The sequence below is a fragment of the Phyllobacterium endophyticum genome (assembly GCF_003010935.1).
GTDB lineage: Bacteria > Pseudomonadota > Alphaproteobacteria > Rhizobiales > Rhizobiaceae > Phyllobacterium > Phyllobacterium endophyticum.
This window is the reverse complement of record NZ_PGGN01000001.1, coordinates 281,347-336,684: the sequence shown is the minus strand read 5'-3', so window position 1 is coordinate 336,684 and position 55,338 is coordinate 281,347. Positions and strand designations below refer to the sequence as shown.

Genomic DNA, 55,338 nt, shown 5'->3' with positions numbered 1-55,338 from the left:
CAGTGGCGATGGCCTCGGTGACTGACACGTCGCTGATATCGAGCTCCATTATGCCCGCGTCGACGGTGGCGAGGTCGAGAATGTCATTGACGATCGTCAAAAGCACCGAAGATGACGTGCCGATATGATCCAGATAATCGCGCTGGCGGTCGTTCAGAGGCCCTGTCATGGGTGTCTGCAGAAGCTCGGTAAAGCCGATGATGTTGGTCAACGGCGAACGCAATTCGTACGAAACATGCTGCACGAAATCGTTCTTCAGCTCGTCCGTACGCTCCAACGCTTCATTCTTCTCCTTTAACGCCCGCTCCACCTGCACCGAATCGGTGACATCCACGAAGGTGAGCATGGTCTGGCCGTTTGGCAGCGGCGCCGTAGCGTAATAGAGAATTTTGCCAGTGCTGAGTTCTATATGGCCGGAGAGTGACTGGCGCTCATCGTCAAAACCGGTGACCGTGGTCACGAAGGTCTCCCAGTGGGCGGCGTCCGAGACCGGTTCGCATAGGCGGCGAATGGCGGAAATGTGCATCCCTTCGGCAATCTGCTCGCGCTTGAGCGACCATAGGGAAGAGAAAGCCGGATTGGAGAGGCGGATCTTTCCATCGGACCCGAACACTGCGACGCCTTCCGCCAGGTGGTCGAGTGTCTGGCCCTGGACCTTGATCAGCGTGTTGTAGCGGCTTTGCAGCTCGAGCTTTTCTGTGAGGTTTTCAAAGACCCAGGTGACACCGCCCTTTGGCTGAGGGTTGACGACTACACGTAGCGTTCGTCCGTCGGTCAGATACCAGACATGTTCCTGGGACTCGACCGAATGATAGGCCGACAGGACGGTTTCCTTCCAACGCCGCCAGTCCTGCTGCTCGGGAAGGATCCCATCGCTGCGGAAACGGTCGAGCAGCATTGCGTTGTCGGGACTGCTTTCAAGAAAGGCAGTGTCCAGACCCCATAACTTGAGGAACGCCTGATTGAAAAACTGCAGTTTGCGATTGCCGTCGAACATTGCAACGGCCGTTGTCAGCTGGTCCAGCGTGTCGGAATGATTGATCACGGTACGCTTGAACTCTTCGCGGATAAGCTCGATTTCGCTGATGTCCGTCGCGATACCGGCGGATCCTGCGCTGCCGGCAACGTCCGTTACCCGGAATATGCGACGATCGCCACCGACCACGGTCGAGAGTTGATCCTGAAAACGCCTGTTTGTTGCCTTCTCGCGCTCAATTCTCTCCCGTGCCTGTGCACCAAACAATTCACGGCCGTCGCGGATCGCAATTTGAGGGTCGCGAACATCGACAGCCCTTGCATAGGCGTTATTGACCCAGTTGAGCCCGCCGTCGCCATCACGGCTCCACACGGGCATTTCGACCGATTCCAGTAATCCGCGCAAAGTGGTGACAGCTTCGTTCAGCTGGTAGTTCTCAGATTTCAGCATTGCCTGTGCGGCACGCGACTCGCCCAGATTGATAAACCGCACGATGGCATAGCCGCCGGAGGTGCGGCCCTGAACTTCCAGTGGCGCACCCTTCGATGTTTCGACAGCAATGTCGAACGGCCGCGCCTTCTCGCGCAGGGCCGCAATGGAACGATCAAGAAGCGTAACTGAATCGATACGCAGCCAACGGCCGAATGCCAGGAACAGAGCCCGGGCTTCCGGAACTCCGATTTCGGGCGGCAGACTGCCGATCACATTTGGCGTGCTCGAAGCCCCTTCCCATACGATGACGCGCTGATCCTTGAGATTGAGCAGGGCTTCATTGCGTTGAACTGTCAGGTTGAGATCGGCGACCTTGTCTCGCAACCGCCTGTTTTCATGGGCGATACGGCTGCGTTCGCGGATGAGCCAGCCGGCGGAGAGTAGCGCAGCGCCCATCGCGCCAAGGAACATGGCAAACTGCACGACTTCGAATGTGCCTACCTCAACGCCAAAGGGTGTCGTGATCTTGCCGAGCGCATCCTGAGCATGGGCGGGCAGGTGAGAGAGAAGCAGGATCGACAGTGCGGAGCCACCGCTCGCAAGCATCATCCGCAGTTTCTTCAGCATCGATCTGTCGTGCGCTGCATTCTTCCTGCGAGCTTCACCAATATTCATTTCAACCGTCGCTGCCCCATCCAGACGAATGCCGATTGTTCACATCCATTCGATTTTTCAACCGGTTGGCCCACCTGGAACAACGACATCCCGAATCACTACAATAAACCTTGAGCGAATCGACGGGAAGAACTAGGCGCAAAAAAGAAACCGAAGGATTTGTCAATCCCTCGGTTTCTATATGTTGTGGTCAATACTACTCGGGCTAATATCTGTAGTGGTCCGACTTGAACGGGCCCGTTGGTGTCACGCCGATATAGGCAGCCTGTTCTTCCGAAAGTACTGACAATTTCGCACCAAGCTTGTCGAGATGCAGCCTGGCAACCTTTTCGTCGAGGTGCTTCGGCAAGACGTAGACTTCGTTCTTGTACTGCTCGCCGCGGCTATAAAGCTCGATTTGCGCCAGTACCTGATTTGTGAACGAGGCAGACATGACGAAGCTTGGGTGACCCGTTGCATTCCCGAGGTTCAGGAGACGGCCCTCTGAGAGGAGAAGCAGGCGCTTGCCATCCGAGAACGAGATCATGTCGACCTGGGGCTTGATGTTGTTCCACTTGAGGTTGCGCAGGGCGGAGACCTGGATCTCGTTGTCGAAGTGCCCGATATTGCCGACGATCACCATGTCCTTCATCTTGCGCATGTGCTCGATGGTGATGACGTCCTTGTTGCCGGTCGTGGTGATGATGATGTCCGCTGTCGGCGCCGCGTCCTCCAGCGTTACAACTTCAAAACCATCCATCGCAGCCTGCAATGCGCAGATCGGATCGACCTCCGTTACCTTGACGCGAGCACCGGCGCCGAGCAGCGAAGCAGCGGAACCCTTACCGACATCGCCATAACCACAAACGACAGCAACCTTACCGGCCATCATGACGTCCGTGGCGCGCCTGATACCATCGACCAGCGATTCCTTGCAGCCGTACTTATTGTCGAACTTCGACTTGGTGACGCTGTCATTGACGTTGATGGCGGGAAAAGGCAGCAGGCCCTTCTTCTGCAACTGGTAAAGGCGATTGACGCCGGTCGTCGTCTCTTCGGTCACGCCCTTGATCGCATCGCGCTGCCTTGTAAAGAAGCCCGGCGTTTCCTTCATGCGCTTCTTGATCTGTGCGAAGAGAATTTCCTCTTCTTCACTCTCGGGCTTCGACAGGACATCTTCGCCTGCTTCGGCGCGGGCGCCGATCAGAATATACATCGTGGCGTCGCCGCCGTCGTCGAGAATCATGTTTGAAGGCTGATTGTCCGGCCACTGGAAGATCTTGTCCGTGTAGGTCCAATATTCTTCAAGCGACTCACCCTTAACAGCGAAAACGGGCGTTCCGGTTGCGGCGATGGCTGCGGCTGCATGGTCCTGCGTCGAGAAAATATTGCAGGAGGCCCAGCGGACCTTTGCGCCAAGTGCCTGCAGAGTCTCGATCAGAACTGCCGTCTGGATGGTCATATGCAGCGAGCCGGTGATCCGGGCGCCCTTGAGCGGCTGCGACCTGCCGAATTCTTCGCGGCTCGCCATCAACCCCGGCATCTCGGTTTCAGCAATGTCCATTTCCTTGCGGCCCCATGCGGCGAGCTCAAGGTCCTTGACGATGTAATCCTGTGTGTCGGCCATAGGCGTCAGCTCCGTCTGTGTTGTTCATTTGGCCGCGCAACTGTTGATCGGGCGGCCGGAGATGGAGTTGACTAGCAGATTAGGCATCGCTGCACAATGGGATATAAAGAAATCCTTATGCGTGCATATCGTAGTCGATCAAGCTTCTTCACCGAACTTGTTCGCAATAAGCGCCCCGAGGGCCTTCATCAATTCGGCGGCCTGTACGCCGGAGGCGCTGACCTTTATGCAGCAGCCCGGAGAAGCCGCGAGCATCATCAGACCCATGATGGAGGTGCCGCCAACCGTCATGCCGTCCTTTTCCACCCGAACGTGAACATCATAGCCGTCAACCAGCTGGACAAACTTGGCCGACGCCCGCGCGTGCAGACCACGCCGGTTGACAATCTCGAATTCCTCCACAAGCGCTTTGTCCGGGTCGAACGTACCAGTCGTTTCGGCAGTCAGGCGCATCTATTCCCTCTGTGGGGCTTAACCCCTATTTGGCTGTCAGCACCTGGCTGGCCACATTGATGTATTTTCGTCCGGCGTCCTGACCTTCGCGCAATGACGCCGCCATGTCGTTGGTGACACGCACGCTGGAGAGCTTGATAAGCATCGGGAGATTTACGCCGGCAATGACTTCGATTCTGCCGGATTCCATGACCGAGATTGCCAGATTGGAAGGAGTACCGCCAAACATGTCCGTCAGGATAATGACGCCAGAACCGTTATCGGCACGAGCCACGGCATCGACAATGTCGCGTCGCCGCTGCTCCATATCATCATCCGCTCCGATCGAGACGGTTTCCAAATATTCCTGCTGGCCAACAACATGCTCGACGGCATGATGAAACTCTTCAGCCAGTCTTCCGTGCGTCACAAGCACGAGTCCGATCATTCTGAAACTGCTCCTGTTGCGCCAGCCCCTTGGGTTTGAGCTTTTCGATGCGCATTGAATGCCCCGTTTGGCAGGTGTCGCATTTTGGCAGGACGAATCGCGAAGGCAAGCGGAAAAACGGCATAACGTCGACAGTCAGTCATTTTATCGCAGTGCAGCAATGCAACTACTTGAAAAGCCTTCGTCATTTCTGCCAGTGCTCGCTGAATAGCCTTGCCTCGACCGCTCTGCAAACCGCTTCAACAGCCCGTTCCGGCAAAACCAGGCTTGGGACAGATATCCCGGCAATCACGGTTTTCGTATCGTCGGCAAATCGGATCGCCTGCGAGCTGTCAACAAGTTCAACCACCAGATGTATTACCCCAGCGGGTTCGCAATCAACCCTATGCAAACCTGAGCCACGAACCTCCAGCCCTCCTTGCAAGGAATTCGGACCATTGCAGATAAGGCGCCCCGAGGCAGCGCGCAAGACACACCGGTCGTCACTGATCAAAGCGGCGAACCCGCCCCTGGCAGCTGCCCGCTGCATCAGTTCATTGGCAATGGATGATTTTCCCGCTCCGGAACTTCCTGAAATCAGAATGCCGCGATCCTCCACGAGGACCGCGGTTGCATGCACGCTTTCGGTCGGCTCATCCAGCATCAGCCTTCGACCGGAATAATGGCAACAAATCGCGCACCAAGGTAGTTGTCGGGATCTTTCGGATCCTTGATGTTCTCGGCATTCAACGTGCCGCCATGGGCTTCGATGATCTGGCGGCTGATGGAGAGGCCCAGACCGGAGTTTTGGCCGAAAGCTTCACCGGAGGGGCGATCGGTATAAAACCGCTCGAAAATGCGATCGATCTGCTCAACCCTGATGCCTGGACCATTGTCTTCGACGGTGATGCGGATGCGGTCGCCAAGATGCTCGAGAATGACGGTGATGACGCCGTCTTCCACCGGCACGAAGGACCGGGCATTCTCGATGAGATTGGATACAACCTGACCGAGACGAAGGTCGTGCCCGGCAACATAGAAGCCCTTCTTGTTGTTCGGAAGCCTGCCCACCACGAACTCGATGCGGGTGTCCTTCTTGTTGCGCCTGACCTCACGCGCGGCAATGACAAGGTTGCCAAGCAAATATTTCAAATCGACATGCTCGGAATCTTCACGCGCGAGTTCTGCGTCGAGGCGCGAAGCGTCTGAGATATCGGTAATCAGACGGTCAAGGCGGCGCACGTCGTGCTGGATCACGTCCATCAGCCGCTTCTTCGACTCTTCATTCTTGGCGAGCGGCAAAGTCTCCACGGCACTGCGCAGCGACGTCAGCGGGTTCTTCAGTTCATGGCTCACATCGGCCGCGAAACTCTCTATCGACTCGATACGCGCATAGAGAGCATTCGTCATGTCACGCAACGACGTCGAAAGGTGTCCGATCTCATCCTGCCGCTCTGAGAAATCCGGGATTTCCTCGCGGTTCTTCACACCGTGCCGGACACGGTCGGCGGCGGCCGCCAGACGGCGCAGCGGATTGGCGATTGTCGAAGCAAGGAACAGCGACAGGATCGCCATGACCAGCGCGGCGACCGTGAAGACACGGATGATCGCATAGCGCTCGCCTTGAACGATCTTGTCGATATCGCCGCCTTCGGTGGAAAGGAGCAGCACGCCGAGCACGGCTCGAAAGCGCTGTATCGGCACAGCGACGGAAACGATCTGCTCGCCCTTTTCAGTCATGCGAACCACTCTATCCGGAGAACCGGTGAGGGCTTTCATGATCTCGGGGTAGGACGATCCATTGCCGCCGGGCTGTTCCTGATAGATCGGCAAATCGCTGCGGCGCAGGAGCCGTGACATGCGATTTGTCAGACGCTCGAAAAAGCTCGGCTCCTCGCTATCGATTGGTGGAAGTTCGTAGCGCAGTACCTGACCGCGTGAATAAAGATGGCGCGAATCCAGAAGCAGGTTGGAATCCCTGTCGTAAATGCGGGCGCGGGTACTCGTCGGTGATATCAGCCTGCGTAATACCGGTGCCACACGCTCCGGATTGATGGGAAAGTCCAGATTATCCAGCACATCGGGGGTCGGCGTGATGCTTTGTCCTGCCTGGAGTTCCAGCAGCTTCTCGGGGTCGATTGTAATGGAATTTGTATCCACCGTCGCCGATGATGCGATTGCGCCGGCGATGATCTGGCCCTGAGTCATCAGGCTCTCGACCCTTGCATCGATCAGGCCATCGCGGAATTGATTGAGATACATTATGCCGGACAACAAAACCGCAAGGCCGGCCAGGTTCAGAAAGAGAATCCGCCGGGTCAGGCTGGAAAACAGGTAGTTTCCAAATACCCTGTTCAGCGGGCGGAAGAAGCGCCTCAAGGCTATCGAACGCTTGCGGCGCATGACGGCGGTCTTGCGCACAATGCTTTGGCGCGTAATATCGCCGCCTTGCAGTTCGGCCACCATTTTTGCCTCAGACCATCATGAATTCGGTTGCCTCATCGCATTCATGCAGCGGCGAGACAACCTTGTTTTACAGTGGATCACGCGGGTTTGAAAGCGCAGGGATTCTTTTGCACCAAGACGCTTCGGAAACCGAGTGGCGGTCTCAGGTTTCCCGGAAGCGATAACCCACCCCGTAGAGGGTCTCGATCATGTCGAAATCATCGTCGACGACCTTGAACTTCTTGCGGAGCCGCTTGATATGGCTGTCTATGGTGCGATCGTCCACATAGACTTGCTCATCATAGGCTGCATCCATGAGGGCATCGCGACTTTTGACAACGCCGGGGCGCTGCGCCAGCGAGTGCAAAATCAGGAATTCGGTTACGGTCAGGGTCACGGGTTCGCCCATCCAGGTGCAGGTATGGCGCTCCTGGTCCATGACGAGCTGCCCGCGTTCGAGCGACTTGGTCTGGGGGCTTCCCGGCTTTGCCGCACTTTCCCGTGCAGCTACCCGGCGCAGCACCGCTTTAACGCGTTCTACGAGCAGGCGCTGCGAAAATGGCTTGGTGATGAAATCATCCGCGCCCATCTTCAACCCGAACAACTCATCGATTTCGTCATCCTTGGAGGTAAGAAAGATAACCGGAAGGTCAGACTTCTGCCGCAAACGCCGCAGAAGCTCCATACCATCCATGCGGGGCATCTTGATGTCGAAGATGGCAAGGTTTGGCGGGCGGGCCATCAAACCGTCGAGCGCGGACGCGCCATCGGTGTAAGTCTCGACGCGGTAACCCTCGGACTCCAGAGCGATCGATACGGAGGTTAGAATGTTGCGATCGTCATCGACGAGCGCAATAGTCTGCATTGCGGGTACTTCCCTCATGCCCTGCCTTTCATTGTGTCATTAGAACAGTGTGCAAGTGGTGCGCTTGTGCCGGACAAATTAGGTACAAAATGTGGCACAGATTGCAGGTCGTGTCATCCCAACGTCTGTCGATCGCTCTTACGCTTACGGAAGAGCGATGCGAATTCCCTTTATTTAAAACGATTTAAATTTTTTTAAATTCTTTAAATCGATTAAACGTTTGATACTATTCAATATTTCTGCTTTTCAGCATAAGGGAGCCTCATTCCGCTGCAACATGCAGGTTGGGAATGATTCCACTTGAGCTTCAACGGATTTCTAAACAATGGCGGACACATGACAAGAGAGACCGGTCTACATAACGCGGCCATCGCGCTCGGCACCTCAGGCCTGAAGGATGTTGCGGCAGTCTACTACAATCTTGGAGTCGCAGAACTGTACGAAGAGACATTGCGCCGGGAAGAAGCGGAGCTGACGGCCCAGGGCGCACTCGTTGCGCGTACCGGGCAGCATACCGGCCGCTCGCCGAAAGACAAGTTTGTGGTCCGCGACGCCTCGACCGACGCGCACGTGTGGTGGGATAACAATGCGCCGATGTCGCCTGAAGCTTTCGACCTGCTGCACGCGGATTTCATCGAACAGGCCAAGGGCAAGGAGCTATTTGTCCAGGACCTGATTGGCGGAGCCGACGAGACCTACAAGCTGAACACCCGTGTGATCACAGAATTTGCCTGGCATTCGCTGTTTATCCGCAACCTGCTCATCCGCCCGAAACGCGACGCTCTTTCCAGCTTCGTGCCGCAGATGACCATCATCGACCTGCCCTCCTTCCGCGCAGATCCTGCGAGACATGGCACGCGCACGGAAACAGTAATTGCAGTCGACCTTTCCCGCATGATCGTTCTGATTGGCGGATCGGCCTATGCCGGCGAGATGAAAAAATCCGTGTTCACGGCACTCAATTATATACTGCCGGCAAAGGGCGTCATGCCGATGCACTGCTCGGCCAACGAAGGTCCGGAGGGTGACACTGCCGTATTCTTTGGACTTTCAGGTACCGGCAAGACTACCCTCTCCGCCGATCCCACCCGTACTCTGATCGGCGATGACGAGCACGGCTGGGGCGAACATGGTGTTTTCAACTTCGAGGGTGGTTGCTACGCCAAGACTATTCGGCTTTCCGCCGAGGCCGAACCGGAAATCTATGCCACGACCCAGCGTTTTGGCACAGTGCTTGAAAACCTCGTTCTTGACGAGAATCGGGAACCGGATTTCAACGATGGCACTTTGACAGAAAATACGCGCTGCGCCTATCCTCTCGATTTCATCCCGAATGCATCGAAATCCGGGAAGGCAGGTCATCCGCGAAACATCATAATGCTGACAGCCGATGCATTCGGCGTGATGCCCCCCATTGCCAAGCTGACGCCGGCGCAAGCCATGTACCATTTCCTCTCGGGCTACACGGCCAAGGTGGCAGGAACCGAACGCGGCGTAACCGAACCAGAAGCGACGTTCTCGACCTGCTTCGGCTCCCCCTTCATGCCACGTCACCCCTCGGAATACGGCAATCTCCTGCGCCAACTCATCGCCGATCACAATGTCGATTGCTGGCTCGTAAACACAGGCTGGACGGGCGGAGCATATGGAACAGGAAATCGCATGCCGATCAAGGTGACGCGGTCCCTGCTCGCCGCGGCTCTCGACGGTTCGTTGAAAAACGCCGAGTTCCGCACAGATCCGAATTTCGGTTTCGCCGTTCCGGTTTCAGTGCCCGGCGTGGACGACACTATCCTCGATCCACGCTCCACATGGGCGGATAAAGTCGGCTATGACCGGCAAGCGACAAAGCTTGTCGACATGTTCATCCGAAACTTCGGCAAGTTCGAAGGCCACGTCGATGGCGATGTAAGGGCGGCAGCGCCGCACACGCCGGTCGCAGCGGAATAGCTGTCGACTGTGACTCTTCAAGAAATCCCGCTGGCATTCAGCGGGATTTGCTGCGTTCACAGGCGCATACAAAGGCGCTTCCAGCGAATCAGAGATTGAAGTACCAATCCCTGATGGAAGAGAGCCGTAGCCGGATCAGAATAAACGACCGAATCTCGATCGGCGAGAGCGATCTGGAGGAGAGCTTCATTCGCTCTGCGGGTCCCGGCGGGCAAAATGTCAACAAGGTATCGACTGCAGTTCAACTGCGTTTTTTCGCGGTGCGCGCGGGTCTGCCCGACGACGTTTTCTCGCGCCTTCTCAAGCTCGCCGGCCAAAGGGCAACCAAGGACGGCGACGTGCTTATCGAGGCCAACCGTTTTCGTACGCAGGAGCGCAATCGGCAGGACGCGCGCGAACGCATGATTGCGCTGATTGCCAAGGCAGCGGTACCGCCTCCGCCCCCACGCAAGAAAACCAGACCAACAAAGGGGTCGATCGAGCGTCGGCTCAAGGAAAAATCCGGCCGTGCCGATCTTAAAAAGATGCGCGGCAAGGTAAAAGGAGATTAGCGGTATTGACCGCATGTATAAATCTCGGCTTTTCAAGCGCTTCGCAGAATGCCACAACACTGTTTCGGTTTGAACAATCAACAGGAGCCAGACATGGGACTATTTGATTTCGTTAAATCCGTGGGCAAGAAAATAGGTATTGGTGACGACGAGCCAAGCGCCGATGCGCTGAAAAAAGAACTCGATTCCCACAAACTCGGTACCGAGAACGTTCAGGTCGTGGTTGAAGGCGACAAGGCAGTTCTGAAAGGCAATGTCACCAATCAGGAAATTCTGGAAAAGGCGATTATCGCCGTCGGCAATTCACTCGGCATATCCAAGGTCGAGACCGAGGGGTTGAAGGTGGACGAGGTTACCACCGGCTCCGTCGCCAAAGAACCCAAATTCTATACGGTAAAGAAGGGTGACAATCTCTGGAAAATTGCCGAGTCGCAGTATGGCAAGGGCAAGGGTGCCAAAAACACGCTGATATTCGAGGCCAACAAGCCGATGCTGACCCACCCGGACAAGATTTATCCTGGCCAGGTGCTGAGGATCCCCGAGCTCGGCTAACTCAAACGGCTAAGCGGCCCGGCATCATGCGGCCGGGCCCTGTTTATCATCTGGACAGTTGATGCTCCTGCTTGCACCCGGCATTCGCTATTTCCCCCAGCATTTTGATCCTGCCGCACAGGCCGCACTGGTTGAGGACATACGCACCGTTGTGATGGAAGCACCGCTCTATGTCCCGGCCATGCCGAAGACCGGCAAGGAAATGAGCGTGCGTATGACCAATTGCGGCGAGCTTGGATGGGTGACGGACAAAGAGCGTGGCTACCGCTATCAAGCCGTCCATCCTGTGACCGGGAAAACCTGGCCGCCTATCCCAAGGCGCTTGCTTGATCTCTGGCGGGAAGTCGGTGATTTCCCGCATGGTCCGCAAGCCTGCCTCGTCAACTTCTATTCGGAAACGGCCAAGATGGGCTTGCACCAGGACCGTGACGAGCAGGAATTTCGAGCGCCCGTCGTTTCCGTATCTTTGGGAGACGCTTGCCTGTTCCGCTTCGGCGGAACGAACCGCCAAGACAAAACCCGATCACTAAGGCTTTCAAGCGGCGATGTGGTCGTGCTTGGCGGCGAAGGCCGATTGGCGTTTCACGGCGTCGATCGCATTTATCCAGAGACCTCGACGCTCTTGAAGAGCCCGGGTCGCATAAATTTGACCCTCAGACGGGTCACAGCTTCCTGAGCGCGACTTCCTCGACCAGATGATTGTCGCCCTTGCGCAGGATAAGATCGGCGCGCGGTCTTGTGGGCAGAATATTTTCCCGCAAGTTCCTCAAGTTGATGTTCGCCCAAAGGCTCTCGCCGATCGCCAGCGCTGAATCATCGGAGATGGTCGAGTAGCGATGGAAGAATGAGCTCGGATCCTTGAATGCCGTCTCGCGCAGCCGCATGAAGCGGCTGATGTACCATTTGTGTATCTGTTCTTCATCCGCATCGATATAGATCGAGAAATCGAAGAAATCGGAGACAAACGGCACCATTTTACCGTCTTCGGGCAAATCGCGAACCTGGAGCACGTTGATCCCCTCAAAAATCAGAATGTCCGGTGCATCGACGGTCTGATAGCGGCCGGGAAGCACATCATAGGTCAGATGGGAATAAAGTGGCGCGTTGACGTTACGCTGGCCCGCCTTTATCTGCGATAAAAATCGCAACACCATGCCGACATCATAGCTTTCAGGGAAACCTTTGCGCTCCATCAGACCTTTGGCACGCAAAACGTCGTTGGGGTAAAGAAAGCCGTCCGTGGTTACGAGATCCACCTTGGGGCTGGATGGCCAGCGGGCAAGCAATTCCTTCAGGACGCGCGCGGTGGTCGATTTGCCAACTGCAACCGATCCGGCAATGCCGATAATGAAGGGAGTTTTGAGCGCATCGCCGGTGTTGAGAAATTGGCGGCGCTGATAGAATAGTAGCTGGCTTGCCTCCACATGTGCCGACAAAAGCCGCGATAGCGACAGATAAATTCTGCTAACTTCGTCAAGATCGATCGGATCGCCGAGCGAGCGCAACCGCTTGACTTCGTCGTAGGTCAATGTGAGCGGCGTATCCGCGCGAAATTCCGCCCACTTCTCGGCGGTGTAAAACCGGTACGGCGAAAACTCGCTGGGTGCCAATTGATCCACGACTTCGCTTTCAGTCCCTTTGGCCCTATGCCGCTCGATCGCCGGTGCTTTGAACATGGTCAGTCATGTCCTCGCGCGGCTTTTTCTTCGAGGCCGGTCTGTGTCGTTCTACGCTCCAGTTCCTCCAGCACGTCATCGAGGCCTATGCCGGATATGCCGAGGACGACAATAAGATGATAAAGCAAATCGGCGCTTTCTGAAATAACGCCTTGCCTGTCCCTGGAGACGGCGGCGATAACAGTTTCAACTGCCTCCTCCCCCAGCTTCTGGCTTGCCTTGCCGATACCCTTGGCATAGAGGCTCGCCGTGTAGGATTTGCCGTCGGCGACGCTGGCCCGTTCCATCACGATGCGTTCGAGATCAGCAAGGGTGAATGACGTCATCCAGTTCTCCAGTCAACGCACAGGGTCGAGGCGCATGGGAATCCCTGCCGCTGCCATATGGGCTTTTGCTTGTGCGATCGTATAGATGCCAAAGTGAAAGATCGATGCAGCCAACACCGCCGAAGCGTGGCCCTCAAGAATACCATCGACCATGTGATCCAGATTTCCAACGCCGCCGGAAGCGATTACCGGGACGCGGACGGCATCAGCGATGGCGCGCGTGACCGGCAGGTCATAGCCGATCTTCGATCCATCGCGATCCATCGACGTCAGGAGGATCTCCCCTGCCCCCAGATCGACTACTTTACGGGCAAAATCGAGCGCATCGATGCCGGTTGCCCGTCTGCCGCCATGGGTGAAGATTTCCCAGCGATCGGCTTCGCCTCCGCTGGAAACCTTCTTGGCATCGATGGCGACGACTATGCACTGGTTACCGAACTTGTCCGCGGCCTCGGCAATAAAATTCGGATTGTCGACTGCGGCGGTGTTGATCGAAACCTTGTCGGCCCCTGCCAGCAGCAGCTTGCGGATATCGGCGAGGGCACGCACGCCGCCGCCCACGGTCAACGGCATGAAGCACTGCTCGGCGGTGCGAGCCACCACGTCGAAAATCGTTTCGCGGTTGTCGGAGGAGGCCGTGATGTCGAGAAAACAGAGTTCGTCAGCTCCCGCGGCGTCATAGGCTTTCGCCGCCTCGACGGGATCGCCGGCATCGACGAGATCGACGAAGTTGACGCCCTTGACAACGCGGCCATCCTTGACGTCGAGGCAGGGAATTACACGGGCTTTCAGCGTCATGCGGCACGCTCCCTTGCATCGCGAAGCACTTGCAGCGCTTCCGCAGGATCAATGCGGCCATCATAGAGTGCGCGACCGGAGATGGCGCCCTCGAGCTTTCGTGCGTCGGGCATGGTCATGCGGACAACGTCGGCGATGGAGGCAAGGCCGCCGGATGCAATGACCGGAATGGAAACCGCCTCAGCCAGTTCCAGCGTCGCTTCCCAGTTGATGCCCGCAAGAATGCCATCACGATCGATATCCGTATAAATGATAGCCGCGACACCAGCGCCTTCGAACTTCTTCGCCAGTTCGACAACTCCAAGGCTGGAAGCTTCCGCCCAGCCTTCGACCGCAACCTTGCCGCCCTTCGCATCGATTCCGACGGCGATCTTGCCTGGGTTGCGCTTGCACGCCTCGATCACCAGCGCGGGATCGCGTACCGCAACCGTGCCGAGAATGACCCGCGACAGACCCTTCGCCAGCCAAGTTTCAATGTGATCGAGAGTTCGGATACCACCGCCAAGCTGGACAGGATTTGACGTGGCCTTGAGGATCGCCTCTACCGCGGCACCATTCACCGACTGGCCAGCAAAAGCGCCGTTGAGATCGACCACATGCAACCACTCGAAGCCTTGATCTTCGAAGGCCTTGGCCTGCGCAGCGGGATCGGCGTTATAGATCGTTGCCTGATCCATGTCGCCCAGCTTGAGCCGGACACAATGACCATCCTTCAGATCAATTGCTGGAAACAAGATCACGGTGCCCACCTCAGAAAGTTGGCGATCAAAGCCAAGCCCAGAGCCTGGCTTTTTTCGGGGTGGAACTGAGTTCCGGCCATGTTGTCGTTGGCGACTGCAGCGGTAACCGGCCCACCATAATCAGTGACTGCCAGCACGTCATTTTCAACGGCTGCGTCGAGGAAATATGAATGGACGAAGTAGGCGTGGAGGCCTTTCTGACCGGTCTCGATCCCATCGAAGAGGGGATGGGGGCGCGTGAGGCGGATAGTGTTCCAGCCTATCTGCGGAATTTTCAGTGCCGGATCTGAAGGCACCATTTCGCGTACATCGCCCTTGATCCAGTCAAAGCCGGTAGAAACGGTTTTTTCCAAGCCGCGTGTCGACATCAACTGCATTCCCACACAGATGCCCAGGAATGGCCTCGCCCTTTCGACCGCTACTTCGTGGATTGCCTCAACCATGCCTTCCACGGCATGCAGGCCACGTCTGCAATCGGCAAAGGCTCCGACGCCCGGCAGGACGATGCGATCGGCCGAACGGACCCTCTCCGCGTCGGCCGTCAGATCGATGGACGCGTCGATGCCACTCTCCCGTGCGGCACGCTCGAATGCCTTCGTGGCCGAACGGAGATTTCCCGAGCCATAATCTATGATGGCGACGCGCATGCTCAATTTTCTCCGCGAAGGCCAACAAGCCCGATCCTGCCGCCAAGCGCCGGTTTATGGCTGACTTGTGCTGGAGGCGCAGGGCGGGTGATCACCGGTACGGCAGGCGGCGAAACGATGTTGTCACCGAGGAACCAGGCCGTTTCAGCATCGCTCGTATTGCGCGCATCGACGACACCGAGTGCGTCAAAGCCCCGGCGTTCGAGCGCTGCGACGCGCCAGTTATTTCCTTCAAAAGCCACAAGAAGCGAAAGCAACGCGGTGATCACTGCGGCCATGTCTTCACGACCTGTATAGGAGCCTACCGTCGAAAGCGCGATCATCAATCCGAAAACAGCCGCTGCTTCAAACCATAGTCGATTCACCAACAGCCAGGGAATAGTGAAGACGAGCGCAAGGAAGGCAAACCCGTCTCTGATGAAAACGGTTCTGTCATCGTTACGCTGGCCATCCTGTTGAGGTGCCAAGACAACGAAACTGGCCATGTTCTAGCCTTTCAAAGTACCCTTGGTGGATGGCACGACATCCTTCTGTCGTGGATCGGTTTCGATGGCGTGCCGTAACGTGCGAGCGACAGCCTTGAAGCAAGTCTCCGCCACATGGTGATTGTTCGCACCGTATAAACCTGTCACGTGCAGTGTGATGCCGGCATTCTGCACCAGTGCCTGAAAGAATTCGCGTACCAGCTCCGTGTCGAAGGTGCCGATCTTCGGTGCAGAAAACTCCACCTGCCAGACAAGAAACGGGCGGCCTGAGACATCGAGCGCGGCGCGGGTGAGCGTTTCGTCCATCGCAAGGTCCAGCGAGGCGTAACGGGTGATACCGCGCCGATCGCCCAAGGCCTTGGCAATGGCCTGGCCGATGGCAATGCCCGTGTCCTCGACCGTGTGGTGATCATCAATATGCAGATCACCCTTTGCCTTGATGTTCATGTCGATCAGAGAGTGGCGCGAGAGCTGTTCCAGCATATGGTCGAAAAAACCCACGCCAGTAGAAATGTCGAACGTGCCAGTACCATCCAGATTGACCGAGACGGCAATGCTGGTTTCCTTTGTGCTACGCTCGATCTTTGCGGTGCGCGTATTAACGCCTGTCATTGCTGTTTCCCGCCATAGCTTCGTACAAAAGCCGTTCCAAATGAGGCCTTCTAAAACACGAATAGCGAATCTCCAAATGCTTTGATGGCGCATACTAAGGTTGTGCAACACACAGGGTTTGCAATTCGGGGACAGGTTCATACATAAGTGGAGCAGAAGGGGTTCGATATGTTGCCATTTGGGGCATAGGCGAACCTGCTTGAACGACGGCCCATCGGGCCGGAAAGGGCTTTAGCATGCAAGAACACAATCCCTCAACTATGTACGGAACCACGATCGTCACTGTCCGCAAGGACGGCAAGGTGGTCATAGCCGGTGACGGGCAGGTCAGCCTCGGCAATACGGTGATGAAAGGCAACGCGCGCAAAGTGCGCCGCATCGGCAAAGGCAACGTTATCGCTGGCTTCGCCGGAGCAACCGCCGACGCCTTCACGCTGCTCGAGCGGCTTGAAAGCAAGCTCGAACAATATCCCGATCAATTGATGCGCGCCTGCGTCGAACTCGCCAAGGATTGGCGCACAGACCGCTATCTCCGCCGCCTCGAAGCCATGATGCTCGTGGCTGACAAGTCCGTCACGCTTGCGCTTACAGGAACCGGTGACGTGCTTGAGCCCGAGCATGGCGTCATGGCAATCGGCTCCGGCGGTAATTATGCGCTCGCGGCTGCCCGCGCGCTTGCCGATACTGAATTGAACGCCGAAGAGATCGCCCGCCGCGCCATGCAAATCGCTGCCGATATTTGCATCTACACGAACACGAGCATCACACTCGAGACGCTAGATGCCGGATAAACCGGCCTATCGTTACCGCTTCGTACCAGTGGAGCCCCGTCATCTGAACATGATCTCGGAATGGCTGGCGGAACCACATGTCGCGACATGGTGGGACGGCAACCCTGAAGAAGAGATGGCACTGATCGCGCACCACATGGACAGCGTGTCCGTGGAGCCGTTCATCATCATGCTCGGGGACGAAGCGATCGGCTATCTGCAAACCTATGACCCGCACCTCGAGGATGACCACCCCTATCAAGACCAGCCGACCGGGACATTGGGCCTCGACCAATTTATCGGAGAGTCATATTTGATCGGCCAGGGCCACGGCCCCCGTCTGCTTGATGAGTTCGTGTCACTTCTATTCGAAGAGGGCGTGCCGCGCGTGATCGTCGACCCGGATCCCGCCAACACCCAGGCAATCAGAGCCTATGAAAAAGCGGGCTTCGTTGCGTTCGACACCCGGACGTCCATTTACGGGCCAGCCCTCATGATGGCGCGGGACAACCCTGACCTTGCGTCCGAACAATCGCCCGAAGAAGGGCAGGAAACGAGATTACAATGACAACATTTTCCCCTCGCGAGATCGTCTCCGAACTAGACCGCTACATTATCGGCCAGAACGACGCCAAACGCGCTGTCGCTATCGCCCTGCGCAATCGCTGGCGCCGCCAGCAGCTGGAAGGCCAGATGCGCGAAGAGGTCATGCCGAAAAACATTCTGATGATCGGACCGACCGGTGTCGGCAAAACGGAGATATCCCGCCGTCTCGCCAAGCTTGCCGGCGCGCCGTTCATAAAGGTCGAAGCAACCAAGTTTACCGAGGTCGGCTATGTGGGACGCGATGTCGAGCAGATCATCCGCGATCTCGTCGAAGTCGCCATCGGTCTGGTGCGCGAAAAGAAACGCGAGGATGTGAAGGCAAAGGCGCACATGAACGCGGAAGAACGCGTTCTCGATGCACTGGTGGGCAAGACAGCGAGCCCAGCAACGCGCGACAGCTTTCGCAAGAAGCTGCGCGATGGCTTGATCGACGACAAGGAAATCGAAGTCGAGGTTGCCGATACCGGATCTGGCATGCCCAATTTCGAGCTGCCGGGCATGCCCGGGGCGAATATAGGGGTGCTCAATCTCAGCGACATGCTGGGTAAAGCCATGGGTGGCCGTACCAAAACCGTTAAGACTACCGTAAAAGAGTCATACGGCGTCCTTATCAATGACGAATCCGACAAGCTCCTCGATCAGGATCAGATTACCCAGGAGGCCCTACGGTCTGCCGAGGATGACGGTATCGTTTTCCTGGACGAGATCGACAAGATCGCTGCTCGCGATGGCGGCATGGGTGCCGGTGTTTCACGGGAAGGCGTGCAGCGGGACTTGCTGCCGCTCGTCGAAGGCACGACGGTCGCCACCAAATACGGCCCGATCAAGACAGATCATATCCTGTTCATTGCTTCGGGTGCGTTTCATGTTTCGAAGCCCTCCGACCTTCTGCCGGAACTGCAGGGCCGCCTGCCGATCCGTGTGGAACTTAGCGCCCTGACACGCGATGATATGCGCCGCATTCTCACAGAACCGGAAGCCAGCCTGATCAAGCAGTACATCGCGTTGATGGCGACGGAAGAGGTCAGGCTAGATATCACTGACGATGCGATAGATGCCTTGGCGGACATTGCAGTCGATTTGAACTCGACGGTGGAAAATATCGGAGCGCGGCGCCTGCAAACGGTCATGGAGCGGGTGCTCGACGATATTTCGTTCAATGCCCCGGACAAATCCGGCGCCGAACACACGATCGATGCGAAATATGTGCGTGAGACTGTCGGAGACCTGGCCAAGAACGCGGATCTCTCACGCTTTATTCTATAACGGAAGCGGTGAAGGTTTCGAATGACAAGAGTAATCCAGGCACTGGTTTTTGCCTGGATTTCTTGTTTAATGGCTCCGATTTGCATAATGAACGGAGCATTCGCATGCGTGTTTTACCTGTTGTGCTAGTAACGGTTGTTCTTGCAGCCGGTCCAAGCGGAAGGAGCGTGAACGCCGCGGAGACCTGTGACAAGAGCAGCAGCAGCCAGGCGGACCTGAACGAATGCTACGGCAAAGCCTATAAGAAGGCCGATTCAGAACTTAACGCGATCTACAAACAAATAAATGAGCGCCTGAAAGACAGACCAGCAACAGCCAAACTGCTGGTTGCCGCCCAAAAGGCTTGGATCGCGTTTCGAGACGCGGAGTGCAACTTCTCGACATCCGCTAGCGCCGAAGGCAGTATTTACCCGATGACGCAAGCAATTTGCCTGGAAGGACTGACGACCAGGCGGATCGACGAGTTGAAGAACTATCTAGGTTGCGAGGAAGGTGATTTGAGCTGTCCCGTGCCCGCGCAATAGACCAAGCGTCACAGGAACAGAGGTTTTTCTGGATTTAGAGAGTTCGAGGCGCTATTGCGGGCGACCAACCAATAATATGGACCGACGATGACCCGCCATCTGTTCCTGTTCGCGACGAACTGTCTTTGGCTTATGCTGTTTGCCTTGCATCCGGCTGGCGCTGTGACCCTCGTTCCCGAGGGCAATCGTAACATAAGTCAGCCCGGTGTTCCCGCCGCATCGGCCAAGCGAACGCGGGAACTGAACACCACGTACGAGGCCAAGTACCAGAAGATCTACAAGCTGATAAAAAGCGACTCGAAACTACGTTCGAAAATCGTCAGTGTCGCACGCACCTATGGCATCGATCCTGTTCACATCGTTGGCGCACTCATTGGCGAACACACCTATAATGTCGATGCCTATGACCGGCTCCAGACCTATTATGTCAAAGCCATTGCCTATGTGAAGCAGGGCCTGAGTTTCGACTACGAGGGAGAGACGATTGGCGATTTCGTCAAGCGTCCGCAATTCTCCTCCTGCGCACAGTTCAAGGACAGTTTGCGACTTTGGACATGCCGAGAGGACGTCTGGGAACAGGACTTCCGCGGCAAGTCGGTCAGTGGCAAACAATTTCCAAACAATCGTTTCAGCGCCGTATTTTTTCAGCCATTTTATGCGGGGCAAAGTTTTGGGCTGGGGCAACTGAGCCCTTTGATAGCGCTACAGATGACCGACATGGTCAATCGCTATTCAGGCCTGCCGAAGCTCCATGCCGATCACGCAGCCGATGTCTACAAGACGATAATGGACCCTGACCTGACCCTGCCCTACATGGCCGCGACGCTGAAACACTCGATCGACGTGTACCGCCGCGTTGCCGATTTCGACATTTCCGCAAACCCCGGCATCACTGCGACCCTGTACAACACAGGCGGTGCCGACAGCCGGGCGCATGCGCTTGCCGATTCCAATGCGGCACGTCTGGCCAATGGCGAACAGCCGCAACTACCCGAAGAGAATTATTATGGCTGGCTGGTGAATGACAAGATCGACCAGCTTCGGGCGCTATTTTAGCGTTTGCGCTTTTCCGGTACCGATTCCAATTTCCGGATCAGCAACCCTGTCGTCGCTTCATCCAGATCAGCAATCCTTGCGGCAAGAAGATTGGCGAGTTCGGTCGCCGCGGGCGGAAGCCCCGCCGTATCGATGACGACGCGCGGGTGTGAGATCATCGCCAGTCGTTGCAGTTCTTCGGCGTCATCCCAGATGATATTGAAATATTGAATGATGCGCTGCAGCTTGTCCCAGGTAGGCTGACCGCGACGGCCGTGTTCGAGGGCAGACAGATAGGCCGCAGATACGCCGATGGCCTTGGCCATATCCTTCTGGGAGATGCCCCGCTCCGCGCGCAGGTCGCGCAACTTTTCGCCAAAAGGGGTCATGGCGCCTCCGGCTGACGCCGCATTCGCGCATAGATCGCTCCGGTGCCGCCGTGGTTGCGTGCTGCATCCTCGTAACCATTGACCAGAATGCGAAACGGCGGCGTCATGAACCACATGGGAACAGCCTGGCGAAGCACGCCATCGCTACCCATCGACGAGCCTTTGCCTGTAATCACCAGGACATGCCTGAGCTTGCGCAAATGGGCGCGTCGCAAAAATCCAAGCAGCAAACCATATGCCTCGCTCTGGGTCAGGCCGTGCAGATCGATCCTGGCTTCTATATCGACCCGCCCCTTGGCGATCTTTTTATGGGTCGGGCGATCAATCGGATGCAGGCGGGGCGATGCAATGGGTTTCGTCTCTTGCTTGGTCGCCAGTGGTTTGGGATTCAACGGTGCGGATGGAGAAATCGAAACCTGCGCATCGGGTGTATCAATCAGGAAAACAGGCTTGTCCCTGCCCTTGAGCGGGCGAGCTGTCCTTGCCACTGTCTCCCACAGGATGCGATCCTCCAGAGTGGCGAATTCGTCCTTCGCGGCTTTCTTCTTCATTGATCCGCTTCCGGCAGAAGTACCCGCGGGACGAGCGCGTAGAAATCGGCATTGTGACGGATACCCCCTGCGATCTCGCCCGCTGCGTCGCCAGAACCGGCGAAAAGATCGCCGCGCGCGGGCCCGACAATGGCTGAACCCGTATCCTGTGCAATCATCAGCCGGGAGAAATGCTCGCCGCCAAAGGCTCTGAGCTCGGGCGAGTGAATGAAGAACGGAGTTCCGAACGTATGCAGCAAGCGATCCACGGCAAGCGATCGCCCACCTGACAAGGGAACTTTCGCCGCTGCGATCGGGCCAAGGGTTTCGTCTTCAACACCTGCTTCGCGGAAAAATATATAAGAGCGATTGTTCCACATGAGCGCCCGGGCCTTGTCCGGATTGGCCGCTAGCCAGGCGCGGATAGATTGCATGGACATTGCGTCCGGCGCGATCTCGCCGCCCTCAAGCAGGATCTTGCCAATGCCGGTGAACCTGTGTCCGGTCTTCGCAGCATAGGTGATGCGGCGCAGGCGCCCGTCGGTCATTTTCAGCCGAGCTGCGCCTTGGACATGGATAAAGAACGCATCGACCGGGCTTGCGACGTAGGCGATTTCAAGGCCTTGGCCTTCAAGGGCACCACTTTCGATGGCGGGCCGGTCAAAATATTCCACAAGACCTGCCGGCGTCTGCCGGGCAAAGGCGAAGTATGGATCGAAACCGTCAGGCCGGTTGCTCTCGTCAACGTCGACCAGATCATGCGGACGCCGAAAAAACGGCACGTGGAACTCCGCAGACCGAACCGGCGAAGCAATCACCTCCGGTTCGTAGAAGCCGGTCACGAAACCAGGCGCAGCATCCGTAGTTTCGATCAGCGCAGGACGGAACCACTTCTCGAAAAACGACCGGGCGGCCTCGTTGGATTCAACGATTGTTTCACGTGAATCAGCGAAAATCGGTTCAAGAGCCTCAAAACTGATGCCAAGTGAGCCGGACTTATATGGCCTCTCCCGAACCCGCTCTGCGGACCGGAGGAAGGCGCGGAAAGCCTCGATCTGCCTGTCGGCCCGCCAACCCGGGCAGTCAGAAAAATCCACCGGCTTGAACAGGGGCGAAAGCATGCTCGTAAGCGTCTTAATCTTCGGCTTCGGTAGCGACCAGCTTCCAGTTCGGATCTTTCGAACGGGTATCACGGGCGAAGGTCCACACATCCTTGACCTCTGCGACGGCTTCCTTGTCGCCATCGATCACAACGCCGTCCTTGTCGAGCGTAGCGGATATCAGCTCACTGATTATGCGCACGGTGACGTGCGACTCCGTACCCTTCATCTCCGCACCGATAATTTCGGCCTTGTTTATGCCCACGAATGACGATTGCACTTTTTCGCCGCGGGATTCGCGATCGGCGATAGCGGAAACAAAGCCATCGTAGACCTCCCGCGATAACAAGGATTTCAGCGTTTTGCGATCGCCATCGGCAAACGACATGACGATCATCTCGTAGGCCATTTTGGACCCTTCGAGGAATTTCGCAGGTTCGAATGTCGGATCGGCATTCTGGATAGCGCGCAGGCCGTCATTCAGTGGGGTCCCCGGTTTGGAGACCGCATCGATTTTTTCGAAGCTGCTCTCCTTCACCTCGCCGCGGCGGGGCAGGGAAACGACGTTGTCGCTGGACTTCGATTTGTCATCGACCTCGGCAGTGCGCGTATATGGATTGAATGGCGGACGTTCGCTGCCAGTGCGGCGACCGAGAACTTTTCGCAGCTGCAGGAAAATGACCACTGCTGCCACGAAGAAAAAAATTGTTCCGAAGTCCAGATATTCCATGTCGCCTGCCATTCATCCTATTGTACGTTTGCGGCTTTAATCTTCCGTCGAAATACCGGAAACATATAGATTGCCAAGAGCAATCATACAAATTCTCTTCACGCTATCCTATATAGGCATGAAATTGACACCGGCTATGGATAATATCCGGATATGACCTTCGAAAGGTAAATTAGTTTGCGATCGCTTGTGCCCCTTTTCCTCTTGGCTTTGCCATTCGTTGAAATTGCCGGTTTTATCGTTGTAGGCAGCAAGATCGGCGTTTTGGCGACGCTCGGACTAATCGTGCTGTCAGTGTTCATGGGTTTCTTCCTGCTGCGCTTCCAGGGACTAGGTTTGATTCAAAGAATTCGCGAAGAAACTTCTGCAGGCCGGACGCCGAAGCGCGAGCTGGTACACGGCGTGATGCTGGTTTTTGCGGCCTTCCTTTTGATCATTCCTGGCTTTTTGACCGATATTATCGGCCTCCTGCTTTTCATCCCGGCGGTGCGCGACATCGGGTGGCGCTGTATCAGCGATCGCGTGGTCGTTGTCGATTCAGCGAGACGGCGCCCGGGCCGCCCGGACTCGCCGAGGACCAAGGATCGCGTGATCGAACTTGACCCGGAAGACTATTCGAGCAAGCGTGACCCGAACTCGCCCTGGAACCCGAAGCGATAGGGGCTCCGGTACTATAGGACTAGCGGTGGCGCCTTGCCTCGCTGAGGCACACATGCTAGCGAGCCTCCATCCAATGGGTAGACCGTACAAGCGGACGCAACAGAAGAAGGTTTCCAGACAATGGCTCAAAAGCCTGATGAAAAGGCCGAGAACGGCAGTGAAGCGACAAATGGCAATGGTTCCGTACAGCAACAGACGCTGAATATTCTGGCCCAATATGTAAAGGACCTTTCCTTCGAAAGTCCGGGGGCACCCTTATCGTTGCGTCCACGCGAAAACGCGCCAGGTATCAGTATCAATGTGAACGTCAACGCCAACCCGATTGCCGAGAACGATTTTGATGTCGTTCTCACGCTTTCCGCAAAAGCGAGCGAAGGCAAGGATGTTCTCTTCAATGCCGAGCTCGTTTACGGCGGCGTTTTCCGTCTCGTGGGCTTTCCGCAGGAACACCTTCTTCCGTTGCTGTTCATCGAATGCCCGCGCCTGCTCTTCCCGTTCGCGCGTCAGATCATTGCGGAAGCTACCCGCAATGGCGGTTTCCCGCCCCTGATGATCGACCCGATTGATTTTGCGCAGATGTTCCAGCAGCGCATGGCCGAAGAACAGGCCAAGGCGAAAGTAAGCTAAGCCACGCTTTAGCTTCGAAAAGACCCGGGCTACTTGCCCGGGTTTTTTCGTTCAAGCGACAAACGCCGCCATTCGATCATTCCAGATCGCATTGTCACCAAGCCTTTCCACGAGCCGCGCGTGCGCCATTCTTTCCGACTCGGTCAGGCGGGGCCGAAGCGGTAGCGGCCGGCTTGGTATGACGATCAAATCCGCGTCGCCAGTTCGTTGGTTGCTGGCCTGTTCGGCAATCGTAAGGCCGAGGGCGGCCTGTTTGCCGCCGATCAGTTCAATGTAGACTTCTGCAAGAAGCTGCGAGTCCAGCAGGGCCCCGTGCATGGTGCGGTGACTATTGTCGATGCCGTAGCGGCGGCAGAGCGCATCAAGTGAATTTGGCCCCATCGGATGTTTGCGGCGTGCGAGCGCCAGAGTATCCACAACTCGGTCATTGTGAATGGGCGGGTGACCGAGGCGGTTGAGTTCTGCATTGATAAATCCCATATCGAACGTGGCATTGTGGGCAATGAGCCTGGCACCGTCGATAAAATCCAGAAAGTCATGCAGGACTCCGGCAAAGAGCGGCTTGTCCGCAAGTTGCTCGTTTGTGATGCCATGCACCGCCAGCGCATCCGGGTGGATTATCTTGCCTTCCGGATTGATGTAGACATGAAATGTCCTTCCGGTCGGAAATCGGTTGATCAGCTCTACGCCGCCGATCTCGATAACCCGGTCATCAAGCCGGTCCAGACCCGTCGTTTCCGTATCGAAGATGATTTCGCGCATGGAATCACCTTTAGCGCATCGGCTTGCCGATGCAAGCGGTTGAGCGTTGAAGACCTTTACCGCTGCCGCATATCCACCAGTGAATGAATGATCTTGCGCACTTCGCTTCTGGTGACATCAAGATCATAGCGGGTGTCGATGACGTAATCCGCCCGCCTCCGTTTCTCTGCGTCCGGGGTCTGGCGTGCAAGAATGGCATCGAGTTTAGCCGGTGTCATACCGGGCCGACCGAGAACACGCTTGCGCTGGACATCTTCGGGCGCCGAGACGACGAGTACCTTGTCGACACGTTTCTCTGCCCCGGTTTCGAAAAGCAGCGGAATGTCGAAGACCACGAGTTTCTCGCCGCTACGCAGCGCCTCTTGCCGAAACCTGTTTTCCTCTTCAAGCACGAGCGGATGGACGATCCGTTCCAGTTTTCTCAGCGCTTCGGGATTGCCAATAACGAAGGTGGAAAGTTTAACCCGGTCGACTTTCCCGTCAATCGTTGTGCCGGGAAAAGCCTCTTCGATCAAGGGAGCCGCAACGCCCGAATATAGCCGATGAACCGCTTCATCCGATGAATGGACCGGAATGCCTTCATCGATGAACATCTGAGCCGCAGTCGATTTGCCCATCCCGATGGAACCGGTCAGGCCAAGAACGATCATTTTGTCTTCCCTATTGCAGAAGAACGGGCCATGTCCGCCAGGATGAGTTCCCGAAGTTCTGGGGTGACTTCCGGCCGTATACCGAACCAACGTTCAAAGGCCGGCACTGCCTGGTGCAGGAGCATGCCGAGGCCGTCCACGGTGGACAGTCCGTATTCGCGGGATGCTTTCAAAAGCGGGGTTTCCAACGGTATGTAGACGACGTCAGTGACCAGCGTTCGCCGGTCGACGCCGGACAGATCCATGGCCAGTTCATCCTTGCCCTCCATGCCGAGGGACGTCGTGTTGACGAGGAGTGTGGAGTCGTGCAGCAAATCGGGCACTGCCTGCCAGTCATGCGCGCTGACGCCCCGCCCAAACCGGTCGGCCAGGTCCTGTGCCCGTTCGACTGTACGGTTAACGACCCGGATTGCACCAAATCCGCGCTGCTTCAGCCCGTAAACCACCGCGCGGCTTGCACCACCTGCCCCTAACACCAGTGCGGTTTTACGCTGATCCCAACCGGGAATGGCAGAATCCAAATTTGCAAGGAAACCTTGTGCGTCGGTATTGCCGCCCCATAGCACGCCGTCTTCAAACCAAAGTGTGTTGACCGCACCGATTTCCTCAGCGGCGGCATCATGTTTTTCGCTTAACAAGAAGACTACTTCCTTGTGCGGCAGTGTGACATTGCCGCCGACATAGCCATTCGAGCGCATCCCTCGAACGAAGTCGGTGAAGTCGGAGGGTACAGTCTCGATCGCCTCGTATGATCCTTGCAGCCCGTATTTCCTCAACCAGTAATTATGTATCAATGGCGAACGCGAGTGACGTATTGGACTTCCAGTGACAAAGGCCTTCAAAATTTCACCCATCGATTGCGCCCTCGTGTCGTAGCTCAACGAGCAATGGCAGAAGCGGCAGGCCCACTATCGTGAAATAATCGCCATCGACTTTCTCGAACAGTTGAACACCCTCGCTTTCGAATTGGTAGGCCCCCACACTCTGAAGGGCAGCGGCTCCGGCCCGGGACAAATATCTGCCAATGAAGCCAGGGTCCAGATCGCGCAGCGTCATCCGTGCAACCGAAACATGACGCCATAATGTGTTTCCATTTTTTGCAAGAACAACTGCGCTGTTGAGGTGGTGGGTCTTGCCAGATAATTGCAAAAGCTGCCGGCGCGCCGCCTCCAGGTTTTCCGGCTTGTGCAAAACATCGTCTCCCAACGACAAGGTCTGGTCAGAGCCGATCACCAGTGCCTCGGGATTGCGCTCGCTGACGTCAAGAGCTTTTGCCTCGGCCAGAACGAGCGCGACATCGTCGGGCGTCGCCCCGCTCTCATAGAGCGGCGCCTCCGCGGCCCGTTCATCGATGTGGGCCGGCTGTGCGGTGAACGATACGCCAGCGTTTTTCAACAATGCGGCGCGGAACGGGCTTCTGGATGCGAGAATAATCGCCATATCTGATCCTTGTTGCTGACGGTTACCGTCCCTGCGATCGAAGGGCAAGAACGGCGGCTGCGGTTTCCTCGATCGATCGCCGGGAAACATCTATCATCGGCCAGTTGTGCCTATGGCAGATTTGCCGCGCATAGGTGAGTTCCTCGATTATATTGGCGCGATCAAGATAATGATCAGCATCAAAGCTGAGCGCCGCTCCGAGCACCCGGTGCTGGCGCACCTGCGATATGCGTTCCGCCGAGGCCACGAGACCGACGATCAATGGTCTTTGACAGTTTACCAGCACCTCCGGGATTGGCACGCCTATAACAATGGGAACGTTGACAGTTTTGATGCCCCTGTTCGCAAGGTAGATGCTGGTGGGCGTCTTCGAGGTGCGTGAAATTCCGATAAGGACGACGTCCGCCTCTTCGATATCAGGCGGCAACTGACCATCATCGTGTTCCATCGTGAAGTTGAGTGCATCTATCCGCTTGAAATATTCCGCATTGAGTACGTGCTGTGCTCCGACCCGCCGGCCGGCCGGCGCGCCAAGATAGGATTGGAAGAGCGTGACCACCGGCTCCAGGACCGAGACGCACGGAACTCCGATGGCAGCGCAATTATCATCGATGATCGCGGCGAGCCGCTGATCGATAATCGTATAGAGCACGATGCCAGGCTCAGCGTCGATGCCTTCGAGCACTTTCTTGATCTGTTTTTCGGTTCTTACCAATGGATAGACGTGTTCGATAGCTCTGGCATGGGCATATTGCGCCGCCACCGCACGCCCCGCTGCGATGAGAGTCTCTCCGGTCGCATCAGAGATCATGTGAAGATGAAAGTAGTTTACTGGTTTAGTCACAGAAAACTCCGCATCCTGTTGATAGACGGGGACAAAGGGTTGGCCCGTTCGCAACAGATGGCAGCCATGTGAATTGTTGGCAAGTCATCCACAGCGATCCCGCCTGTGGGCTCCTTCACCTCTGATATCGTAATTCTGTGGACTGTTGCGACTTTTCGTCGTTTTTCCCGCGGATATTCACAGGACCTCTCGTTTTGATACAAGATTAAGCCTTTGATATTATTTGATGATTCAAGATGTTGATGCCGTACGTCAGAACGTTCCATTAGTTATCCCGTTCTAGGCTGAAAATTGTTCCCTGTGCGAAAATGTGGTCAATGTGATAATTCCCGCTACAAACAGACTCTAAGAATCAGAAGAATCCAAAATAGATCTAAATTTCTTTTTTAAGGTAAGACAGGGAGACTGGTGATGGTTCGCAAAGTGATGAAAGTCCTTGGAGGCGAAACCGTCTATCCGCCACCTATTTGGATGATGCGTCAGGCGGGCCGCTATCTTCCTGAATACAGGGAAGTTAGAAAGAAGGCGGGCAGTTTTCTCGATCTGTGCTATTCTCCGGATCTGGCAGTCGAGGTCTCGCTGCAGCCCATTCGCCGTTTTGGCTTCGATGCGGCAATTTTGTTTTCCGACATCCTGGTTGTTCCGCACGCACTCGGGCGCGATCTTCGCTTCGAAGAGGGCCGCGGACCTTTGCTGACCCCCATCGACAAGGATGGCATATTCTGGCTCGAATCCGAAGGCGCAGCTGATCGCCTGGAGCCAGTCTATGAGACGGTCAGACTTTTGAGGCAGCAACTCCCTACCGAGACAACGCTGCTAGGCTTCTGCGGGGCACCCTGGACGGTGGCGACCTATATGATTGCCGGACATGGTACCCCGGACCAGGCCCCTGCCCGGCTGTTCGCCTACAGGAACCCCGATGCATTTCAGAAGCTTTTGAACGAACTTGCCGATGTATCGGCGGAATACCTCATCCGGCAAATCGATGCGGGCGCCGATGCCGTGCAGATTTTTGATTCGTGGTCGGGCGTTCTCGATGAGCCCTGTTTTGAAGAGTTCTGTATTGCTCCCGTGGCACGGATCGTCAGCAAAGTTCGGGCGCACTACCCGAATGTGCCCATCATCGGCTTCCCCAAGGGCGCAGGTGCATTATATATCAATTACCGGGAGCGTACCGGTGTGAACGCTCTCGGACTGGATTGGTCGGTGCCACTATCCCTGGCCTCCTCGCTCCAGGGGGGTGGCGCAGTGCAGGGTAATCTCGATCCCTTGCGCGTTGTCGCCGGAGGACGTGCTCTGGACGACGGCATCGACGCCATTCTCGATGGGCTGGGCCAGGGTCCACTGATATTCAACCTTGGTCATGGCATCACCCCTGATGCTCCTGTTTCCCATGTCGAGCAAATGGTAAATCGTGTACGTATGGCGGCGCCCCGAAGCTGACGCGCAAGATAAGGGTCTCGAGAATGAACAAGGCCAATCCGTTGAACCCGGAGTCGAAGAAAGTTCCGGTTCTACCCCGCGCGATCGCCGCGGCAGTTGTAGTCTGTGGCATTTTGCTGGTGTTCGTTTATCCCGCCGAATCCTACCTTTGGGTCAAGGCAATTCATGTGATTGCCGTCATCTCCTGGATGGCGGGGATGCTCTATCTGCCAAGACTTTTTGTTTATCACTGCGCCGCTGCTCCGGGTTCGGTGCAATCGGAGACCTTCAAGGTGATGGAGAACCGCTTGCTGAAGGCTATCATCAACCCGGCAATGGGTATCACATGGCTGGCGGGACTTTGGCTTGCCTGGCAATCGGCTGCTTATATGGATGGCTGGTTTCACGTCAAATTCCTGGCTGTTCTCGCCTTGTCTGCGGCGCACGGACATTTTACCAAGTCGGTTCGATTGTTCGAAGAGGACCGCAATGAAAAATCGGTACGCTACTGGCGCCTGATGAACGAAGTGCCTGCAGTGTTGATGGTCATTATTGTTGCGATGGTCATCATAAAGCCATTTTGATCGATGATAAAAATTGGAGTGAGTGATCAATATCAGTCATGAAATCTCTTGCCCTTACTGTCGCGATTGGCTAGACAAGGGCCTCCTCTCCGGAAATACCGCCACAGCACTTCGGCCATTTTCAGTGGCACTGCATTCAGGCATCGTAATTTCCCTTCTCCATTTCACACCAATAGAATTAAGAGTTCCGCGCACATGCAGGAAATGAAACTACAAGAACTCAAGAACAAAACAGCGGTCGACCTTCTCGCTTTTGCCGAATCGCTCGAAGTCGAGAATGCAAGCGTTATGCGCAAGCAGGAATTGATGTTTGCCATCTTGAAAAAGTTGGCCTCGCAAGAAGTTGAGATTATCGGCGAAGGCGTGGTCGAAATTTTGCAGGACGGCTTCGGCTTCATGCGATCCGCAAATGCGAATTATCTTCCCGGTCCCGACGACATCTATATTTCGCCCTCGCAAATACGACGGTTTTCATTGAAGACGGGCGATACCGTTGAAGGTCCCATTCGCGGGCCGAAGGAGGGTGAGCGTTATTTCGCGCTTCTCAAAGTCAATACGATCAACTTTGAAGACCCCGAAAAAATACGCCACAAGATCCATTTCGATAATTTGACGCCGCTCTATCCAAACGAGCGCTTTAAAATGGAACTGGAGAATCCAACCACGAAGGACCTGTCGGCTCGTGTGATCGATCTCGTCGCACCATTGGGCAAGGGTCAGCGCGGATTGATCGTTGCACCGCCAAGGACCGGTAAGACCGTCCTTTTGCAAAACATTGCCCATTCCATCACCGCCAACCATCCCGAATGCTACCTGATCGTGCTTCTGATCGACGAACGCCCAGAGGAAGTCACCGATATGCAGCGCTCGGTGAAGGGTGAGGTTGTTTCTTCGACCTTCGATGAGCCGGCCTCGCGCCACGTTCAGGTCGCAGAGATGGTAATCGAGAAGGCAAAACGCCTTGTGGAGCATGGGCGTGACGTCGTTATTCTACTCGATTCGATCACCCGGCTTGGACGCGCCTACAACACGGTTGTGCCATCATCCGGCAAGGTTCTGACTGGCGGTGTTGATGCCAATGCGTTGCAACGTCCAAAGCGCTTCTTTGGTGCAGCGCGCAACATCGAAGAAGGAGGGTCGCTGACCATAATCGCGACCGCGCTGATCGATACGGGCAGCCGTATGGACGAAGTCATCTTCGAGGAATTCAAGGGTACTGGTAATTCTGAAATCGTGCTTGACCGCAAGGTCGCTGACAAGCGCATCTTCCCATCGATGGATATCCTCAAGTCCGGCACACGTAAGGAAGACCTGTTGGTTCCGCGCCAGGATTTGCAGAAGATCTTCGTTCTGCGCCGTATCCTTGCCCCCATGGGAACGACGGATGCGATCGAATTCTTGATCGACAAGTTGAAACAGACAAAAACAAATGGCGAGTTCTTCGATTCGATGAACACGTAATCTGGTTTTTGGCTAACGATGTGGAAAACCCGTGGCACAACAGCCGCGGGTTTTTTGTTGTATGATACCCGAACCGAACAGTGCTCCAGGACACGCCAAATGCAGGTACACGACAGCACGATTTTTGCCCTATCGAGTGGCAGGCTGCCTTCTGGCGTTGCCGTGATCCGCGTTTCGGGTGGCGCGACTCGATTCGCTGTCGAAACAATTTGTGGTTCACTCCCACAGCCGCGTTTTGCGGCTCTGCGAATGATCAGGGATCGCCAACGGCGGGTTATCGATCAAGGCTTGGTCGTTTTCTTCCCGGGTCCATACAGCTTTACTGGTGAAGATTGCGCTGAATTGCACGTTCATGGTGGTAAGGCGGTAGTCGATGCGGTGATATCTACACTCTATACATTTGAAAACTGCCGAATGGCTGAGGCTGGCGAGTTCACGCGCCGTGCCTTTACCAATGGCAAATTTGACCTGACTGTGGTTGAAGGCCTGGCTGATCTCGTAGCGGCTGAGACAGAGAGCCAGCGACGGCTCGCGCTTCAAATTTCGACTGGTGTTCAGGCCAATCTATATGCGGACTGGCGAACGGAATTGATCCGCGCACGCGCATTCATCGAGGCCGAACTTGATTTTGCTGACGAGGGGGATGTTCCAGGGTCGGTATCCGATCGGGTCTGGCAGTCGATGCGCCGGTTGGTTGCTCGCATCGATAGCCATGTTGCCGACGGGAAGCGCGGGGCAATCGTTCGCGAGGGGTATCGTGTGGTCATCGTGGGAGCGCCGAATGCAGGCAAATCCAGCCTCCTTAATGCATTGGCAGGCAGTGACGTTGCAATTGTCTCCGATGAACCTGGTACCACACGTGACCTCATCGAGATTAGGTTGGATCTGAACGGCCTACCAGTCCTCGTCACTGACACTGCAGGCCTGAGGAGTTCGGCTGACAAGGTTGAAAGGATTGGCATCGAACGGGCGCTGGAACGCGCGTCCGCAGCAGATTTGGTGATTGCGCTCACAGACATCGCTGAACCCGTTGCACACGATCTCAGTGGTATAGATCAAAGTTCAATCATCAATGTGGGCACGAAATCCGATTTGACCGAAGCACATTCGGAAGTGAAATATGACCTCGTGATTTCAACACGCAGGGGTGCAGGCCTTGATTCTCTCATGGAGGTGCTTGCGAACCGGGCGGCCGCCGCCGCCGGTGATCTATCTGATCCGCTGCCAACCCGACTCCGGCACATTGAACTCCTTCAGGAGACCCGAAGAGAAATAATGAATGCGATGGAGCAAGAAACGGCGCCGTTGGAGATTCGCGCGGAATACTTGCGACGCGCCACATTTGCCTTGGGCCGCATCACAGGGGACGTTGATGTCGAGGATATCCTGGATGTCGTATTCTCCCAATTCTGTATTGGCAAATGATTCACGTGAAACAATCGGCGCCAAGGGGTGATTGGTTTGTTTCACGTGAAACACTGTTTACAGCCGTGTACTTGACTCGTGACGCGGTTTTGCCCCATCAATTCCTAGATTCGCACATGGAAAGCTCGGTACTGTGAACGACGTATTTGATGTCATTATTATTGGTGGCGGTCATGCAGGCTGTGAAGCAGCAGCTGCTTCCGCGCGCTTTGGTGCAAAGACAGCACTCGTAACGCATCGAGCCGACACTATCGGGGTGATGTCGTGCAATCCGGCTATTGGTGGCCTCGGAAAGGGGCACCTGGTTAGGGAAATCGACGCGCTTGATGGCCTCATGGGTAGGGTAGCGGATGCAGCTGGCATCCAGTTTCGACTACTGAACCGTCGGAAGGGACCGGCGGTTCGGGGGCCGCGGACCCAAGCAGATCGCCAGCTTTATCGTCGTGCTATGCAGGAGGCGATTGCGGAACAGAACGGTCTCACAGTCATCGAAGGCGGAGCGAACGACCTCATTATAAATGGTGGCCGCATCGCCGGGATCCAACTGCTTAACGGCACGGTGCTTCGCTGCGCTACCGTTGTCTTGACGACCGGCACGTTCTTGCGCGGGCTTATCCATGTCGGTGAGAAGAAAATCCCGGCGGGTCGAGCAGGTGAAGCACCCGCACTGGGGTTGTCGGACACATTAGCACGACATGACTTCGCGCTCGGTCGACTGAAGACGGGAACGCCGCCGCGGCTTGATGGCCGAACGATCGACTGGCGGAGTCTTGAAGCACAATCCGCGGATATCAATCCACTGCCATTTTCTCTAATGACCGACTTGATCGGGAATCCGCAGATCGACTGCGGCATCACTCGGACGACAGTTGAAACCCATGCGGTGATCCGTGCCAATCTCCATCGGTCTGCCATGTATTCCGGTTCCATCGCGGGGATCGGACCTCGCTATTGTCCCTCTGTGGAGGACAAGATCGTCAAGTTTGGTGACCGCGATGGCCATCAAATATTCCTCGAGCCTGAGGGTCTTGATGACGATACTGTTTACCCGAATGGCATTTCGACTTCGCTTCCAGAGGATGTCCAGCTGGAGCTTCTAAAGACGATCCCTGGTCTGGAAAAAGCTGTCATGTTACAGCCAGGCTACGCGATCGAGTACGATTACATTGATCCGCGTGAGCTTGATCGCACCCTGCAAACACGCCGGATTGCCGGATTGTTTATGGCCGGGCAGATCAATGGCACGACGGGCTATGAGGAGGCAGCCGCCCAAGGCCTGCTTGCCGGGGTAAATGCAGCACGAATCGCCGGCGGAGTGGAACCGATAATTATTCAGCGTACCGAAGCGTATATTGGCGTCATGGTGGATGATCTTACTTCGCGCGGGGTAACAGAGCCCTACCGTATGTTCACTTCGCGTGCTGAGTTTCGGCTATCGTTGCGTGCGGACAACGCTGATGAACGATTGACCCCGATGGCTGAACGATTAGGCATACTTGGTGCGCCGAGGGGGAAGCGGTTCGCTACTCGGGCCGCCAAACTTGATGCGGCGCGAACATTGGCAAAGAGCCTCACAATCACTCCAAACGCAGCCGCGCATCTGAGCCTCCGTTTGAACATGGATGGGGTTCGGCGCTCCGTCTACGAACTACTGGCATTCCCGGATATTGACTTTCAGCGTGTAGGTCAAATCTGGCCGGAACTGCGTGAGATCGACGGTAGAATTGCTGAAGCACTTGAAATCGAGGCGCAATACGCTGTCTATCTTGAACGCCAGAAGGCAGACGTTGCAGCGATGGAGCGCGAGGAAGCTCTGCTCATTCCTTCTGGAGTCGATTTTTCGGCTGTACCAGGTCTGTCGAACGAGTTGAAACAGAAGCTCCTTCAAAGGCAACCAAGATCACTTGCTGAAGCGCAGCGCATTGATGGAATGACCCCCGCGGCACTCGCACTTGTCATCACGCAGATACGCAAGGCCACAATACAGGATGTGGCGTGACGTTCGATAGAAACAGGCGCCTCAGGGAAGTGGCCCCTGATGTTTCACGTGAAACAGTGGATAACCTTCAAGCTTTTGAAGAATTATTCCGGAAGTGGTCGACGGCAATAAATCTGGCGTCGCCTTCATCCCTCGAAGAGCTTTGGGACCGTCATATCTTAGACAGCGCTCAGTTGTTCAACATGGCGCCGGCCGCTCAAACGTGGCTGGACCTTGGTTCTGGAGGAGGTTTCCCGGGGGTTGTGCTCGCAATCATGTTGAAGAATCGCCCGGGTGCTCACATCGACCTCGTTGAAAGTAACGGAAAAAAAGCCGCGTTTCTGCGGACTGCCTTAGGGCGGTTTACCGCGCCAGGACTCGTCCATGCTGCCCGAATAGATACTATGTGGAAGAGGATACCAACGCCGGAAATTATCACAGCCCGGGCTCTCGCCCCGCTTGGCCGTCTTTTCGAGCTTGCAGAACCGTGGCTGACATCAGGGGCAACAGCGCTGTTTCAAAAAGGTAGGGATTACCAGAGGGAGATTGAGGAAAGCCGTGACGCATGGGCGTTTGATCTGGTAGAACGTGGGAGTGCAGTCGATAAAGATTCGGTCGTGCTGCAAATAGAAAATTTGCGACGAACAGAACTGAATCGATAGTTATTGCATAAGCTTGATCGCCATGATCGGGCGTTTTGCGTAGGAAGCAGCGATGAACAGCCAGACTCGCATCATTACGATAGCCAATCAAAAAGGTGGCGTTGGCAAGACCACAACCGCGATAAACCTCGCCACGGCGCTCGCTGCCATCGGCGAGAGTGTGTTGATAGTGGATCTGGATCCGCAAGGTAACGCCAGCACCGGCCTCGGCGTAGATCGCAAGAATCGCACCCTGTCCTCCTACGATGTGCTCATGCAGACTGCGTCCGTCGAGGAGGCTGCAGTCCTTACAGCTGTACCGAATTTGTCGCTCATTCCATCGACGCTCGATTTGTTGGGCGTCGAAATGGAAATATCCAATGCACCTGATCGCGCTACGAGGTTGCGAAAAGCCTTTCGCGGCAACGCCATGGCGTCGCCATTCACCTACATCCTGATAGACTGCCCGCCATCCCTGAACCTGCTGACGATGAACTCGATGGCGGCTGCCGATTCTGTGCTCGTGCCTCTGCAATGTGAGTTTTTCGCTTTGGAAGGGTTGAGCCAGCTCCTGGAGACCGTAAACCAGGTTCGAGCCTCGCTGAATCCCGGACTCAACATTCAGGGAATCGTACTGACAATGTACGATGGACGGAATAATCTTGCGACGCAGGTTGTCGATGATGTTCGTTCCTTTATGGGCGACAAAGTCTACAGGACTGTCATACCGCGCAATGTTCGGGTTTCCGAAGCACCCTCCTATGGCATTCCAGCTATTCTTTATGACCTGAAATGCGCCGGAAGCCAGGCTTACCTGCAGTTGGCATCGGAAGTGATACAGCGAGAGCGACATCTGCGAGCGGCGTGACCGATTCGTCTACGAAACAATTATGGAAGCTTTGACAATGAATGAAGATCTTTCAAAAAAACGGTTGGGGCGGGGACTGGCAGCTCTCATCGGCGAGATGGACAGGGTGCAAGATGAGCCTATAGCGCCCGTAGCAAGTCTCGACCGCCACGTGCCGATCGAGTTCATCTCGCGCAACCCGCGCAACCCGCGCCGCCTTTTTGCCGAGGAAGATCTGAAAAATCTTACCGACTCGATACTCCAGCACGGAATTGTTCAACCGGTAGTTGTGCGCCCTTCCGGCGCGACAGCTGGTCATTATGAACTGATCGCAGGCGAACGCCGTTGGCGTGCGGCGCAGCGCGCCGGGCTGGCCACTGTTCCAGTTATCATCCGAGAGGTCGATGACCGCATCGCCCTCGAGCTCGCAATCATCGAAAACGTACAGCGCGCGGATCTTAATCCGATCGAAGAAGGCCTCGGATATCAACAACTTATCGACGAGCACGAATACACGCAGGCTGACTTGGCGCAGGTGATCGGCAAGAGCCGCAGCCATGTCGCCAACACTTTGCGGCTGTTGAAGCTGCCCGAACCGGTTCGCGACATGATTACTAACGGTTCCTTGTCAGCCGGCCATGCCAGGACTTTGATAACTGCGGAAAATCCTGGCGCTCTCGCCGAGAAGATCATCCGCAATGGTCTTTCGGTACGCCAAGCCGAAGCGCTGGCGCAGGACGGGGGAAAACCGTCACCGATTATTCGCAAAAAAGATGCGGACGACGGCAAGGACGCCGACACGAAGGCCCTTGAGAAGCTGTTAACGGACGTGATGGGTATGCGGGTGTCGGTCAACCATCTCAACAATGGCGGCGACGTGCGTATTCACTACACTACGCTCGAGCAACTCGATGAGATATGTCAGCGCCTGCAACATCGCGTTAAATGGGGAGGCCTCGCCTGAAGGCCCGACTTAACGCCCATTGCGTGAGTTGCGGCCCGCCTCTGCAGCCAATGCCATCATGGACTGCCGAATGATCGGTATAGAGAGGGCGGCGTTGCGGCGGCTCTCCAGAACAGTCCGCTGGAGCCGCTCTATGGCGCGCAAACAGGATTGTGAGTTCCAGCATTGAAGCGCCGTTTCGACCAGTTTCTTCCTTGCGAAGAAGATTGGCGGTCTTGCCGCCATAACGGCTGATCCCGCTGTTTTCCCTTCGGCTTCCATGCCGTAACGTAACGTTTGTAACGACTGAAACTGTCTTATCGCGCCGCTGAGCACGAGAAAACTGGAAGACCCGGTACCAATGACACGATCGAAGGCGTGTGTGAAATCGCTGATATTTCCCACCATCATCGCGTCGACAACCGCTTCATAGGATGTGGCGCTGACGTCTCCGATTATGTCCCGAACATCGCTGATGGTGATTCGCTCGCGACCGTGCGCATAAAGGCAGATCTTTTCGAGTTCGGCACGAGTTGCCAGCCTATCGCCGCCGAGGCTTTCCTTGAGGAGATTTCGGGCGTCCAAGGCGATTTGCAACTGATTGACTGTCAGCACGTGGTCAATCGTGCTGTCGATTCCCCGCGCATCATCGCTGTAACAGGGGAGGGCCATGGCACTTGCGCTTTGCTCAACCGTCGCGCGGAGGCCTGCGCCCTTTTTCAGATCGCCGGCCTCGACGAGAATGAAGGTATCAGTCGGCGGATCCTTGACAAGGAAGGCAACAGCTTCAGCGAGCCCTTTCTGGCCAGCAGCATTGCGAACCCAGATCAAACGTTCCCCACCGAACATCGATATCGTATTCGCTTCGTCTGACAGCCTGCCCGGCTCTGCATTCACATCATCCGCATCCAGGCGAATCACGGCGAAAGGATCGTCCTTGGAAAGGCCGGTCAGCTTGATAAAGATCTCCACTCGTTCGCTGACAAGTCCTTTGTCCGGACCATATACGAGGATGACGGGATAGGAGCGATCCAGCCTTCGCAGGAAACCATCAACCTCGTGAGCCTTCTTCTGTGCCATAGGACACGGGTTTATCCATTTTGCCGAAGATTGCAATTGAATCGAGCGCTCACCTCGCCGCACAGTTGCGAGATAGCAAAAAGGCCCAGTAAAACCGGGCCCTTTGAACTTCGGACAACTGGAGCGGGAGAAGGGATTCGAACCCTCGACCCCAACCTTGGCAAGGTTGTGCTCTACCCCTGAGCTACTCCCGCACGCGCCAGTTTGTCTTGCGAAGCGGGGCCTATATGGCCTAAGCGCGGGGCAATTGCAACAGGGAAATTTGGCGTTCTGCGCGGTAGCTCAGAAAAAGCTCTGATTGTCGCCGCGGCACGGCTTTCCTCTTGAGAGCGGGCGTTGGAGCGAATAGGAAAGGGCGAGTAGTATCGGAAATTAGCGGAAGTCCATCATGAGCAAGACGTATGATGAGTTGATGCAGCATTTCGACAGTCTCGGCATCAAGGTAACGACTATCCGTCATCCCGCCGTGTTCACCGTGGCCGAGGCGCAGCATCTGAGGGGTCAGCTTGCCGGGGGTCACACCAAGAACCTTTTCCTCAAAGACAAGAAAGACAATTATTACCTCGTGACGACAGACGAGGAAGCTTCAATCGATCTTAAAACCATTCATGCCAGGATCGGCGCTTCGAGTCGCGTTTCATTCGGCAAGCCGGAAAAACTTCAGGAGTTACTGGGTTTGACACCAGGATCTGTCAGCGTATTGGGTCTGATCAATGATACACGGCGCGAGGTCAAGGTAGTGCTCGACGAGAGCCTGCTGCGACAGGACTTGATCAATGTTCATCCGCTTACGAATGAGGCTACGACTTCGATAAGGCGCGACGACCTGATGAAGTTCTTGAGGTCGACAGGCCATGAACCAATGATCTTGAAAATCGACGGAACAAACCCAAACTGATAGCCGACGGCTGGATCACGTTCTAGAGGATGGTCTTGGCTGTAAACTCAATATAAGATCGGCAAATCGCGGGAGAATTTCATGAGCAAGATCGATAATCCGTTTGGCGCAAGCTACGGATCGCCTGCCGGAGCTCAGACCGTCTCTTTCGGAGCGTCAGCACCGGACGCTGCCGCTACCGGCGCTGGTGACCTGATCAGAGAGACGACGACGGCGGGCTTCTCCAGGGATGTAATTGCCGAATCGAAGGCGCAGCCGGTCCTTGTCGATTTCTGGGCTCCCTGGTGTGGTCCCTGCAAGCAGCTCACGCCTATACTCGAGAAGGCCGTTCGAGCGGCTTCCGGGCGCGTCAAGCTCGTCAAGATGAACATCGACGATCATCCTGCCATCGCCGGCCAACTCGGTATCCAGTCTATTCCAGCAGTCATTGCTTTTGCCGACGGTAAACCCGTGGATGGCTTCATGGGTGCGCTTCCCGAGTCCAAGGTGACTGAGTTCATCGATCGCGTGGCGTCCCCAGACGGCGGCAAAGATGCGGCTATCCAGTCGGCTCTCGATGCCGCAGCGCAATCGGTAGAGGCAGGGCGCCACGGCGAGGCTGCCCAGATCTATTCTGCAGTCCTTGGACAAGTGCCTGATCAAGTAACCGCGTTGGCGGGACTGGCAAGTTGCCTGCTTGAACTTGGCGAAGTTGAACAGGCGAGAGCCACGCTTGCCAAAGTACTACCGGCCGCCAGGGAAAACGCCAGCGTTCGTGCTGCCGAGGCCAAGATCACATTGGCCGAACAGGTGGCTAAACTCGGCGATCCAGTGGCGTTGCAAACACGGCTGCAAGCAGACCCCGCGGATCACCAGGCCCGGTACGATCTTGCTATGATCCTCAACGCCATGGGTCAGCGCGACGAAGCGGCCGACCATCTTCTCGCCATCATGAAGGCGGACCGTGCGTGGAACGACGACGGCGCCCGCAAACAATTGCTTCAGTTCTTCGATGCTTGGGGGCCGACCGATGAAGCCTCTGTCACAGCCCGCCGCAAATTGTCTTCTCTGCTGTTCGCTTGAGAGAAACCAGGCACACTAACGGCCACCCCGATTCTTCGGGCCGGAGGAAGTAATGCAAGCCGGAAATGTTCGTTATCGGACGCTGAGCGATATACCCGAGAGCGTGCCGATCTTTCCGCTGTCGGGTGCGCTGCTGCTTCCTGGCGGACAATTGCCGCTCAACATTTTCGAACTGCGCTACCTTGCCATGGTAGACGCGGCGCTCAGTGGCAAGCGCGTCATCGGCATGATCCAGCCGCGTCTCGACCAGGATGACGAGTCTGGCGCGGAGCTTTGCGAAATAGGTTGCCTTGGGCGGATAACCTCCTTTGCCGAAACCGGCGATGGCCGTTTGCTAATCACGCTTCAGGGCATTTGCCGCTTTCGGGTGGTCAAGGAACTTGCGACGCGCACTCCCTTCCGCCAGTGCAAAATTGCGCCTCTGCGCGCAGACCTCGACGAAGCGGACGATTCAGACGTTGACCGCGTCGCGCTGTTGCGTGTGTTCCGGGCCTATCTCGACGCGAATGACCTCGAGGCAGACTGGGATGGCATTTCCCGGGCCGGCAACGAGACATTGGTGAACGCATTGGCCATGATGTCGCCCTTTGGCGCTGCCGAAAAACAGGCCTTGCTCGAGGCTGCGGATTTGAAGACGAGGGCTGAAACGCTGATCGCCATCACCGAAATCGCTCTGGCCAAGGATCAGGACGATTATGAAGGCAGTCTGCAGTGACGGCTTTGGAGGGACTGCATAATGACCGACGATAAACCCGATACAGCGATTGATCGCAAACTGCTTGAGCTCCTTGTTTGCCCGCTGACCAAGGGCACGCTCTCATATGATCCGCAGCGGCAAGAGCTCATTTCAAAATCCGCGCGGCTCGCCTATCCTGTGCGGGACGGCATCCCTATCATGCTTCCTTCCGAGGCACGCGCAATCGAGGACTGAGCCTCGAACCTGACGCGCTCTTCTGCACAAATGGTTGGTTTATGCGACATGACCGCTCGGAGGTTTCGGGTGACGATCCACTCGCATCAACTCTTCAAAGGACCTATATGAAGCCAGAATTCTCTTGAGGAGTTGATGATGGCCAGAAGTAATCAAACCGCTGACTGGGCCAATCGGCTGTCACCATCGCTCGGCGAGATCGAATCACTGGCAATCGAGGCTTACGCCCATCTGCCTGAGACGTTTCGCGCCTTGTGCGGCGATATCACGATTCAGGTCTCGGAGTTTCCGGAAGACCAGATCATCGAAGATATGGGGCTCGAGTCGCCTTTCGACTTGCTTGGTCTTTTCGAGGGAATAGGGATTGGCGAGCGTTTTTCTCTGCAAACCGGCGAGCGACCCAATCGAATCACGATATATCGCCGCGCCGTCCTTGATTATTGGGCTGAATACGAGGAAGCGCTAGGAGACGTCGTCTCGCACGTCCTCATACACGAAATCGGCCATCATTTTGGCCTCTCTGACGAGGACATGGAGCGTATAGAAGCGAGCGCGGAATAGGCTAGAAGCTGCTTAATCTGATACCCGGCTCATAGTCCACACCTTCGACATCCTTGACGACAGCCTGACCGCATTGCATGGCGCCGGTAGCGGAGTTGAAAGCGTAAGTGGGTGAACCATAGATATGCCAGCCCTTGTTTATGGCCGCTGTTACCTTATGACAGAAGCTTGCGTCATCAGGACCCGTTAAAAACCGGTACAACTTCATCTGTAGTTACTTTCCGAGCTATGCCAAAACCGGCAAATCCTATTTCACTTTTCGCCGATCAGGTCAAACTTTGCCAAAAGCATTTTCGCACTTTCCAGATGCAGGCGTTCCACCATTCTGCCGTCCAGTGAAATTGCCCCCCTGTTGACGTTTTCGGGGGCGGCGAAGGCCTCGACAATGGAACGGGCAGTGACAACACTTGCTGCGTCAGGGAAGAACGCGGAGTTTGCAGTTTCAATCTGCGTGGGGTGTATCAAGGACTTGCCGTCAAAGCCCATTCGCGCCGCCTCTCCGCATTCAGCAACAAAGCCGTCCATGTCGGCGAAGTCGTTGTATACCCCGTCGATGACGTCGAGCCTCCCTGCTCTGGCGCACAGGAGGACTTGCATAAGCCACGGCGCCAGATATGCCCGGCTTTTTGTACCGGTCTCCCTGGCAATGTCATTGGTTCCCAGGACAAAACAATCGAGCCGGGCTGTCGACCGCAAGCCAAGCTCGGCGATCTCGCCTGCATTGAGGATGCCGCGCGGGGTTTCGATCATAGCCCAGAGGCGAACTCCTTCGGAAGCGTCCGTTTCATCGAGAATCTCGGCAACTCCGGTTATCTCCTGAGGTGTCTCGACCTTCGGTAACAGAATGGCGTTTGGGTTGCAGGCTCGAGCCGCCAGGAAGTCCTCTGCGCCCCATTCACCGTTAAGGTTATTGATCCGAATAATGCGTTCTGCCTTGCCCCGCGGAAAAGCGCGAAAATACTCGCGCAGCGTCTCACGCGCATCTTCCTTCACTTCGGGCGCAACGGCATCTTCAAGGTCGAAAATGACGACATCGGCATTCAGCGATGCGATTTTCGCGAGAGCCCTCTTGCTGGATGCGGGAACATACAGCACGGACCGGCGGACACGAACATTCTTCTCCATTCCAACTATTTGCCCCGATCGCGCAAACAAGACAAGAGCAATCCGGAAGAGCTCCGGACCGGGCGCTCAAAGTGCCACAGGGGAAAGGCTTTGATTAAAGCCAAAGCTGGTGTAAAGCGTGACGCAAAGTCATTTCCCTATATCTACAGGCAGATATCATGGACAAGTTCACCAAGCTCACCGGCGTCGCCGCTCCGCTGCCGATCATCAATGTCGACACGGACATGATCATCCCGAAGGACTATCTGAAGACGATCAAGCGCACCGGCCTTGGCACGGGCCTATTTGCCGAAATGCGCTACAATGAGGATGGAACTGAGAACCCGGATTTCGTGCTCAACAAACCGGCCTATCGTAAGGCGCAGATCCTTGTTGCCGGTGATAATTTCGGCTGCGGCTCAAGCCGTGAGCACGCGCCATGGGCTCTTCTTGATTTCGGCATTCGCTGTGTGATTTCGACCAGTTTCGCGGATATTTTCTACAATAACTGCTTCAAGAACGGCATCCTGCCCATCCGTGTCAGCCAGGACGATCTAGACAAGCTGATGGATGATGCACAGCGCGGCGCCAACGCGACCATATCCATCGACCTGGAGGAAATGACCATCAAGGGGCCGGATGGCGGAACGATCACGTTCGAGCTAGACGAATTCCGTCGTTATTGCATGCTCAACGGTCTCGACGATATCGGGCTGACGATGGAAAAGGCGACCAAGATCGACGCTTTCGAAGCATCGAATGCTGAAAAGCGGCCCTGGGCCTGAACCAATTATCTGAACTTGAAAGCCCGGTCTTCCGGGCTTTTTGCTGCGTCATTCTGCAAAGCGAGGTTTCCAAATGGCATCTAAAAAGCTTCTTCTTCTTCCGGGCGATGGCATCGGGCCTGAGGCAATGGCGGAAGTCCGTAAGATCATTGGCTACATGAATTCGGAATTGAAGAGCGAGTTCGTGCTGGATGAGGGCCTGGTAGGCGGGTCCGCCTACGACGCGCATGGCGCGGCAATCTCCGAAGCTGATATGGCCAAGGCATTGGCTGCCGACGCTGTGCTTTTTGGCGCCGTTGGCGGACCGAAGTGGGATAGTGTTCCCTACGACGTGCGTCCGGAAGCGGGGCTTTTGCGCCTGCGCAAGGATATGGAGCTTTTCGCCAACCTGCGTCCGGCGATCTGCTATCCGGCACTTGCAGATTCCTCATCCTTGAAGAAAGAAATCGTCGAAGGCCTCGATATCCTTATTGTCCGTGAGTTGACCGGCGGGGTCTATTTTGGTGAGCCAAAGGAAATCCGCGATCTCGGCAACGGCCAGAAGCGCGGTATCGACACGCAGGTCTACGACACCTACGAGATCGAACGAATTTCCGGCGTAGCCTTTGAGCTGGCGCGCACGCGCGGCAATAAAGTGACGTCGATGGAAAAGCGCAACGTCATGAAGTCGGGCGTTCTATGGAATGAAGTCGTAACTGCCACCCACAAGACGAAGTATTCCGACGTAAAACTCGAACATATGCTGGCCGATGCGGGAGGCATGCAACTCGTGCGCTGGCCGAAACAATTCGACGTCATCGTCACGGACAATCTGTTCGGTGACATGCTTTCGGATATTGCGGCAATGCTTACGGGTTCGCTTGGCATGCTGCCCTCCGCTTCGCTTGGTGCGCCTGATGCCAAGACCGGCAAGCGCAAGGCGCTGTACGAGCCGGTTCATGGCTCGGCACCTGATATAGCCGGGACAGGCACTGCCAATCCAATAGCCATGATTGCATCGTTCGCGATGTGCCTGCGCTATTCCTTCAACATGATCGCTGAAGCCGACAGGCTGGAATCTGCGGTGGCGGGTGTATTGGATGACGGCCTTCGCACGGCCGACATCATGGCCGAAGGCAAGACCAGGATCGGTACTGCCGAGATGGGCGATGCGATTCTCGCAAAGTTCAGAGCGCTAGCGGCATAGGATCACGAAACCCTACAAGCGAAGGCCCGGCACGATCTCTCGTGCCGGGCCTTTTCATCGATGATGCATCACTTGACTTCGTGGAGGTCGGTCCCCTTCGTCTCGCGGACGAAGATAAGACCAATGATCAGGGTCATGGCTGCAATGACGATCGGATACCACAGGCCATAGTAAATATCGCCCTTGAACGCGCTCATAGCAAAAACAGTTGCTGGTAACAGACCTCCGAACCAGCCATTGCCGATGTGATATGGCAAGGACATGCCTGTGTAGCGAATGCGGGTCGGGAACATCTCGACCAGAATAGCGGCGATCGGGCCGTAGACCATCGTGACGTACAGTACCAATACGAACAGGATCGCGATGACCATCGTCCAGTTGACGGCGGCCGGGTCGGCAACCATCTTGAACGCGCCTGCGCCCGGTACCGTATATACAGGCACCTCCGTTGCGCCTGCCGCTTCTTCTGCAGTCAGAAGCTTGTCCTTGATGGCCTGATCCACCGGGACAACCGTCTTTTCTCCGGCCCTGATAGCAGCCGCGTCGAGTGCCAGCTTTGGATTGGCCGCGACCAGAGCGTCGAGCTTGGAGTCTGCGACCTTCACCGGATCGCGGACGAGAGGATATCCGCTGTCCTGAAGTGCGATGTTGACCGCTTTACCAAACGCAGCTTCCTTTGCCTTTGCGTCGGCTCCGGCGGCGATGGCATCGTAAGACTCTACCGTTTCCGGGCCGATCTTGACCGTAGCGACAGTTCCAGGCGCTGCGGTGGCGACAACGTCATAAGGCACCGAATTGCGAGTCAGGTATGACGTGGCAATGTCGCACGAGGTCGTGAACTTTGCCGTACCAGTCGGGTTGAACTGGAACTTGCAATCGCCAGGTGCGGCGGTGACGGTGGCTCGAACATTCTCCTGTGCCGTGGCGAGTGCCGGGTTAGCCGCCCAGGTCAGCGCCTTGAACAGCGGGAAGTAGGTCAGAATGGCGAGCAGAAGTCCTGCCATGATGATGGGCTTGCGACCGATCTTGTCAGATAACCATCCAAAGACAACGAAGAACCCGGTGCCGAGCAGGAGCGCAATGGCGATCATGATGTTCACCGATTGGGCGTCTACCTTGAGCACGTTCTGCAGGAAGAACAGCGCATAGAACTGCCCGCTATACCACACGACGGCTTGACCGGCGGTCAGGCCGAAGAGTGCAATAAGCGCGATCTTGGCGTTTTTCCATTGACCGAAAGCCTCAGACAATGGAGCCTTCGAGCCTTTGCCTTCCTCCTTCATCCTCTGGAACGCTGGCGATTCGCTCAAGGACAAGCGGATCCAGACGGAGATTCCGAGGAGGATGAACGACAGGATGAATGGAATACGCCAACCCCACGCAGCGAATGCTTCCTTGCCGAGCCAGTTCTGGATGACGAGGATGACGATGAGCGAAAGGAAGAGACCCAGCGTCGCCGTGGTTTGGATCCATGACGTGTAGTAACCACGCCTGTTGTTGGGTGCGTGTTCAGCGACGTATGTTGCTGCACCGCCATATTCGCCGCCCAATGCAAGGCCTTGCAGCATGCGCAGTGCTATCAGAATGACAGGCGCTGCAATACCCCAGGAGGCCGAACCGGGAAGAATACCAACCAGAAAGGTCGAAAGACCCATGATCAGAATGGTGATGAGAAACGTGTATTTTCGGCCGACCAGATCACCGATACGTCCAAAGACGAGGGCGCCGAAGGGCCGGACCAGGAAACCTGCCGCAAAGGCCAATAGCGCGAAGATGTTGCGCGTAGCTTCGGGATATTCGCTGAAGAAGGCGGTCCCGATGAAAGCAGCCAGGGATCCATATAGATAGAAGTCATACCATTCGAAAACGGTCCCGAGCGAAGAAGCGAAGATAACCTTCTTTTCTTCCCTCGACATTCCCCGACTTGGACTGTCGGCCACAGAAGTGGTTGCCATTTAAAATTCCTCCCAGAAAACAGCAGTTAAGCCAAGAACACGACAGCAAACCCCCGGTCATGCCCTCCGCAGTCGACACTACGCCTCGTCATTTCCACAGCCCATAGGCTATGGTTAACCAGGCGCCGGTGAATTCCTTCGATTTACCTCCTCCGGAATCCACCACGCGATTCACCCGGCGAAGTGTTCACCATATATTGATCAAAGCAAAGCCCGCATCTTACGTCAATTGTCTAAAAGTGTGCGTAACACGACATATTCTTGTCAATTGAAGTCCCGATTGACTCTTTTCCGAAAGCGCGTACAAGCACTCGCGGATAAGGAGATGCCCCATGGGGTGCAATTCAGTAGCGCAGTTTTCTATGCGAAATTCCGGCAGCAAGGCCGGTCGCATCGGCGCGCGTGCTCTTTTCCTTGTTGTTTCGGCCAAACAGACTGCGAAAACGACCACCAAAACGGTCTGATTTCCCTTGGCCTGCTCGCCCCCTCCCGGGTCCGGCCCGGGGAGAAGACCCGCAGTGGCCAGCGGGTTTCCGTAAGCAGAGAGGGACAGGAGAAAATTACAGATGAGTTTCAAAATTGCAGTTGTTGGCGCCACGGGAAATGTGGGCCGCGAAATGCTTACAATACTTGAAGAACGCGGCTTTCCAGTCAGTGAAGTTGTTGCGCTCGCCTCGCGCCGTTCACAGGGGACGGAGGTTTCCTATGGCGACAAGACGCTGAAGGTCAAGGCACTTGACACGTACGACTTCTCCGATACCGATATCTGCCTGATGTCAGCCGGCGGCAATGTGTCGAAGGAATGGTCGCCGAAGATCGGAGCGCAGGGTTGCGTCGTCATCGATAATTCATCCGCGTGGCGTTACGATTCAAATGTGCCGCTGATAGTTCCCGAAGTAAATCCCGATGCGATAGCCGGTTTTACCAAAAAGAACATCATTGCCAACCCCAATTGCTCGACAGCGCAGCTCGTCGTCGCCCTCAAGCCATTGCACGAGAAGGCGAAGATCAAGCGCCTTGTCATTGCGACTTATCAGTCCGTGTCAGGCGCAGGGAAGGATGGCATGGACGAACTCTTTCAGCAATCGCGCGCGGTGTTTGTTGCCGATCCGGTAGAAGCCAAGAAGTTCACAAAGCGTATCGCGTTCAACGTCATCCCTCATATCGATGTCTTCATGGAAGATGGCTCGACCAAGGAAGAGTGGAAGATGGTCGCCGAGACCAAGAAGATGCTCGATCCCAAGATCAAGCTGACGGCAACATGCGTGCGCGTGCCGGTGTTCATAGGGCATTCGGAAGCTGTGAATATCGAGTTTGAGACGCCGATGAGCGCAGAGGAAGCCCGCGAAATCCTGAGCGATGCCCCCGGCTGCCTGGTCATCGATCGCCATGAGGATGGCGGATATATCACGCCCTACGAGGCTGCTGGCGAGGATGCGACCTATATCTCGCGTATTCGCGAAGATATCACGGTAGAAAATGGCCTGTCGATCTGGATCGTATCAGACAATCTGCGCAAGGGTGCCGCGCTCAACGCCATCCAGATTGCTGAACTCCTGGTTGCCCGGGGTCTGATCCAGCCGAAGAAGATCGCTGCCTGATCATTCACTTCAGAACAAGGTCAAGGGCGCGGGAAACCGCGCCCTTTTCATTGCGCTTCGTCAATACTCGCAATGAGGTTGTCGCGCATGGCCATAAGTTCCGCGCGAAGGCCCTTTGCTTCTTCGAGTGTGCAACCAAATGCCTGCCCCATGGCGGCGGGCACGGCTTCGGCTCGTTCACGCATGGCACGGCCTTCCTCCGTGAGCGCGATCAGAACCTGGCGCTCGTCGACCGTGTCGCGGCGCCGAGTGATCAAACCCGCAGTCTCAAGGCGTTTTAACAACGGCGTCAGCGTTCCGGAGTCGAGGCTGAGTTTGTCGCCGATCGCTTTCACAGTCCGGTTTTCACGTTCCCAGAGCACCACCATGACGAGATATTGCGGGTACGTAAGACCGAGCGCCGCCAGTCGCGGCTGATAGGCGCGCGTCACGGCATTGGCGGTGGAATAGATTGCGAAACACAGGAAATTCTCCAGATCGAGTAGAGAATCCTTCGAGTCTTTCATATCAGTGATCATTTTTCATCCTTTCAAGCGACACAAAATAGCAGAACAAAAGGATTGTGCATCATTTAATTTTCCATCATTGACACGGAATGGCGATCGTGCAATTAAATTGCAAGCAATCTAACTTCAGGACAGATCACAAGGATTAACGAAATGAACATTCTTTACGCGACGAAAGCCACGGCAACCGGAGGACGCGATGGCCGAGCCGCAAGTGAGGACGGCCGCTTCACAGTTGCTCTTTCAACACCGAAAGAACTCGGCGGCAATGGCGGTGAGGGCACCAATCCCGAGCAGCTCTTCGGCGCCGGCTACTCGGCCTGTTTCCTGGGCGCGGTGAAGTACGTTGCCTCGCAAAAGAAGGTCAGGTTGTCCGAAGAAACTGCGGTCACCGCCACCGTTGGTATAGGTCCGCGCGACGACGGCAAGGGATTCGGACTGGACGTCGCGCTCGCCGTTACATTGCCCGGCGTCGAGGCTGCACAGGCTCGCGAGATCGTCGATGCCGCGCATGTCGTCTGTCCCTATTCGGAAGCAACGCGCAACAATCTGAATGTACGTATATCGATCAATTGACACCTCAGGTTGTTAAGCTAGGGTCAGGGACCCGTATATGATGAGTAACTCCAATCCGATACCACGCCGTTTTATTCCTGACCGCGAGCGCAGGCCTTATCGCCGCCGCCAGCTTTCCGGAGCGCGAAGCGGCGGCAGCGGACACACCCAGGCAATCTCAATTCACCTCACAAGCGAAAGGACACAGCGCGATGACTACGATCACAACGAGGGACGGGACGGAAATCTACTACAAGGACTGGGGCAAGGGTCAGCCCATTGTGTTCAGCCATGGCTGGCCGCTCACCTCCGACGCCTGGGAAGACCAGATGTTCTATCTCGCGTCCAATGGCTATCGCGTTATTGCGCATGACCGCCGTGGCCATGGCCGGTCGAGCCAGCCGTGGCAGGGCAATGACATGGATCAATATGCGGATGATCTGGCGGAGCTCTTCGAAAAGCTCGACCTGAATGACGCGATCATGATCGGCCATTCAACCGGCGGTGGTGAAGTCGCCCGTTACATTGGCCGGCATGGCACAAAACGCGTTGCCAAGGCTGTCCTGGTTGGGGCCGTGCCACCCTTGATGCTGAAGACGGATGCCAATCCGGAAGGTCTGCCAATCGATGTCTTCAACGGGATACGAGATGGAGTCATTGCGGACCGCTCGCAGTTCTTCAAGGATTTGTCGCTGCCGTTTTACAGCTATAACCGCACCGGAGCCAAAATCTCCGGAGGAGTACGGGAGGCGTTCTGGCTGCAGGGCATGATGGCTGGCATGCCGGCATCCTACTTCTGCATCAAGGCTTTTTCGGAAACCGACTTTACGGAAGACCTGAAGAAGTTCGACGTGCCGACCTTGTTCATCCATGGAGATGATGACCAGATCGTTCCGATCGATGACGCGGCGCGCAAAGCTGTGAAGCTCGTAAAGAATGCAACGCTAAAGGTCTATCCCGGTGCGCCGCACGGTCTGGCAACAACGCACAAGGACCAACTCAATCGCGAACTTCTGGAGTTCGCCAAGGCCTGACCTGGACCCGTCAAGTCACAGCCCACGCTTTTCGATCATGGCATCGGGCGTGGGCATCCTGCCGCGGAAGGCCTTGTAAAGGTCTTCCGGATCGCGGCTTCCACCGGCCGAATAGATGTACTTCTTGAGTTTCGCCGCGACATCGCCATTGAAGACGTCGCCGGTCTCCTCAAACGCCTTGAACGCATCCGCATCCAGCACTTCCGACCACATGTACGAATAATAGCCGGCCGAATATCCATCTCCCGAAAACACGTGCGTGAAGTGGGGCGTTCGGTGGCGCATGATGATGGCGTCGGGCATCTCCAATTGCTTCAGCGTGTCGGCTTCGAACTTGATTGGATCGGCTGGTGGTGTGCCATCGGCATGGAAGGCCATATCAACCAGCGCGGACGAGGTGAATTCTACGGTGTTGAAGCCCGCGTTGAACGTATTGGCCGCAAGCACCTTTTCCAGCAAGGCTTTCGGCATGACTTCGCCGGTCTTGTAGTGAATGGCGTATTTTTCGAGGATAGCGGGCACTGTCAGCCAGTGCTCGTAGAGTTGAGATGGCAGCTCGACGAAATCCCGGGAGACCGACGTACCGGAAACCGCAGGCCAGGTTACGTCCGACAGAAGGCCGTGCAAGGCATGTCCGAATTCGTGGAAGAGCGTGCGTGCGCCATCAAGCGAAAGCAATGCCACCTCGCCTTTGGGTGGTTTGGCGAAATTCATGACATTATAGATGATCGGCGTGTGTTTGCCGTCGAGCTTGTGTTGCGACTGCAGTGCACTCATCCATGCACCGGAACGTTTTGACTGGCGATTGAAGTAATCGCCAAGAAAAATACCGCGTTTGCTGCCATCCGCATTGAAGACTTCCCAGACCCGGACATCGGGGTGCCAGGTCGGGATCCCCTTCCTTTCTTCGAACGTGATGCCGAACAGCCGGGTCGCTACATCGAAGCAGGCTTCGATGATCTTCTCGAGTTGCAGATATGGCTTCAGCTCCGCTTCGTCGAAAGCGAAGCGTTCGTTGCGAACCTTCTCGGCATAGTAGCGCCAGTCCCATGGTTCCACGTCATGGTTGCGGCCTTCAGCGGTAATAAGCCTCTGCAAATCGCTCTCTTCTTCGGCCGCGCGCGCCTTTGCCTTGTCCCACACGGGCTCCAGCAGTTCCATCACTGCTTTTGGCGTCTTGGCCATTGTATCATCCAGCTTGTAGGCGGCGAAGCTGTGATAGCCAAGCAGCCTGGCTTTCTCGGCGCGCAGATCAACCATTTCCGCGACAATGCCGGTGTTGTCAGTCTCGCCGCCGTTTTGGCCTCTCGCCGCCCAGGCTCGAAACGTCTTTTCACGCAAAGCGCGGTTGTCCGAGAAGGTCAGGAACGGTTCGATAATGGAGCGGGACAACGTCACCGCCCAGGCATCCGGACGGCTCCGCTCTTCTGCAGCACCGCGCATGGCGTCGCGAACAAAGTCCGGCAGACCGGCAAGTTCTGCTTCGTCATTAAGGAAAAGCGCCCAGTCGGCTTCATCCTTCTGCACATTCTGCCCGAACTGCGCTCCAAGGCTGGCGAGCTTTTCGTTGATGTCGGCGAGCCGGGCCTTTCCCTGCTCGTCAAGCCGCGCGCCGCTGCGTACAAACCCCTTCCATGTCTTATCCAACACGCGGTCGGATTCTGGATCAAGGCCGAGCAGATCTCGCTGCTCGTAAAGTGAGTCGATACGCGCGAAGAGCAACGGGTTCATCATGATAGACGACGAGTGGCGGGACATCCTTGGTGCGATGACCCGTTCCAAAGCCTGAATAGTCTCATTGGTGTGCGCACCGGCGCGCAGCCAGAAAATCGCAGACACTCGGTCTAGGTCCTTGCCGGAAAGCTGCAGGGCCTTCAAGGTGTTGTCTATCGTTGGAACTTCATGCTGGTTGATGATTGCATCGATATCGACAAGATCGCTCGCCAAGGCAGCTTCAAAGGCAGCGGCGAAATCGCCATCCGCAAATGCGCCAAAATCCGGAAGCCCCAGCGGCCCGTTCCATTCGGTCAGCGCTGTATTGTAAGCCGGTTTGGTTGAGGACATAGGCACTCCGTCATGGCTGGTATTCGTCTGGCTCTAACATCTAGGACGGAGAGGCGACTGCCACAAGCGGGATCGACGATAAAGTACGTCGCGTTGCCTCAAGACATAAAGCGGTCAGAGGCCCGCTTTATGTCTTGAAGAGGAATGTCAGCTATTGCGCTTGCGAGCCGCCAATGTGCGCAGGCGCAACGCATTGAGACGGATAAATCCGGCGGCGTCCTTCTGGTCATATGCACCGCGATCATCCTCGAAGGTCACAAGAGCGTCCGAATAGAGCGACTTTTTGGATTTCCGGCCGGAAACCATCACGTTGCCCTTGTAGAGTTTCAAACGAACCGCGCCTTCGACATCGTCCTGGCTCTTGTCGATCATTGCCTGAAGCATTTCACGCTCCGGCGAGAACCAAAATCCATTATAGATAAGTTCCGCATAGCGCGGCATGAACTCATCTTTAAGGTGGGCGGCGCCGCGGTCCAGCGTAATCGATTCCATAGCGCGATGAGCGGCCAGAAGGATGGTACCGCCCGGCGTTTCATAGACGCCGCGCGATTTCATCCCGACGAACCGGTTTTCAACCAGATCAAGGCGGCCAATTCCATTGTCCCGGCCGAGATCATTGAGTGCTTTCAACAAACCAGCGGGCGTGAGCGGCTTGCCATCGATGGCGACGGCATCGCCCTTTTCGAAGGCGATCTCGATTTCTGTTACCCTGTCAGGAGCTTCCATCGGCGAAATCGTGCGCTGGTGTACGTATTCTGGCGCTTCAATCCATGGATCTTCGAGAACCTTGCCCTCCGACGATGAATGCAACAGATTTGCGTCCACGGAGAATGGCGCCTCGCCGAGCTTGTCCTTTGCGATCGGAATCTGGTGTTCGCGTGCGAATTCCAGAAGGTCGGTGCGTGACTTGAAAGTCCAGTCGCGCCAGGGAGCAATTACCTTGATATCAGGGTTGAGTGCATAGGCCGAAAGCTCAAAACGAACCTGGTCGTTGCCCTTGCCGGTTGCACCATGGGCGATGGCATCTGCGCCCGTGCGCGCAGCGATTTCCACGAGGTGCTTGGAAATCAACGGCCGGGCAATCGAAGTGCCGAGAAGGTAGACGCCTTCATACACGGCATTTGCGCGGAACATCGGGAAGACGAAATCACGAACGAATTCTTCGCGTACGTCCTCGACGTAAATCTCCTTGATGCCGAGCAACTCGGCCTTCTTGCGCGCCGGTTCGAGTTCTTCACCCTGGCCGAGATCGGCGGTGAAGGTAACGACCTCCGCGCCCAGCTCCGTCTGCAACCATTTGAGTATGATGGATGTGTCCAGGCCGCCCGAATAGGCGAGCACGACTTTTTTGACGTCTTTCCACTTGTTCATTATACTTCCCTAAAGCTCGAGCCCGGATCGATCGCGGCATGTTGCGGGTCTTTTATCAGGTGGCGCGATGTTGGCAAGGTCGAGGGATCTGCCATGTTTGCTGCGCCGGTGCAGAACCCGAGCCAACAAACGCATGGTAAAATAAATCTGTCCAGGCTAGGTTCCGCAAGTTGTCTGGTGGAGCCCGCGATGAATTTCATTCCTGAATGGCCTGTAATCCTGCAGTTCGCAATTGCTACATTCGTCCTGTCGATTACCCCGGGACCTGATATGACGCTTTTCGTCGGGCGCGCTCTGTCCGAAGGCAAGGCTGCGGGTTTCGCCTGTCTCGCCGGGGCGAGCACCGGCGTAGTCGTGCACACGACCATGGTCGCCATTGGCCTCTCAGCCTTGATCGTCGCGTCACCCAGTGCATTCCTTGTGCTGAAGATCGTGGGCGCGGGTTATCTTGTATGGCTAGCCTACCAGGCTATCCGTCATGGTTCCGCATTCTCGCCGGAAAAGCAGGTTGGTCAGTCCCACACGCTGTTTCAGAACTGGCTGACGGGCCTTGGGATCAATTTGCTCAATCCGAAGATCATCCTGTTCTTCATGACGTTCCTGCCGCAGTTCGTCTCGGCATCCGACCCGCATGCACCAGGAAAGCTTTTCTTTCTCGGCGTGCTGTTTATCCCGCTCGCCCTCCCCGTCGTAGCGCCCATGATAATCGCGGCAGACAGGTTCTCACGATTGCTCAGGAAAAACCCGACAGTGACGAGGATTACCGATTGGCTGTTTGCGGGCGTATTTTCGGCTTTCGCAGCAAAGATACTGATGGCGCAGGCCAAGTAGCGCTGGTTAGAGGTCCTTGGGAAGTTGCACGCTAAAGCCCGCGGTGCGCCCGGAAATGACCCAATAGACGAAGCCACCTACAACACCGGTGGCGAGAATTGCGGCAAATGTGCTCATGTCTTCCGTCTGCGGCCGCCATTTCCAGACAATGATGATAACGGCAATGCCAGCACCACCGAGCGCATAGAACAGCCAGTCGCGCCAAGCGGTCAGCTCGGCAAAGAAGATCAGGATCGCTGCCGGAAAAAAGATGCTGTAGCCAATGACCACTGCAAATGCGGGAACGGTCAGATAAAGAAACGGCCCTTCAGACCCGATCAATTCGGAACTGCCAAGCAGCAGCAGATTGAGAAACAACGAAGCAGCAAAGATCGCGCAGACAAAG

61 protein-coding genes and 1 tRNA gene (2 of these 62 cut by a window edge) are annotated in these 55,338 nt (G+C 56.0%); 30 read left to right on the top strand and 32 right to left on the bottom strand.

Going from position 1 to position 55,338, the window contains the following annotated elements; all coding sequences use genetic code 11:
- The 7 genes from CU100_RS01695 to CU100_RS01665 form a co-directional block, all read right to left on the bottom strand.
- Window positions 1-2,035 carry the 5' portion of a PAS domain-containing sensor histidine kinase gene (locus CU100_RS01695; RefSeq protein WP_407070286.1) on the bottom strand. It extends 443 nt beyond the left edge of the window, so 2,035 of the gene's 2,478 nt are visible here — the first part of the coding sequence; it begins with the start codon at window positions 2,033-2,035; its stop codon lies beyond the left edge, outside the window.
- A gap of 253 nt (window positions 2,036-2,288) precedes the next feature.
- Window positions 2,289-3,689: an adenosylhomocysteinase gene (gene ahcY, locus CU100_RS01690; protein WP_106714824.1), complete on the bottom strand. Its 1,401-nt coding sequence runs from the start codon at window positions 3,687-3,689 to the stop codon at window positions 2,289-2,291.
- Between the two features lie 138 nt (window positions 3,690-3,827).
- Complete coding sequence (locus CU100_RS01685; RefSeq protein WP_106714823.1) at window positions 3,828-4,142, bottom strand: HPr family phosphocarrier protein; 315 nt, start codon at window positions 4,140-4,142, stop codon at window positions 3,828-3,830.
- Between the two features lie 25 nt (window positions 4,143-4,167).
- Entirely contained in the window at window positions 4,168-4,569 is a 402-nt protein-coding gene (locus CU100_RS01680; RefSeq protein ID WP_100000814.1) for a PTS sugar transporter subunit IIA, read from the bottom strand.
- 184 nt (window positions 4,570-4,753) lie between these two features.
- Window positions 4,754-5,212, bottom strand: coding sequence for an HPr kinase/phosphorylase (locus CU100_RS01675; RefSeq protein ID WP_106714822.1), 459 nt, complete (start codon window positions 5,210-5,212; stop codon window positions 4,754-4,756).
- Window positions 5,212-7,014, bottom strand: coding sequence for a stimulus-sensing domain-containing protein (locus CU100_RS01670; RefSeq protein ID WP_407070285.1), 1,803 nt, complete (start codon window positions 7,012-7,014; stop codon window positions 5,212-5,214). The genes CU100_RS01675 and CU100_RS01670 overlap by 1 nt, the downstream gene beginning before the upstream one ends.
- 142 nt (window positions 7,015-7,156) lie before the next feature.
- Window positions 7,157-7,876: a response regulator transcription factor gene (locus tag CU100_RS01665; RefSeq protein WP_162701788.1), complete on the bottom strand. Its 720-nt coding sequence runs from the start codon at window positions 7,874-7,876 to the stop codon at window positions 7,157-7,159.
- A gap of 318 nt (window positions 7,877-8,194) precedes the next feature.
- On the opposite strand from CU100_RS01665, the gene CU100_RS01660 reads away from it, so the two are divergent.
- The 4 genes from CU100_RS01660 to CU100_RS01645 all read left to right on the top strand — a co-directional run bounded on the left by CU100_RS01660 (window position 8,195) and on the right by CU100_RS01645 (window position 11,587).
- Entirely contained in the window at window positions 8,195-9,808 is a 1,614-nt protein-coding gene (locus CU100_RS01660; protein WP_106714820.1) for a phosphoenolpyruvate carboxykinase, read from the top strand.
- A gap of 113 nt (window positions 9,809-9,921) precedes the next feature.
- The gene (gene arfB / locus CU100_RS01655) at window positions 9,922-10,359 is read left to right on the top strand and encodes an alternative ribosome rescue aminoacyl-tRNA hydrolase ArfB (RefSeq protein WP_106714819.1); all 438 of its coding nucleotides are present in this window, start codon (window positions 9,922-9,924) and stop codon (window positions 10,357-10,359) included.
- A 93-nt stretch (window positions 10,360-10,452) separates the two neighbouring features.
- The gene (gene lysM, locus CU100_RS01650) at window positions 10,453-10,911 is read left to right on the top strand and encodes a peptidoglycan-binding protein LysM (RefSeq protein ID WP_106714818.1); all 459 of its coding nucleotides are present in this window, start codon (window positions 10,453-10,455) and stop codon (window positions 10,909-10,911) included.
- Between the two features lie 61 nt (window positions 10,912-10,972).
- Window positions 10,973-11,587, top strand: coding sequence for an alpha-ketoglutarate-dependent dioxygenase AlkB family protein (locus CU100_RS01645; RefSeq protein ID WP_106714817.1), 615 nt, complete (start codon window positions 10,973-10,975; stop codon window positions 11,585-11,587).
- Here the strand turns inward: CU100_RS01645 and coaA are convergent.
- The 7 genes from coaA to hisB are packed head-to-tail and all read right to left on the bottom strand — an operon-like array spanning window position 11,574 to window position 16,195.
- Window positions 11,574-12,587, bottom strand: a complete 1,014-nt coding sequence (coaA, locus tag CU100_RS01640; RefSeq protein ID WP_183635493.1) for a type I pantothenate kinase — start codon at window positions 12,585-12,587, stop codon at window positions 11,574-11,576. The two genes, CU100_RS01645 and coaA, sit on opposite strands and share 14 nt — an antisense overlap.
- A 2-nt stretch (window positions 12,588-12,589) precedes the next feature.
- On the bottom strand, window positions 12,590-12,913 hold the full coding sequence (locus CU100_RS01635) for a phosphoribosyl-ATP diphosphatase (RefSeq protein WP_106714816.1): 324 nt from the start codon (window positions 12,911-12,913) through the stop codon (window positions 12,590-12,592).
- Window positions 12,914-12,925: 12 nt separating this feature from the next.
- Window positions 12,926-13,711, bottom strand: coding sequence for an imidazole glycerol phosphate synthase subunit HisF (gene hisF / locus CU100_RS01630; protein ID WP_106714815.1), 786 nt, complete (start codon window positions 13,709-13,711; stop codon window positions 12,926-12,928).
- Window positions 13,708-14,451 (bottom strand): 1-(5-phosphoribosyl)-5-[(5-phosphoribosylamino)methylideneamino]imidazole-4-carboxamide isomerase, encoded by a 744-nt coding sequence (hisA, locus tag CU100_RS01625; protein WP_106714814.1) that lies wholly within the window; start codon window positions 14,449-14,451, stop codon window positions 13,708-13,710. Before hisA ends, hisF begins: the two co-directional genes overlap by 4 nt.
- Window positions 14,448-15,098 (bottom strand): imidazole glycerol phosphate synthase subunit HisH, encoded by a 651-nt coding sequence (gene hisH, locus CU100_RS01620; RefSeq protein WP_106714813.1) that lies wholly within the window; start codon window positions 15,096-15,098, stop codon window positions 14,448-14,450. Before hisH ends, hisA begins: the two co-directional genes overlap by 4 nt.
- A gap of 2 nt (window positions 15,099-15,100) precedes the next feature.
- Entirely contained in the window at window positions 15,101-15,583 is a 483-nt protein-coding gene (locus CU100_RS01615) for a DUF2628 domain-containing protein (RefSeq protein ID WP_106714812.1), read from the bottom strand.
- A gap of 3 nt (window positions 15,584-15,586) precedes the next feature.
- Window positions 15,587-16,195, bottom strand: a complete 609-nt coding sequence (gene hisB / locus CU100_RS01610) for an imidazoleglycerol-phosphate dehydratase HisB (RefSeq protein WP_106714811.1) — start codon at window positions 16,193-16,195, stop codon at window positions 15,587-15,589.
- A gap of 236 nt (window positions 16,196-16,431) precedes the next feature.
- Between hisB and hslV the strand changes: the two genes are divergently transcribed.
- The 5 genes from hslV to CU100_RS01585 all read left to right on the top strand — a co-directional run bounded on the left by hslV (window position 16,432) and on the right by CU100_RS01585 (window position 20,417).
- A complete protein-coding gene (hslV, locus tag CU100_RS01605; RefSeq protein ID WP_106714810.1) occupies window positions 16,432-16,986 on the top strand; it encodes an ATP-dependent protease subunit HslV in 555 nt (184 codons plus the stop codon).
- The gene (locus tag CU100_RS01600) at window positions 16,976-17,533 is read left to right on the top strand and encodes a GNAT family N-acetyltransferase (RefSeq protein WP_106714809.1); all 558 of its coding nucleotides are present in this window, start codon (window positions 16,976-16,978) and stop codon (window positions 17,531-17,533) included. Before hslV ends, CU100_RS01600 begins: the two co-directional genes overlap by 11 nt.
- Window positions 17,530-18,837, top strand: a complete 1,308-nt coding sequence (gene hslU, locus CU100_RS01595) for an ATP-dependent protease ATPase subunit HslU (RefSeq protein ID WP_106714808.1) — start codon at window positions 17,530-17,532, stop codon at window positions 18,835-18,837. Before CU100_RS01600 ends, hslU begins: the two co-directional genes overlap by 4 nt.
- Before the next feature lie 8 nt (window positions 18,838-18,845).
- The gene (locus CU100_RS01590; protein WP_245418898.1) at window positions 18,846-19,361 is read left to right on the top strand and encodes a lysozyme inhibitor LprI family protein; all 516 of its coding nucleotides are present in this window, start codon (window positions 18,846-18,848) and stop codon (window positions 19,359-19,361) included.
- 87 nt (window positions 19,362-19,448) lie between these two features.
- On the top strand, window positions 19,449-20,417 hold the full coding sequence (locus CU100_RS01585; RefSeq protein WP_106714806.1) for a DUF1402 family protein: 969 nt from the start codon (window positions 19,449-19,451) through the stop codon (window positions 20,415-20,417).
- On the opposite strand, the gene CU100_RS01580 is transcribed toward CU100_RS01585, so the two are convergent.
- From CU100_RS01580 to CU100_RS01565, 4 genes are read right to left on the bottom strand one after another with little or no spacing between them, the layout of a single operon-like run.
- Window positions 20,414-20,785 (bottom strand): helix-turn-helix domain-containing protein, encoded by a 372-nt coding sequence (locus CU100_RS01580; RefSeq protein WP_106714805.1) that lies wholly within the window; start codon window positions 20,783-20,785, stop codon window positions 20,414-20,416. The two genes, CU100_RS01585 and CU100_RS01580, sit on opposite strands and share 4 nt — an antisense overlap.
- Complete coding sequence (locus CU100_RS01575; RefSeq protein ID WP_106714804.1) at window positions 20,782-21,336, bottom strand: Smr/MutS family protein; 555 nt, start codon at window positions 21,334-21,336, stop codon at window positions 20,782-20,784. Before CU100_RS01575 ends, CU100_RS01580 begins: the two co-directional genes overlap by 4 nt.
- Window positions 21,333-22,454, bottom strand: coding sequence for a murein transglycosylase A (mltA, locus tag CU100_RS01570; protein ID WP_106715929.1), 1,122 nt, complete (start codon window positions 22,452-22,454; stop codon window positions 21,333-21,335). Before mltA ends, CU100_RS01575 begins: the two co-directional genes overlap by 4 nt.
- Entirely contained in the window at window positions 22,450-23,145 is a 696-nt protein-coding gene (locus CU100_RS01565) for a Tim44/TimA family putative adaptor protein (RefSeq protein ID WP_106715930.1), read from the bottom strand. Before CU100_RS01565 ends, mltA begins: the two co-directional genes overlap by 5 nt.
- Window positions 23,146-23,322: 177 nt before the next feature.
- On the opposite strand from CU100_RS01565, the gene CU100_RS01560 reads away from it, so the two are divergent.
- A complete protein-coding gene (locus CU100_RS01560) occupies window positions 23,323-23,805 on the top strand; it encodes an FxsA family protein (RefSeq protein WP_106714803.1) in 483 nt (160 codons plus the stop codon).
- Between the two features lie 120 nt (window positions 23,806-23,925).
- The gene (gene secB, locus CU100_RS01555) at window positions 23,926-24,432 is read left to right on the top strand and encodes a protein-export chaperone SecB (RefSeq protein ID WP_106714802.1); all 507 of its coding nucleotides are present in this window, start codon (window positions 23,926-23,928) and stop codon (window positions 24,430-24,432) included.
- Window positions 24,433-24,483: 51 nt separating this feature from the next.
- Here the strand turns inward: secB and dnaQ are convergent, their stop codons facing one another.
- The 5 genes from dnaQ to CU100_RS01530 are packed head-to-tail and all read right to left on the bottom strand — an operon-like array spanning window position 24,484 to window position 28,095.
- Window positions 24,484-25,194, bottom strand: coding sequence for a DNA polymerase III subunit epsilon (gene dnaQ, locus CU100_RS01550; RefSeq protein ID WP_106714801.1), 711 nt, complete (start codon window positions 25,192-25,194; stop codon window positions 24,484-24,486).
- A gap of 56 nt (window positions 25,195-25,250) precedes the next feature.
- Entirely contained in the window at window positions 25,251-25,844 is a 594-nt protein-coding gene (coaE, locus tag CU100_RS01545) for a dephospho-CoA kinase (RefSeq protein WP_106714800.1), read from the bottom strand.
- Window positions 25,841-26,698 carry a shikimate dehydrogenase gene (locus CU100_RS01540; protein ID WP_106714799.1) on the bottom strand — a complete coding sequence of 286 codons (858 nt, stop codon included), beginning with the start codon at window positions 26,696-26,698 and terminating at the stop codon, window positions 25,841-25,843. Before CU100_RS01540 ends, coaE begins: the two co-directional genes overlap by 4 nt.
- A complete protein-coding gene (locus CU100_RS01535; RefSeq protein ID WP_106714798.1) occupies window positions 26,691-27,284 on the bottom strand; it encodes a Maf-like protein in 594 nt (197 codons plus the stop codon). The genes CU100_RS01540 and CU100_RS01535 overlap by 8 nt, the downstream gene beginning before the upstream one ends.
- A gap of 22 nt (window positions 27,285-27,306) precedes the next feature.
- Window positions 27,307-28,095 carry a pyruvate, water dikinase regulatory protein gene (locus CU100_RS01530; RefSeq protein ID WP_246709354.1) on the bottom strand — a complete coding sequence of 263 codons (789 nt, stop codon included), beginning with the start codon at window positions 28,093-28,095 and terminating at the stop codon, window positions 27,307-27,309.
- 444 nt (window positions 28,096-28,539) lie between these two features.
- Between CU100_RS01530 and hemE the strand changes: the two genes are divergently transcribed.
- The 8 genes from hemE to CU100_RS01490 all read left to right on the top strand — a co-directional run bounded on the left by hemE (window position 28,540) and on the right by CU100_RS01490 (window position 37,450).
- Entirely contained in the window at window positions 28,540-29,571 is a 1,032-nt protein-coding gene (hemE, locus tag CU100_RS01525; protein ID WP_106714796.1) for a uroporphyrinogen decarboxylase, read from the top strand.
- Between the two features lie 23 nt (window positions 29,572-29,594).
- On the top strand, window positions 29,595-30,134 hold the full coding sequence (gene hemJ, locus CU100_RS01520) for a protoporphyrinogen oxidase HemJ (protein WP_106714795.1): 540 nt from the start codon (window positions 29,595-29,597) through the stop codon (window positions 30,132-30,134).
- A gap of 195 nt (window positions 30,135-30,329) precedes the next feature.
- Entirely contained in the window at window positions 30,330-31,595 is a 1,266-nt protein-coding gene (gene rho / locus CU100_RS01515) for a transcription termination factor Rho (protein WP_106714794.1), read from the top strand.
- Between the two features lie 99 nt (window positions 31,596-31,694).
- Complete coding sequence (gene mnmE, locus CU100_RS01510; RefSeq protein WP_106714793.1) at window positions 31,695-33,020, top strand: tRNA uridine-5-carboxymethylaminomethyl(34) synthesis GTPase MnmE; 1,326 nt, start codon at window positions 31,695-31,697, stop codon at window positions 33,018-33,020.
- Window positions 33,021-33,153: 133 nt separating this feature from the next.
- A complete protein-coding gene (gene mnmG, locus CU100_RS01505) occupies window positions 33,154-35,019 on the top strand; it encodes a tRNA uridine-5-carboxymethylaminomethyl(34) synthesis enzyme MnmG (RefSeq protein ID WP_106714792.1) in 1,866 nt (621 codons plus the stop codon).
- Window positions 35,016-35,660, top strand: a complete 645-nt coding sequence (gene rsmG / locus CU100_RS01500; protein WP_106714791.1) for a 16S rRNA (guanine(527)-N(7))-methyltransferase RsmG — start codon at window positions 35,016-35,018, stop codon at window positions 35,658-35,660. The genes mnmG and rsmG overlap by 4 nt, the downstream gene beginning before the upstream one ends.
- A gap of 52 nt (window positions 35,661-35,712) precedes the next feature.
- Complete coding sequence (locus tag CU100_RS01495; RefSeq protein WP_106714790.1) at window positions 35,713-36,507, top strand: ParA family protein; 795 nt, start codon at window positions 35,713-35,715, stop codon at window positions 36,505-36,507.
- A 37-nt stretch (window positions 36,508-36,544) separates the two neighbouring features.
- Window positions 36,545-37,450: a ParB/RepB/Spo0J family partition protein gene (locus CU100_RS01490; RefSeq protein ID WP_106715928.1), complete on the top strand. Its 906-nt coding sequence runs from the start codon at window positions 36,545-36,547 to the stop codon at window positions 37,448-37,450.
- A gap of 9 nt (window positions 37,451-37,459) precedes the next feature.
- On the opposite strand, the gene holA is transcribed toward CU100_RS01490, so the two are convergent.
- A complete protein-coding gene (gene holA / locus CU100_RS01485; protein ID WP_106714789.1) occupies window positions 37,460-38,509 on the bottom strand; it encodes a DNA polymerase III subunit delta in 1,050 nt (349 codons plus the stop codon).
- Between the two features lie 119 nt (window positions 38,510-38,628).
- Window positions 38,629-38,703 (bottom strand) — tRNA-Gly (locus CU100_RS01480).
- Between the two features lie 194 nt (window positions 38,704-38,897).
- Between CU100_RS01480 and CU100_RS01475 the strand changes: the two genes are divergently transcribed.
- From CU100_RS01475 to CU100_RS01455, 5 genes are all read left to right on the top strand, one after another.
- Window positions 38,898-39,407: a prolyl-tRNA synthetase associated domain-containing protein gene (locus tag CU100_RS01475; protein ID WP_106714788.1), complete on the top strand. Its 510-nt coding sequence runs from the start codon at window positions 38,898-38,900 to the stop codon at window positions 39,405-39,407.
- A gap of 81 nt (window positions 39,408-39,488) precedes the next feature.
- Window positions 39,489-40,469, top strand: a complete 981-nt coding sequence (gene trxA, locus CU100_RS01470) for a thioredoxin (RefSeq protein ID WP_106714787.1) — start codon at window positions 39,489-39,491, stop codon at window positions 40,467-40,469.
- Window positions 40,470-40,521: 52 nt separating this feature from the next.
- Window positions 40,522-41,184, top strand: a complete 663-nt coding sequence (locus CU100_RS01465; protein ID WP_106714786.1) for an LON peptidase substrate-binding domain-containing protein — start codon at window positions 40,522-40,524, stop codon at window positions 41,182-41,184.
- A gap of 21 nt (window positions 41,185-41,205) precedes the next feature.
- Window positions 41,206-41,400, top strand: a complete 195-nt coding sequence (locus CU100_RS01460) for a Trm112 family protein (RefSeq protein ID WP_106714785.1) — start codon at window positions 41,206-41,208, stop codon at window positions 41,398-41,400.
- Between the two features lie 138 nt (window positions 41,401-41,538).
- Window positions 41,539-41,961, top strand: coding sequence for a metallopeptidase family protein (locus tag CU100_RS01455; RefSeq protein WP_106715927.1), 423 nt, complete (start codon window positions 41,539-41,541; stop codon window positions 41,959-41,961).
- A gap of 1 nt (window position 41,962) precedes the next feature.
- Here CU100_RS01455 and CU100_RS01450 read toward each other — a convergent pair whose 3' ends face one another.
- Together CU100_RS01450 and CU100_RS01445 are read right to left on the bottom strand one after the other, a co-directional pair.
- Window positions 41,963-42,169 (bottom strand): DUF1737 domain-containing protein, encoded by a 207-nt coding sequence (locus tag CU100_RS01450; protein ID WP_106714784.1) that lies wholly within the window; start codon window positions 42,167-42,169, stop codon window positions 41,963-41,965.
- A gap of 44 nt (window positions 42,170-42,213) precedes the next feature.
- A complete protein-coding gene (locus CU100_RS01445; protein WP_106714783.1) occupies window positions 42,214-43,086 on the bottom strand; it encodes an HpcH/HpaI aldolase/citrate lyase family protein in 873 nt (290 codons plus the stop codon).
- 158 nt (window positions 43,087-43,244) lie between these two features.
- On the opposite strand from CU100_RS01445, the gene leuD reads away from it, so the two are divergent.
- Both leuD and leuB read left to right on the top strand, forming a co-directional pair.
- Window positions 43,245-43,850 carry a 3-isopropylmalate dehydratase small subunit gene (leuD, locus tag CU100_RS01440; RefSeq protein ID WP_106714782.1) on the top strand — a complete coding sequence of 202 codons (606 nt, stop codon included), beginning with the start codon at window positions 43,245-43,247 and terminating at the stop codon, window positions 43,848-43,850.
- Window positions 43,851-43,923: 73 nt separating this feature from the next.
- The gene (leuB, locus tag CU100_RS01435; RefSeq protein ID WP_106714781.1) at window positions 43,924-45,036 is read left to right on the top strand and encodes a 3-isopropylmalate dehydrogenase; all 1,113 of its coding nucleotides are present in this window, start codon (window positions 43,924-43,926) and stop codon (window positions 45,034-45,036) included.
- Between the two features lie 68 nt (window positions 45,037-45,104).
- On the opposite strand, the gene CU100_RS01430 is transcribed toward leuB, so the two are convergent.
- Window positions 45,105-46,991, bottom strand: coding sequence for an MFS transporter (locus CU100_RS01430; RefSeq protein ID WP_106714780.1), 1,887 nt, complete (start codon window positions 46,989-46,991; stop codon window positions 45,105-45,107).
- A 566-nt stretch (window positions 46,992-47,557) separates the two neighbouring features.
- Here CU100_RS01430 and CU100_RS01425 point away from each other — a divergent pair.
- Complete coding sequence (locus CU100_RS01425) at window positions 47,558-48,592, top strand: aspartate-semialdehyde dehydrogenase (protein WP_106714779.1); 1,035 nt, start codon at window positions 47,558-47,560, stop codon at window positions 48,590-48,592.
- A 47-nt stretch (window positions 48,593-48,639) separates the two neighbouring features.
- Here the strand turns inward: CU100_RS01425 and CU100_RS01420 are convergent, their stop codons facing one another.
- Window positions 48,640-49,110 carry a MarR family winged helix-turn-helix transcriptional regulator gene (locus tag CU100_RS01420; RefSeq protein ID WP_407070284.1) on the bottom strand — a complete coding sequence of 157 codons (471 nt, stop codon included), beginning with the start codon at window positions 49,108-49,110 and terminating at the stop codon, window positions 48,640-48,642.
- A gap of 141 nt (window positions 49,111-49,251) precedes the next feature.
- Here CU100_RS01420 and CU100_RS01415 point away from each other — a divergent pair, with 141 nt between their 5' ends.
- On the top strand, window positions 49,252-49,674 hold the full coding sequence (locus CU100_RS01415) for an organic hydroperoxide resistance protein (RefSeq protein ID WP_106714778.1): 423 nt from the start codon (window positions 49,252-49,254) through the stop codon (window positions 49,672-49,674).
- Window positions 49,675-49,865: 191 nt separating this feature from the next.
- On the top strand, window positions 49,866-50,687 hold the full coding sequence (locus CU100_RS01410; RefSeq protein WP_106714777.1) for an alpha/beta fold hydrolase: 822 nt from the start codon (window positions 49,866-49,868) through the stop codon (window positions 50,685-50,687).
- 15 nt (window positions 50,688-50,702) lie between these two features.
- On the opposite strand, the gene CU100_RS01405 is transcribed toward CU100_RS01410, so the two are convergent.
- Both CU100_RS01405 and CU100_RS01400 read right to left on the bottom strand, forming a co-directional pair.
- On the bottom strand, window positions 50,703-52,751 hold the full coding sequence (locus CU100_RS01405; RefSeq protein ID WP_106714776.1) for a M3 family metallopeptidase: 2,049 nt from the start codon (window positions 52,749-52,751) through the stop codon (window positions 50,703-50,705).
- A gap of 147 nt (window positions 52,752-52,898) precedes the next feature.
- Window positions 52,899-54,122 carry an argininosuccinate synthase gene (locus CU100_RS01400; protein ID WP_106714775.1) on the bottom strand — a complete coding sequence of 408 codons (1,224 nt, stop codon included), beginning with the start codon at window positions 54,120-54,122 and terminating at the stop codon, window positions 52,899-52,901.
- 189 nt (window positions 54,123-54,311) lie between these two features.
- Between CU100_RS01400 and CU100_RS01395 the strand changes: the two genes are divergently transcribed.
- On the top strand, window positions 54,312-54,953 hold the full coding sequence (locus CU100_RS01395; RefSeq protein ID WP_106714774.1) for a LysE family translocator: 642 nt from the start codon (window positions 54,312-54,314) through the stop codon (window positions 54,951-54,953).
- 6 nt (window positions 54,954-54,959) lie between these two features.
- Here the strand turns inward: CU100_RS01395 and CU100_RS01390 are convergent, their stop codons facing one another.
- Window positions 54,960-55,338 carry the 3' portion of a hypothetical protein gene (locus CU100_RS01390; RefSeq protein ID WP_106714773.1) on the bottom strand. It continues 50 nt past the right edge of the window, so 379 of the gene's 429 nt are visible here — the last part of the coding sequence; its start codon lies beyond the right edge, outside the window; its stop codon occupies window positions 54,960-54,962.

Coding starts and splice junctions, on each gene's coding strand:
- ahcY (WP_106714824.1), bottom strand. CDS start 3,689: ATGGCCGACACACAGGATTACATCGTCAAGGACCTTGAGCTCGCCGCA.
- CU100_RS01685 (WP_106714823.1), bottom strand. CDS start 4,142: ATGCGCCTGACTGCCGAAACGACTGGTACGTTCGACCCGGACAAAGCG.
- CU100_RS01680 (WP_100000814.1), bottom strand. CDS start 4,569: ATGATCGGACTCGTGCTTGTGACGCACGGAAGACTGGCTGAAGAGTTT.
- CU100_RS01675 (WP_106714822.1), bottom strand. CDS start 5,212: ATGCTGGATGAGCCGACCGAAAGCGTGCATGCAACCGCGGTCCTCGTG.
- CU100_RS01670 (WP_407070285.1), bottom strand. CDS start 7,014: ATGGTGGCCGAACTGCAAGGCGGCGATATTACGCGCCAAAGCATTGTG.
- CU100_RS01665 (WP_162701788.1), bottom strand. CDS start 7,876: ATGAGGGAAGTACCCGCAATGCAGACTATTGCGCTCGTCGATGACGAT.
- CU100_RS01660 (WP_106714820.1), top strand. CDS start 8,195: ATGACAAGAGAGACCGGTCTACATAACGCGGCCATCGCGCTCGGCACC.
- arfB (WP_106714819.1), top strand. CDS start 9,922: ATGGAAGAGAGCCGTAGCCGGATCAGAATAAACGACCGAATCTCGATC.
- lysM (WP_106714818.1), top strand. CDS start 10,453: ATGGGACTATTTGATTTCGTTAAATCCGTGGGCAAGAAAATAGGTATT.
- CU100_RS01645 (WP_106714817.1), top strand. CDS start 10,973: ATGCTCCTGCTTGCACCCGGCATTCGCTATTTCCCCCAGCATTTTGAT.
- coaA (WP_183635493.1), bottom strand. CDS start 12,587: ATGTTCAAAGCACCGGCGATCGAGCGGCATAGGGCCAAAGGGACTGAA.
- CU100_RS01635 (WP_106714816.1), bottom strand. CDS start 12,913: ATGACGTCATTCACCCTTGCTGATCTCGAACGCATCGTGATGGAACGG.
- hisF (WP_106714815.1), bottom strand. CDS start 13,711: ATGACGCTGAAAGCCCGTGTAATTCCCTGCCTCGACGTCAAGGATGGC.
- hisH (WP_106714813.1), bottom strand. CDS start 15,098: ATGCGCGTCGCCATCATAGATTATGGCTCGGGAAATCTCCGTTCGGCC.
- CU100_RS01615 (WP_106714812.1), bottom strand. CDS start 15,583: ATGGCCAGTTTCGTTGTCTTGGCACCTCAACAGGATGGCCAGCGTAAC.
- hisB (WP_106714811.1), bottom strand. CDS start 16,195: ATGACAGGCGTTAATACGCGCACCGCAAAGATCGAGCGTAGCACAAAG.
- hslV (WP_106714810.1), top strand. CDS start 16,432: ATGCAAGAACACAATCCCTCAACTATGTACGGAACCACGATCGTCACT.
- CU100_RS01600 (WP_106714809.1), top strand. CDS start 16,976: ATGCCGGATAAACCGGCCTATCGTTACCGCTTCGTACCAGTGGAGCCC.
- hslU (WP_106714808.1), top strand. CDS start 17,530: ATGACAACATTTTCCCCTCGCGAGATCGTCTCCGAACTAGACCGCTAC.
- CU100_RS01585 (WP_106714806.1), top strand. CDS start 19,449: ATGACCCGCCATCTGTTCCTGTTCGCGACGAACTGTCTTTGGCTTATG.
- CU100_RS01580 (WP_106714805.1), bottom strand. CDS start 20,785: ATGACCCCTTTTGGCGAAAAGTTGCGCGACCTGCGCGCGGAGCGGGGC.
- CU100_RS01575 (WP_106714804.1), bottom strand. CDS start 21,336: ATGAAGAAGAAAGCCGCGAAGGACGAATTCGCCACTCTGGAGGATCGC.
- CU100_RS01565 (WP_106715930.1), bottom strand. CDS start 23,145: ATGGAATATCTGGACTTCGGAACAATTTTTTTCTTCGTGGCAGCAGTG.
- secB (WP_106714802.1), top strand. CDS start 23,926: ATGGCTCAAAAGCCTGATGAAAAGGCCGAGAACGGCAGTGAAGCGACA.
- dnaQ (WP_106714801.1), bottom strand. CDS start 25,194: ATGCGCGAAATCATCTTCGATACGGAAACGACGGGTCTGGACCGGCTT.
- coaE (WP_106714800.1), bottom strand. CDS start 25,844: ATGATCGTTCTTGGCCTGACCGGTTCCATCGGGATGGGCAAATCGACT.
- CU100_RS01540 (WP_106714799.1), bottom strand. CDS start 26,698: ATGGGTGAAATTTTGAAGGCCTTTGTCACTGGAAGTCCAATACGTCAC.
- CU100_RS01535 (WP_106714798.1), bottom strand. CDS start 27,284: ATGGCGATTATTCTCGCATCCAGAAGCCCGTTCCGCGCCGCATTGTTG.
- CU100_RS01530 (WP_246709354.1), bottom strand. CDS start 28,095: ATGATCTCTGATGCGACCGGAGAGACTCTCATCGCAGCGGGGCGTGCG.
- hemE (WP_106714796.1), top strand. CDS start 28,540: ATGGTTCGCAAAGTGATGAAAGTCCTTGGAGGCGAAACCGTCTATCCG.
- hemJ (WP_106714795.1), top strand. CDS start 29,595: ATGAACAAGGCCAATCCGTTGAACCCGGAGTCGAAGAAAGTTCCGGTT.
- rho (WP_106714794.1), top strand. CDS start 30,330: ATGCAGGAAATGAAACTACAAGAACTCAAGAACAAAACAGCGGTCGAC.
- mnmE (WP_106714793.1), top strand. CDS start 31,695: ATGCAGGTACACGACAGCACGATTTTTGCCCTATCGAGTGGCAGGCTG.
- CU100_RS01495 (WP_106714790.1), top strand. CDS start 35,713: ATGAACAGCCAGACTCGCATCATTACGATAGCCAATCAAAAAGGTGGC.
- CU100_RS01490 (WP_106715928.1), top strand. CDS start 36,545: ATGAATGAAGATCTTTCAAAAAAACGGTTGGGGCGGGGACTGGCAGCT.
- holA (WP_106714789.1), bottom strand. CDS start 38,509: ATGGCACAGAAGAAGGCTCACGAGGTTGATGGTTTCCTGCGAAGGCTG.
- CU100_RS01475 (WP_106714788.1), top strand. CDS start 38,898: ATGAGCAAGACGTATGATGAGTTGATGCAGCATTTCGACAGTCTCGGC.
- trxA (WP_106714787.1), top strand. CDS start 39,489: ATGAGCAAGATCGATAATCCGTTTGGCGCAAGCTACGGATCGCCTGCC.
- CU100_RS01465 (WP_106714786.1), top strand. CDS start 40,522: ATGCAAGCCGGAAATGTTCGTTATCGGACGCTGAGCGATATACCCGAG.
- CU100_RS01460 (WP_106714785.1), top strand. CDS start 41,206: ATGACCGACGATAAACCCGATACAGCGATTGATCGCAAACTGCTTGAG.
- CU100_RS01455 (WP_106715927.1), top strand. CDS start 41,539: ATGGCCAGAAGTAATCAAACCGCTGACTGGGCCAATCGGCTGTCACCA.
- CU100_RS01450 (WP_106714784.1), bottom strand. CDS start 42,169: ATGAAGTTGTACCGGTTTTTAACGGGTCCTGATGACGCAAGCTTCTGT.
- CU100_RS01445 (WP_106714783.1), bottom strand. CDS start 43,086: ATGGAGAAGAATGTTCGTGTCCGCCGGTCCGTGCTGTATGTTCCCGCA.
- leuD (WP_106714782.1), top strand. CDS start 43,245: ATGGACAAGTTCACCAAGCTCACCGGCGTCGCCGCTCCGCTGCCGATC.
- leuB (WP_106714781.1), top strand. CDS start 43,924: ATGGCATCTAAAAAGCTTCTTCTTCTTCCGGGCGATGGCATCGGGCCT.
- CU100_RS01430 (WP_106714780.1), bottom strand. CDS start 46,991: ATGGCAACCACTTCTGTGGCCGACAGTCCAAGTCGGGGAATGTCGAGG.
- CU100_RS01425 (WP_106714779.1), top strand. CDS start 47,558: ATGAGTTTCAAAATTGCAGTTGTTGGCGCCACGGGAAATGTGGGCCGC.
- CU100_RS01420 (WP_407070284.1), bottom strand. CDS start 49,110: ATGATCACTGATATGAAAGACTCGAAGGATTCTCTACTCGATCTGGAG.
- CU100_RS01415 (WP_106714778.1), top strand. CDS start 49,252: ATGAACATTCTTTACGCGACGAAAGCCACGGCAACCGGAGGACGCGAT.
- CU100_RS01410 (WP_106714777.1), top strand. CDS start 49,866: ATGACTACGATCACAACGAGGGACGGGACGGAAATCTACTACAAGGAC.
- CU100_RS01405 (WP_106714776.1), bottom strand. CDS start 52,751: ATGTCCTCAACCAAACCGGCTTACAATACAGCGCTGACCGAATGGAAC.
- CU100_RS01400 (WP_106714775.1), bottom strand. CDS start 54,122: ATGAACAAGTGGAAAGACGTCAAAAAAGTCGTGCTCGCCTATTCGGGC.
- CU100_RS01395 (WP_106714774.1), top strand. CDS start 54,312: ATGAATTTCATTCCTGAATGGCCTGTAATCCTGCAGTTCGCAATTGCT.